This window comes from Tamlana crocina (assembly GCF_012037625.1).
Genome location: NZ_JAAVJS010000010.1, coordinates 57,672 through 115,342, shown reverse-complemented (window position 1 = coordinate 115,342; position 57,671 = coordinate 57,672). Strand labels below are relative to the sequence as shown.

45 protein-coding genes and 1 other RNA gene (2 of these 46 cut by a window edge) are annotated in these 57,671 nt (G+C 38.8%); 28 read left to right on the top strand and 18 right to left on the bottom strand.

Going from position 1 to position 57,671, the window contains the following annotated elements:
- Positions 1–1,049, bottom strand: the 5' portion of a protein-coding gene (locus HC176_RS08910; protein WP_167917848.1) for an ATP-dependent Clp protease ATP-binding subunit. Its footprint begins 1,498 nt before the window's first position; 1,049 of the gene's 2,547 nt are visible here — the first part of the coding sequence; its start codon is at positions 1,047–1,049; the stop codon falls past the left edge of the window.
- Between the two features lie 257 nt (positions 1,050–1,306).
- Between HC176_RS08910 and gyrA the strand changes: the two genes are divergently transcribed.
- The 4 genes from gyrA to HC176_RS08890 all read left to right on the top strand — a co-directional run bounded on the left by gyrA (position 1,307) and on the right by HC176_RS08890 (position 6,283).
- A complete protein-coding gene (gene gyrA / locus HC176_RS08905; protein ID WP_167917847.1) occupies positions 1,307–3,871 on the top strand; it encodes a DNA gyrase subunit A in 2,565 nt (854 codons plus the stop codon).
- A gap of 23 nt (positions 3,872–3,894) precedes the next feature.
- On the top strand, positions 3,895–5,145 hold the full coding sequence (locus tag HC176_RS08900) for a tetratricopeptide repeat protein (RefSeq protein WP_167917846.1): 1,251 nt from the start codon (positions 3,895–3,897) through the stop codon (positions 5,143–5,145).
- Positions 5,146–5,250: 105 nt separating this feature from the next.
- A complete protein-coding gene (locus HC176_RS08895) occupies positions 5,251–5,805 on the top strand; it encodes a YfiT family bacillithiol transferase (protein ID WP_167917845.1) in 555 nt (184 codons plus the stop codon).
- Positions 5,798–6,283, top strand: a complete 486-nt coding sequence (locus tag HC176_RS08890; protein ID WP_167917844.1) for a GNAT family N-acetyltransferase — start codon at positions 5,798–5,800, stop codon at positions 6,281–6,283. The genes HC176_RS08895 and HC176_RS08890 overlap by 8 nt, the downstream gene beginning before the upstream one ends.
- On the opposite strand, the gene HC176_RS08885 is transcribed toward HC176_RS08890, so the two are convergent.
- Positions 6,280–6,837: a thioredoxin family protein gene (locus HC176_RS08885; protein WP_167917843.1), complete on the bottom strand. Its 558-nt coding sequence runs from the start codon at positions 6,835–6,837 to the stop codon at positions 6,280–6,282. The genes HC176_RS08890 and HC176_RS08885 overlap by 4 nt on opposite strands.
- A gap of 48 nt (positions 6,838–6,885) precedes the next feature.
- Here HC176_RS08885 and HC176_RS08880 point away from each other — a divergent pair, with 48 nt between their 5' ends.
- Positions 6,886–7,221, top strand: a complete 336-nt coding sequence (locus HC176_RS08880; protein WP_167917842.1) for a tRNA-binding protein — start codon at positions 6,886–6,888, stop codon at positions 7,219–7,221.
- Positions 7,222–7,348: 127 nt separating this feature from the next.
- Here HC176_RS08880 and HC176_RS08875 read toward each other — a convergent pair whose 3' ends face one another.
- Positions 7,349–7,735, bottom strand: coding sequence for a PUR family DNA/RNA-binding protein (locus tag HC176_RS08875; RefSeq protein ID WP_167917841.1), 387 nt, complete (start codon positions 7,733–7,735; stop codon positions 7,349–7,351).
- A gap of 151 nt (positions 7,736–7,886) precedes the next feature.
- Positions 7,887–9,644: an ABC transporter ATP-binding protein gene (locus tag HC176_RS08870; protein ID WP_167917840.1), complete on the bottom strand. Its 1,758-nt coding sequence runs from the start codon at positions 9,642–9,644 to the stop codon at positions 7,887–7,889.
- A gap of 283 nt (positions 9,645–9,927) precedes the next feature.
- Here HC176_RS08870 and nusB point away from each other — a divergent pair, with 283 nt between their 5' ends.
- From nusB to HC176_RS08845, 5 genes are all read left to right on the top strand, one after another.
- Complete coding sequence (gene nusB, locus HC176_RS08865) at positions 9,928–10,839, top strand: transcription antitermination factor NusB (RefSeq protein WP_167917839.1); 912 nt, start codon at positions 9,928–9,930, stop codon at positions 10,837–10,839.
- A gap of 83 nt (positions 10,840–10,922) precedes the next feature.
- A complete protein-coding gene (locus tag HC176_RS08860) occupies positions 10,923–11,393 on the top strand; it encodes a DUF1573 domain-containing protein (protein ID WP_167917838.1) in 471 nt (156 codons plus the stop codon).
- 6 nt (positions 11,394–11,399) lie between these two features.
- Positions 11,400–11,696 (top strand): preprotein translocase subunit YajC, encoded by a 297-nt coding sequence (yajC, locus tag HC176_RS08855; protein ID WP_167917837.1) that lies wholly within the window; start codon positions 11,400–11,402, stop codon positions 11,694–11,696.
- Positions 11,697–12,051: 355 nt separating this feature from the next.
- The gene (locus tag HC176_RS08850; protein WP_167917836.1) at positions 12,052–12,492 is read left to right on the top strand and encodes a GNAT family N-acetyltransferase; all 441 of its coding nucleotides are present in this window, start codon (positions 12,052–12,054) and stop codon (positions 12,490–12,492) included.
- Positions 12,493–12,517: 25 nt separating this feature from the next.
- Positions 12,518–12,709 carry a hypothetical protein gene (locus tag HC176_RS08845; protein WP_167917835.1) on the top strand — a complete coding sequence of 64 codons (192 nt, stop codon included), beginning with the start codon at positions 12,518–12,520 and terminating at the stop codon, positions 12,707–12,709.
- Between the two features lie 71 nt (positions 12,710–12,780).
- Here the strand turns inward: HC176_RS08845 and HC176_RS08840 are convergent, their stop codons facing one another.
- Positions 12,781–13,266 carry a hypothetical protein gene (locus HC176_RS08840; RefSeq protein ID WP_167917834.1) on the bottom strand — a complete coding sequence of 162 codons (486 nt, stop codon included), beginning with the start codon at positions 13,264–13,266 and terminating at the stop codon, positions 12,781–12,783.
- A gap of 146 nt (positions 13,267–13,412) precedes the next feature.
- Between HC176_RS08840 and HC176_RS08835 the strand changes: the two genes are divergently transcribed.
- On the top strand, positions 13,413–16,340 hold the full coding sequence (locus HC176_RS08835; RefSeq protein WP_167917833.1) for an FAD-binding and (Fe-S)-binding domain-containing protein: 2,928 nt from the start codon (positions 13,413–13,415) through the stop codon (positions 16,338–16,340).
- 39 nt (positions 16,341–16,379) lie between these two features.
- On the opposite strand, the gene HC176_RS08830 is transcribed toward HC176_RS08835, so the two are convergent.
- Positions 16,380–17,222, bottom strand: a complete 843-nt coding sequence (locus HC176_RS08830) for a UDP-2,3-diacylglucosamine diphosphatase (protein WP_167917832.1) — start codon at positions 17,220–17,222, stop codon at positions 16,380–16,382.
- A gap of 257 nt (positions 17,223–17,479) precedes the next feature.
- Here HC176_RS08830 and aroC point away from each other — a divergent pair, with 257 nt between their 5' ends.
- The 8 genes from aroC (at position 17,480) to HC176_RS08790 (ending at position 37,050) form a co-directional block, all read left to right on the top strand.
- A complete protein-coding gene (gene aroC, locus HC176_RS08825; RefSeq protein WP_167917831.1) occupies positions 17,480–18,538 on the top strand; it encodes a chorismate synthase in 1,059 nt (352 codons plus the stop codon).
- A gap of 210 nt (positions 18,539–18,748) precedes the next feature.
- On the top strand, positions 18,749–19,195 hold the full coding sequence (locus tag HC176_RS08820) for a hypothetical protein (RefSeq protein WP_167917830.1): 447 nt from the start codon (positions 18,749–18,751) through the stop codon (positions 19,193–19,195).
- Between the two features lie 285 nt (positions 19,196–19,480).
- On the top strand, positions 19,481–20,809 hold the full coding sequence (locus tag HC176_RS08815) for a hypothetical protein (RefSeq protein ID WP_167917829.1): 1,329 nt from the start codon (positions 19,481–19,483) through the stop codon (positions 20,807–20,809).
- A 150-nt stretch (positions 20,810–20,959) separates the two neighbouring features.
- Entirely contained in the window at positions 20,960–22,402 is a 1,443-nt protein-coding gene (locus tag HC176_RS08810; protein ID WP_167917828.1) for a T9SS type B sorting domain-containing protein, read from the top strand.
- Position 22,403: 1 nt separating this feature from the next.
- On the top strand, positions 22,404–25,190 hold the full coding sequence (locus HC176_RS08805; RefSeq protein ID WP_167917827.1) for a PorP/SprF family type IX secretion system membrane protein: 2,787 nt from the start codon (positions 22,404–22,406) through the stop codon (positions 25,188–25,190).
- 74 nt (positions 25,191–25,264) lie between these two features.
- Positions 25,265–33,520: a T9SS type B sorting domain-containing protein gene (locus HC176_RS08800; RefSeq protein ID WP_167917826.1), complete on the top strand. Its 8,256-nt coding sequence runs from the start codon at positions 25,265–25,267 to the stop codon at positions 33,518–33,520.
- Between the two features lie 32 nt (positions 33,521–33,552).
- A complete protein-coding gene (locus HC176_RS08795; protein ID WP_167917825.1) occupies positions 33,553–34,545 on the top strand; it encodes a PorP/SprF family type IX secretion system membrane protein in 993 nt (330 codons plus the stop codon).
- Between the two features lie 240 nt (positions 34,546–34,785).
- On the top strand, positions 34,786–37,050 hold the full coding sequence (locus HC176_RS08790; RefSeq protein WP_167917824.1) for a TonB-dependent receptor: 2,265 nt from the start codon (positions 34,786–34,788) through the stop codon (positions 37,048–37,050).
- Positions 37,051–37,157: 107 nt separating this feature from the next.
- Here HC176_RS08790 and HC176_RS08785 read toward each other — a convergent pair whose 3' ends face one another.
- The 4 genes from HC176_RS08785 to HC176_RS08770 form a co-directional block, all read right to left on the bottom strand.
- Complete coding sequence (locus HC176_RS08785) at positions 37,158–38,174, bottom strand: cytochrome d ubiquinol oxidase subunit II (protein WP_167917823.1); 1,017 nt, start codon at positions 38,172–38,174, stop codon at positions 37,158–37,160.
- Position 38,175: 1 nt separating this feature from the next.
- On the bottom strand, positions 38,176–39,480 hold the full coding sequence (locus HC176_RS08780) for a cytochrome ubiquinol oxidase subunit I (RefSeq protein ID WP_167917822.1): 1,305 nt from the start codon (positions 39,478–39,480) through the stop codon (positions 38,176–38,178).
- Between the two features lie 130 nt (positions 39,481–39,610).
- Entirely contained in the window at positions 39,611–40,261 is a 651-nt protein-coding gene (locus tag HC176_RS08775; RefSeq protein WP_167917821.1) for an acetyltransferase, read from the bottom strand.
- Between the two features lie 137 nt (positions 40,262–40,398).
- Positions 40,399–41,436 carry a glutaminyl-peptide cyclotransferase gene (locus tag HC176_RS08770; protein ID WP_167917820.1) on the bottom strand — a complete coding sequence of 346 codons (1,038 nt, stop codon included), beginning with the start codon at positions 41,434–41,436 and terminating at the stop codon, positions 40,399–40,401.
- A gap of 89 nt (positions 41,437–41,525) precedes the next feature.
- Here HC176_RS08770 and ffs point away from each other — a divergent pair.
- Both ffs and HC176_RS08760 read left to right on the top strand, forming a co-directional pair.
- Positions 41,526–41,624, top strand: an RNA gene (ffs, locus tag HC176_RS08765) — signal recognition particle sRNA small type.
- Between the two features lie 85 nt (positions 41,625–41,709).
- On the top strand, positions 41,710–42,513 hold the full coding sequence (locus tag HC176_RS08760) for an SDR family oxidoreductase (RefSeq protein ID WP_167917819.1): 804 nt from the start codon (positions 41,710–41,712) through the stop codon (positions 42,511–42,513).
- An 8-nt stretch (positions 42,514–42,521) separates the two neighbouring features.
- Here HC176_RS08760 and HC176_RS08755 read toward each other — a convergent pair whose 3' ends face one another.
- Entirely contained in the window at positions 42,522–43,940 is a 1,419-nt protein-coding gene (locus tag HC176_RS08755) for a TlpA family protein disulfide reductase (protein ID WP_167917818.1), read from the bottom strand.
- Between the two features lie 222 nt (positions 43,941–44,162).
- Here HC176_RS08755 and HC176_RS08750 point away from each other — a divergent pair, with 222 nt between their 5' ends.
- A complete protein-coding gene (locus HC176_RS08750; protein ID WP_167917817.1) occupies positions 44,163–45,788 on the top strand; it encodes an ABC-F family ATP-binding cassette domain-containing protein in 1,626 nt (541 codons plus the stop codon).
- 81 nt (positions 45,789–45,869) lie between these two features.
- Here the strand turns inward: HC176_RS08750 and HC176_RS08745 are convergent, their stop codons facing one another.
- The 5 genes from HC176_RS08745 to HC176_RS08725 all read right to left on the bottom strand — a co-directional run bounded on the left by HC176_RS08745 (position 45,870) and on the right by HC176_RS08725 (position 50,483).
- Entirely contained in the window at positions 45,870–46,100 is a 231-nt protein-coding gene (locus HC176_RS08745) for a putative signal transducing protein (RefSeq protein ID WP_167917816.1), read from the bottom strand.
- A 65-nt stretch (positions 46,101–46,165) separates the two neighbouring features.
- Positions 46,166–46,396 carry a putative signal transducing protein gene (locus tag HC176_RS08740; protein ID WP_167917815.1) on the bottom strand — a complete coding sequence of 77 codons (231 nt, stop codon included), beginning with the start codon at positions 46,394–46,396 and terminating at the stop codon, positions 46,166–46,168.
- 78 nt (positions 46,397–46,474) lie between these two features.
- A complete protein-coding gene (locus HC176_RS08735) occupies positions 46,475–47,320 on the bottom strand; it encodes a phosphatase PAP2 family protein (RefSeq protein ID WP_167917814.1) in 846 nt (281 codons plus the stop codon).
- 12 nt (positions 47,321–47,332) lie between these two features.
- Positions 47,333–49,759, bottom strand: coding sequence for a phenylalanine--tRNA ligase subunit beta (gene pheT, locus HC176_RS08730; RefSeq protein ID WP_167917813.1), 2,427 nt, complete (start codon positions 49,757–49,759; stop codon positions 47,333–47,335).
- A gap of 199 nt (positions 49,760–49,958) precedes the next feature.
- Complete coding sequence (locus HC176_RS08725; RefSeq protein ID WP_167917812.1) at positions 49,959–50,483, bottom strand: DUF5004 domain-containing protein; 525 nt, start codon at positions 50,481–50,483, stop codon at positions 49,959–49,961.
- A 162-nt stretch (positions 50,484–50,645) separates the two neighbouring features.
- Here HC176_RS08725 and pxpA point away from each other — a divergent pair, with 162 nt between their 5' ends.
- The 3 genes from pxpA to HC176_RS08710 are packed head-to-tail and all read left to right on the top strand — an operon-like array spanning position 50,646 to position 52,962.
- Entirely contained in the window at positions 50,646–51,386 is a 741-nt protein-coding gene (gene pxpA / locus HC176_RS08720) for a 5-oxoprolinase subunit PxpA (protein WP_167917811.1), read from the top strand.
- A 3-nt stretch (positions 51,387–51,389) separates the two neighbouring features.
- Positions 51,390–52,121 (top strand): 5-oxoprolinase subunit PxpB, encoded by a 732-nt coding sequence (gene pxpB, locus HC176_RS08715; RefSeq protein WP_167917810.1) that lies wholly within the window; start codon positions 51,390–51,392, stop codon positions 52,119–52,121.
- Entirely contained in the window at positions 52,114–52,962 is an 849-nt protein-coding gene (locus tag HC176_RS08710; RefSeq protein ID WP_167917809.1) for a 5-oxoprolinase subunit C family protein, read from the top strand. The genes pxpB and HC176_RS08710 overlap by 8 nt, the downstream gene beginning before the upstream one ends.
- A gap of 6 nt (positions 52,963–52,968) precedes the next feature.
- Here the strand turns inward: HC176_RS08710 and deoC are convergent, their stop codons facing one another.
- Positions 52,969–53,709 (bottom strand): deoxyribose-phosphate aldolase, encoded by a 741-nt coding sequence (gene deoC / locus HC176_RS08705; RefSeq protein WP_167917808.1) that lies wholly within the window; start codon positions 53,707–53,709, stop codon positions 52,969–52,971.
- A 598-nt stretch (positions 53,710–54,307) separates the two neighbouring features.
- On the opposite strand from deoC, the gene HC176_RS08700 reads away from it, so the two are divergent.
- On the top strand, positions 54,308–54,784 hold the full coding sequence (locus HC176_RS08700; RefSeq protein WP_167917807.1) for a CAP domain-containing protein: 477 nt from the start codon (positions 54,308–54,310) through the stop codon (positions 54,782–54,784).
- Between the two features lie 209 nt (positions 54,785–54,993).
- On the opposite strand, the gene HC176_RS08695 is transcribed toward HC176_RS08700, so the two are convergent.
- Positions 54,994–55,245 (bottom strand): hypothetical protein, encoded by a 252-nt coding sequence (locus HC176_RS08695; protein WP_209309693.1) that lies wholly within the window; start codon positions 55,243–55,245, stop codon positions 54,994–54,996.
- A gap of 225 nt (positions 55,246–55,470) precedes the next feature.
- Here HC176_RS08695 and HC176_RS08690 point away from each other — a divergent pair, with 225 nt between their 5' ends.
- Both HC176_RS08690 and HC176_RS08685 read left to right on the top strand, forming a co-directional pair.
- Positions 55,471–56,814, top strand: a complete 1,344-nt coding sequence (locus HC176_RS08690; protein WP_167917806.1) for a microtubule-binding protein — start codon at positions 55,471–55,473, stop codon at positions 56,812–56,814.
- 216 nt (positions 56,815–57,030) lie between these two features.
- On the top strand, positions 57,031–57,671 hold the 5' portion of the coding sequence (locus HC176_RS08685) for a hypothetical protein (protein WP_167917805.1). It continues 424 nt past the right edge of the window; the window shows 641 of its 1,065 coding nt (coding positions 1–641); the start codon lies at positions 57,031–57,033; its stop codon lies beyond the right edge, outside the window.

Here is a 57,671-nt window from a genome sequence, read left to right as displayed (position 1 = left end):
TACTCATCAAGGGTTGTAGCACCAATGCATTGAATTTCACCACGGGCCAAAGCAGGTTTAAACATGTTTGAAGCATCTAAACTTCCAGTAGCACCACCGGCACCTACAATTGTATGTATTTCGTCAATGAACAAAATAACATCATCATTTTTTTCCAACTCGTTCATTACGGCTTTCATGCGTTCTTCAAACTGTCCGCGGTATTTTGTTCCAGCAACTAAACTGGCTAAATCTAGTGTGACCACGCGTTTATTGAAAAGAATACGGGACACTTTTCGTTTTACAATACGCAAAGCCAAGCCCTCTGCAATGGCCGATTTACCCACACCGGGTTCACCGATTAACAGCGGATTGTTTTTCTTTCTTCGGCTTAAAACTTGAGAAACGCGTTCAATTTCCTTTTCTCTTCCTACAACAGGGTCAAGTTTGCCTTCTTCGGCTAAAGCCGTTAAATCGCGCCCAAAATTGTCCAAAACAGGAGTTTTAGATTTCTTATTGCTCTTGCCCGTTGGGGAGTTGAAAATATCTTTTGAAGAATCGTCTCCAGAGCTGGTATCGTCGTCTTGAAACGATTCAGCTTTAGGGTCTATATAGTCGTTATCGTTCGTAATCATAAATTTAAATTGTTCTTTAACATTGTCGTAGTCAACTTTCAGCTTATTTAAAAGCTTGGTAGTGGGGTCGTTTTCGTTCCTTAAAATACAGAGTAAAAGATGCGCCGTATTGATTGAGGTGCTCTGAAACAGCTTAGCCTCCAAAAAGGTGGTTTTCAGTGCGCGCTCTGCCTGCCTGGTAAGGTGCAGGTTTTTCTTTTGGTTTGACGCCACAGCAATATTTGGGTTGGCGGGGCTTAATATCTCTACTTTGCGCCTTAAGTGGTTTAAATCGATCTCTAGGGCGTTTAGTATATTTATTGCTTTGCCATTGCCATCTCGCAAAAGCCCAAGCATAAGGTGTTCGGTGCCAATAAAATCATGACCCAAACGCAATGCTTCTTCTTTGCTGTAAGCAATAACATCTTTAACTCTCGGGGAAAAATTATCATCCATATCCTTGTCCTTTCTGCATTAAAAATAGTAAAACATTTTACTAAAGGCAAAAACTGTACCTTAAATTCTGTGTAAAATGCTAATTGACAAAAAAAAGTTTATAAAATCAAAATAAATGTTTACTAATTTATCAACGGAAAAGCGGGGTGAAATTGTTAATAAAAACATGAAAAATTACCGTTGAAATACCTATCCTAACTGATGAAATACTTATATTAGCATGTTTTGAAAACTTATAAAATTAAATTGAATTATATATGGCAGAAGGAGAAAAATTGATTCCTATTAACATTGAGGATGAAATGAAATCGGCCTACATTGATTATTCAATGTCGGTCATTGTGTCACGTGCGTTACCAGATGTAAGAGATGGTTTAAAACCAGTACACCGACGTGTGCTTTTCGGGATGCATGAATTAGGAGTTAGAGCCAATTCGGCACATAAAAAATCCGCAAGAATAGTGGGAGAGGTTTTAGGTAAGTATCATCCGCACGGCGATTCATCGGTTTACGATGCCATGGTACGTATGGCCCAAGATTGGAGTTTACGATATATGTTGGTTGATGGCCAAGGTAACTTTGGGTCGATTGATGGCGATAGCCCTGCGGCGATGCGTTATACAGAGGCCCGTATGCGAAAAATATCTGAAGACATGTTGGCAGATATTGAAAAGGAAACTGTAGACCATCAATTAAACTTCGACGATACCTTAAAAGAACCAACAGTTCTACCTACCCGAATCCCTGGACTATTAGTCAATGGGGCTTCTGGTATTGCCGTGGGTATGGCTACCAATATGCCGCCACATAACCTTACCGAGGTAGTGAACGGAACCATTGCCTACATTGATAATAACGATATTGAGGTTGATGAACTGATTCAAATTATAAAAGCACCCGATTTCCCAACGGGAGGTACCATTTATGGTTATGATGGTGTTCGCGAAGCGTTCCATACAGGAAGAGGGCGTATCGTAATGCGGGCCAAAGCGAATGTTGAGGAAGTGAACGGAAGAGAGTGTATTGTAGTTACCGAAATTCCCTACCAAGTGAACAAGGCAGACATGATCAAGAAAACTGCCGATTTGGTCAATGAGAAAAAGCTTGAAGGCATTTCTTCGATAAGAGACGAATCCGATAGAAAAGGTATGCGTGTTGTTTACGTTTTAAAACGTGATGCCATTCCAAATATCGTGCTGAATAAATTGTTCAAATACACCGCTTTGCAATCGTCGTTCAGTGTAAATAACATTGCGTTGGTTGATGGGCGTCCGCAATTACTCAACTTAAAAGAACTTATTCACCATTTCGTTGAGCATAGACACGAGGTTGTAGTACGAAGAACAACTTATGAGTTGCGAAAGGCCGAAGAGCGGGCCCATATTTTGGAAGGCTTGATCATCGCTTCAGATAATATTGATGAAGTTATTGCGTTAATCCGTGCTTCTGCCAATGCCGATGAGGCTCGCGAAAAATTAATCGAGCGTTTTGAATTGACCGAAATTCAGGCCAGAGCCATTGTTGAAATGCGCTTACGCCAGTTAACCGGTCTGGAGCAAGACAAACTACGTGCGGAGTATGATGAATTAATGATTACCATTGAAGACTTAAAAGATATCCTCGACAAAAAAGAGCGAAGAATGGATATTATTAAAGAAGAGTTGGAAGTAGTTAAAGATAAGTACGGTGACGAACGCCGTTCAACCATCGAGTATGCCGGAGGCGATTTAAGTATCGAGGATATGATTCCGGATGAAAAAGTGGTAATTACCATTTCGCATGCGGGATATATCAAGCGTACATCGCTTAACGAATACAAAACCCAAAACAGGGGCGGTGTGGGCCAAAAGGCTTCAACCACCAGAAACGAAGATTTCTTGGAACATTTATTCGTGGGCACCAACCACCAATACATGTTGTTCTTCACCCAAAAAGGAAAATGTTTCTGGATGCGTGTTTACGAAATTCCTGAAGGTAGCAAAACGTCAAAAGGGCGTGCTATCCAAAACTTGATTAATATAGAGCAGGACGACAAGGTTATGGCGTTTATCTGTACCCAAGATCTTAAGGACGAAGAGTACATCAACAGCCATTATGTAATTATGGCGACCAAGAACGGACAAGTTAAAAAGACCTCTTTAGAGCAGTATTCACGTCCGCGTACCAACGGCATCAATGCCATTACCATTAAAGATAATGATGAATTGCTTGAAGCTAAGCTTACTACAGGTAATAGCCAAGTAATGTTGGCATTAAAATCTGGTAAGGCCATACGTTTCGAAGAAGCCAAAACCAGACCGATGGGCCGTGGAGCTTCCGGGGTTCGTGGTATCACGCTAGGGCACGATAAAGATGAAGTTATTGGTATGGTAACCATTGAAAATCCGCAAGAAGAATCGGTATTGGTCGTTTCTGAAAATGGTTATGGTAAGCGAACTTATATCGACGATCCTGAAGATGGCGAACCGGTGTATAGAATCACTAACCGTGGTGGAAAAGGTGTAAAAACCATTTCCATTACCGAAAAAACTGGTAACTTAGTGGCTATAAAGAGTGTGACCGATAATGATGATTTGATGATTATCAACAAGTCTGGAATTGCCATTAGAATGGTAGTTGCCGATTTGAGAGTTATGGGGCGTGCTACACAAGGTGTTAAGCTTATTAACCTAAAAGGAAAGGATTCTATTGCAGCTGTGGCTAAAGTGATGCATGATGAAGAAGATGTAAATGAGACTGAAGGCATTGAAAACACAGGTGCTTCGGAAGATGGCACAACTCTTGATACTAATAACGAAGAAAACAATAACACAGAAAGTTAAATTTAATATTACAATTAAAAACAATGAAAAAAGGAATTCTTTTAGCATTAGCGGTTTCAATGGGTGCATTTTCGTTTGCACAAAAAAAGGAGTTGAAAACGGCTGAAAAAGCTATAAAATCAAACAATTTTGCTGAGGCAAAAGGCGCTTTAAGTGCGGCTAAATCTTTAATGTCTGAAATGGACGAAAAACTAAAAGCCAAATATTACTTCTTAAATGCTCAAGCGTTGTATGCTAACGGAAAAGGTTCGGATGCCGATGTTAATGCATCTTTAGAAAGCCTTGCCAAAGTTCAAGGCGATTACCAATCTGAAGTAGCGGAATTTAAGCAAAACATGGTAAACAATATGATTAAAGTAGGTAATGAAGCCTACGAAGCCCAAGATTTTTCAAAAGCTTCAAAGTATTTTGAAAAGTCTTACAGAGCATCAACAAAAGACACCATGTTCTTGTATTATGCCGCAGCAACAGCAGTCAATGTAAAAGAGTACGATCGCGCATTATCTTTGTACGAAGAGCTTAAAGATTTAGGATACACAGGTATAAATACAGAGTACTTTGCAACAAATGTTGAGACTGGCGAAGAGGAAGTTTTAGATAAGAGCACTCGTGATTTATATGTAAAGGCTAAAAGCCATGTTAAACCAGGTGAGCGTAAAACCGAGTCTAAAAAACCAGAAATCGTTAAAAACATCGCTTTAATTTATGTTAGCGAAGGGAAGGATGATGAAGCCCTTGCAGCTTTTGAAGAAGCGAGAAAAGAAAATCCTGAAGACATCAACTTAATTTTAAGCGAAGCTAACATTCACTTTAAGTTAGGAAATAATGATAAGTTTACAGAACTTTTAGAAAAGGCAACTCAAATGGATCCTCAAAACCCAGAGTTACAGTATAATTTAGGAGTAGTTTCAGCTGAATCTGGACAACCCGAAGCTGCAAGAGCTTACTACGAAAAAGCGATTGCCTTAGATCCTAATTATGTGAACGCTTATATTAACTTAGCGGCACTTATCTTGGGAGAAGAAAAGCCGATTATTGAAGAAATGAACGGTTTGGGGACTTCAAGCGCCGATAATAAGCGTTATGATGAGTTAAGAGAAAAGCGTCAAAGCCTTTACAAAGATGCGATTCCATTTTTATCGAAAGCATTGGAAATCGACTCAGATAACCTTAATGCTGCTAAAACCTTAATGAATATTTACAGTATTTTAGGGGAAACCGATAAAAGAAACGAATTAAAAGCAAAGGTTGAAGCTATTGAATCAGGAAATTAATAGGCTTTTAGCGCTTCTAAAATAGGAGTTATTTTAAAAGACATTTTGCGCCAAACAGGATCATTTTGAAATGATTTTGTTTGGCGCAATTTTTTATATTTGTTTATGACAGATAAAGAACTTGAAAACCTAAAATATCCCATCGGAAAATTCAACCAACCAACAGATATTACCAATCAAGAAATTGAAAACTGGATTTCAGTTTTAGAACAATTCCCGGATCGATTGGAAGCATTGGTCATTAATCTTTCCAAAGAACAATTAAACACACCGTATCGTCCAGGCGGTTGGAACATCAGGCAGGTGGTGCACCATTTGGCCGATAGCCACCACCATTGTTACTCCCGATTAAAATGGACTTTAACCGAAGATGCTCCATTAATAAAGGCCTATTTCGAAGACCGTTGGGCCGAGCTCATCGATTATAATACAGCGCCCATAGAATTATCGTTAACATATTTGAAAGCACTTCACGCAAAAATAGTGTATTTGCTAAAACACTTGAATGAAGAAGACTTGAACAGATATTTTGTCCATCCAGAAACCAATTCCAATTTCACTTTAAAATACACCATTGGAAATTATGTGTGGCATAGTAACCACCATTATGCGCATATTGAAAATTTGTTGAAACGTAAGGGGTGGCTTAAAAATGATTAGAGCATTTCAACATAATGATGCCGAGGCTTTATTGGATATTTACAACCATTATGTATTGCATTCGGTAGCCACATTTGATGATGCACCTTTGGAAATCGCTGTTTTTTCAGAAAAACTAAATCACATTGCAGAAGTGTATCCTATTTTGGTTTTTGAAGAAAACAACAATATTTTAGGCTATGCCTACGGAAGCCAATTTAGGCCAAAACCAGCTTACAAGAATACCGTTGAAACTACTGTTTATTTAAAGCACGGCGAACATGGAAAGCAAATTGGCACCAAACTTTACACCGAATTATTGAGCCTTTTAAAAGCGAAAAACTTCCATATAGCGCTAGGGGTTTTGACTTTGCCCAATGATGCCAGCGTAAAACTCCACGAAAAATTGAACTTTAAGCAAGTGGCCCATTTTAATGAGGTGGGGTACAAGTTTGGCCAGTGGTTGGATGTTGGGGTGTTCCAGTTAAAACTGGTTTAAGGCTTCCATTTTATATTGCAGCCAATACTTGGTTTTTGCAATTGGGTATTTTCGCGTCCTTCAATAAGGCAGTTCAAGGCGTGCCTTAAATCTTCACCCGTTACGGGAATGCCATTTTCGGGCCGAGAGCTATCCAATTGACCACGGTAAACCAATTTCAAATCCGCATCAAAAACATAAAAATCGGGGGTGCAAGCTGCATCGTAAGCTTTGGCAGTTTCCTGGGTTTCATCGTACAAATAAGGAAACGGGTAGTGGTTTTCTTCGGCATGGACTTTCATTTTTTCGGGCGAATCTTGCGGATAGTTTTTCACATCGTTGCTCGAAATCGCCACAAAACCAATCCCTTTTTCCGCGTAAGTGTTGGCCACTTTTACCATTTCTTCATTCACATGAATAACAAAAGGGCAGTGGTTGCAAATAAACATTACAACAGTGCCTTTTTCGCCTTTAATTTGCTCAATACTTACAAGGTTCTCGCTAACGGTATCCTGAAGTTCGAAAAACGGTGCTTGTGTACCGAGCGGAAGCATATTTGAAGGTGTGCGTGCCATATTTTTAAAGTTTACTTCAAAGTTCGTGATAATTTATATTTTTGAAAAATGAATGAAGCGATAACTTTTAAAGATTTTAGCAAAGTCGATTTACGTGTAGGCACCATTATTGAGGTTAATGATTTTCCCGAGGCCAGAAACCCAGCGTACCAATTGGTTATAGATTTTGGAGAATTGGGCATTAAAAAATCATCGGCACAGATTACCACTTTGTATAAAAAAGAGGATTTATTGCAGAAGCAAATTGTGGCTGTTGTGAATTTCCCCAGGAAACAAATCGCCAAATTTATGAGTGAATGTTTGGTGGTTGGAGCGGTTAATGGAAAAGACGTTCATCTTTTGAATCCTGAAAATAAAGTGAAGAAAGGCACTTCGGTAAATTAATTTATAGTTAAATGGCAATTGTCATTTTAAAATGATTTCGACTGCGCTCAATCTGACAGGGAACTTTTTAAGCACAAAAAAAACCGCAACAGAAATGTTACGGTTTTGTTTTTTGTAAGAACGATGTTTAAATATCATCAAAATCAATATCAGTAAAACTTCCCGATGTTGTTTTTAACTCATCTTCGGTAACGCGTGGTTCGCTATCATATTCTTTTTTAAAGTCTTTTTGGTGGCGCTCGCTAATTACTTCGTCACCTTTTTCACGAATGATATAATCGGTAGTTTCGGTTAAAATATCCTTGAACTCGTTAAAATCTTCTTTGTAAATGTAGATTTTGTGCTTTTTATAATAAAACGATCCGTCGTCATTGGTGAACTTTTTGCTTTCGGTTATTGTAAGGTAGTAATCATCCGCCTTTGTAGCTCTCACATCAAAAAAATAAGTACGTCTTCCTGCTCTTAATACTTTCGAAAAAATTTCCTCTTTCTCCATCATTCCGTTATTGTTCATCGTTCAATTAAATTATGTTTATTAATCAATAGTGTTCCAAAAATCTAAAAAAAAGCTAAACTTACCAACATTTTTTGAAGTTTCTTTTCGCTTTTTGACTTTTTATTGAACAAAAAACAGAATCAGTTTTGTGGGGTGAATCTGTAAAATGTTATTTTTCAGTTGTTTCGCTTAACTGTTTTAAATATAGATTTTGGTAGTAGCCCTCAACGTTGATTAAAGATTCATGGTTGCCTTCCTGAACTACTTTGCCATCGTCTAAAACTATAATTTTGTCGGCGTTTTTAGCTGAAGAGACCCTGTGGCTAACAATAATAGAGGTTTTTCCTTTTGAAATTTTATTGAGTGTTTTGAGTATTTTTTCTTCGGTTTCGGTATCAACGGCTGAAAGGCAATCGTCAAACAATAATATTTTTGGCGATTTTATTATGGCTCGGGCAATAGAAACCCGTTGTTTTTGTCCGCCAGAAAGTGTAATGCCGCGTTCGCCCAAAACCGTATCGTATCCTTTGTTAAATTTGATGATGTTTTTGTGTACTTGCGCATTCTTTGCAGCTTCGATAACGTCCTCATCAGTAGCATCCTGTTTTCCGAATTTTATATTGTTTTTAATGCTATCTGAAAACAAAAAAGCATCTTGGGGTACGTAGCCAATACTTTCTCGTAAACTGGTTAAATGATGATTGTTTATGTGGGTTCCACCAATAGTAATGCTACCTTGGTCAATGTCATAAAGGCGTCCAATAAGATCTAAAATAGTCGATTTTCCGGAACCAGTTTTTCCCAAAATAGCTAAGGTTTCCCCTTCGTTAATATTAAAACTTACGCATTTTAAAGCTTGAATATTTGTGTCGTCATAAGTGAAATAGACATTGTTGAAGCTTATATTCCCATCAACATGGGGTTCAGTTGTGGACGTATTCTTTATTTCGGGTTCAATTTTTAAAAACTCGTTGATACGTTTTTGTGAGGCTTCGGCCTGCTGTACTATTGAAGTTACCCAGCCCACGGTTGCCACCGGCCAAGTAAGCATGTTTACATATATAATAAACTCGGCAATAGTACCCACACTTTCAATTTCACTGTTAATGTACTGCATGCCGCCAATATAAACCACCATAAGGTTGCTGGTTCCAATGAGTAAAATCATCATCGGGAAAAACCAAGCCTGTACATTGGCCAAACTGATTTGTTTTTCCTTGCTTTCTTTCGCCAAGGTTCTAAAATTGGCAGATGTTTGGGGTTCTATGCCGTAGGCTTTTATCACATAAATACCACTAAAGGATTCTTGCGTAAAGGTGGATAGTTGCGATAAATACTCCTGAACAATAGTACTGCGTTTGTGTATTTCCTTGCTCAATTTATAGATGATAACCGACAAAATGGGCAAGGGTACAATAGTATAAAGCGTTAGTTTTGGCGAGGCATTTACCATGTAAATAATAACGATTACAAACAGGGTAATGGTGTTGATGCTGTACATAAGCGCGGGGCCTACATACATGCGTACACGGCCCACGTCTTCGGTAATGCGGTTCATTAAATCGCCCGTTCTGTTTTTTTTGTAAAAGTTCAGTGAAAGTCTTTGGTACTGTTCGTAAACTTCATTTTTTAAATCGAACTCAATATAACGCGACACATTAATAATGGTTTGCCGCATAAAAAAGGTGAGTAGGGCACCAACCACTGCGGCTCCTATAATGAACAGTATAACCTCGGTCAGTTCAGATTTTAGAGCCGTTTTGGTTACTTCACTATCCATGTAGTTTTCAATAACCACAAAAATCTGTTTTACATAGCGTGGGGTAAACAGTAAAAAAATCCGGGCTATAATGGTGATGATAACCCCTAAAATTAAATGTGTTTTGTATTTTAAAAAGTATTTGTTTAAGTGTTGTAGTTCCTTCATTATAAACCTAAAGTAGAACGCAAATATAGGGTTTAAATACCAATAAAAGCGGGGGCTAAGGCTAGCTAATTGTTAAAAATACATTAAAGCTTTGGTTTGGGGTGGTGTTAGGATTTCTTTCAAAACCGTTTTCAGAAGGCGAATCTTTTCAATAAAGCAAATAAAAGTATGTGGTTTTTAAATATAGTTTTATTTTTGCCGCGTAAAACCAAGATAAATTTCATCTTTTTTAAAACAGTTCTTTGTAATGATGTTGAGCAGGCGCCATATCCGTGTAAAAGTAATGCAAACACTTTATGCCTTTAAGGGGAGCGAAAGTGACGATTTTAGTAAAGACCAAAAGTTTTTGTTGTTTAGTATAGACAATATGTACAATTTGTATTTACTGCTGATGTCGTTATTGGTTGAAGTTCAGAAAAAAGCCGAGACCGACTTGCAAAAAAAGCAAAACAAACATTTGGCTACTAAAGAAGACAAAGATCCTAACAGAAAGTTCGTTAACAACCAATTGCTGAAGTTGATTTCTGAAAACGAATCGCTTAAAGATGCTTTTAAGGCCCATAATACAAATTATTGGGATTTGGACGATGAGTATGTAGATGTGATTTTTAAAGCCATAACGGCGAGCGACCTTTACAAAGAATACATGAAAACCAGAGTGTCTGATTTTAAAGAAGACAAAGAGTTTCTGGTTGATATTTTTAAAGAAATTATTGCGCCCAACGAAAAACTTTACGATTATCTGGAGGATAAAAACCTCACTTGGCTGGACGATTTGCCAACGGTAAACACCACAATTTTAAAGCTGTTGCGCAAAGCAAAGCTAACCAGCAACGAACACTTTTTTACTCCAAAATTATATAAAGATATTGACGACAAACAGTTTGCCATCGAACTGTTCCGAAAAACCCTTTTAAACCGTTCGGCCATTAATAAAGAAATAGAGGCCAAAACAAAAAACTGGGATACCGAGCGCATCGCATCTATAGATTATACTTTGTTGCAAATGGCCATTAGCGAGCTTAAAAATTTTCCGTCTATTCCTGTGAAAGTGACCATTAATGAGTATTTGGAAATTTCGAAAGAATACTCCACTCCAAAAAGCAGCATCTTTATCAATGGTATTTTAGATAAGTTGGTTAAGGAATACGAAGCCTCAGATAAATTGAATAAAGTGGGACGAGGGCTGATGTGATTTTGTTAAGAAAACCCGAAAAATTTTTAATCGGTTTTAATAATTCCTATTTTTGTTCACCTTAAAAATTAATAAGTCTATTTATGAAAAAAATAATTTTAAGCTTAAGTGCCTTATGTTTGGTAGCCTTTACCTCGTGTAAAGAAAATGCTGCTCAAAAAATTGAAGAAAGCAATGTTGCAGCCGCGGCCGAAAGAGATGCCGTATCCTCAAAATTTCCGGTAATTGAGTTCGATAAAAAAGAGCACGATTTTGGTGAAATTGAAGCCAAAACTGCTGTCGAAACGGTTTTTAGTTATAAAAATACAGGCGATGCGCCATTGGTAATTACCGATATTAAAAGTTCTTGCGGTTGTACCGTGCCACAAGATTGGAGCAGAGAGCCATTAGCTCCTGGAGATTCTGGAAAATTCACCGTGAAGTTTAACGGTAGCGGTTCAAACAAAATAACCAAAACCATTACGGTTACGGCCAATACCGAAAAAGGAAGCGAAATAGTTAAAATAACGGCGTTTGTAAAACCAGACCCAACTAAAGCAGAAGCTAAAAGCTAGTATATTATGGGAGAAGGATTAGGTGGTTTTTTACCAATAATTTTAATGTTTGTGGTAGTGTATTTTTTCATGATTGCACCACAAATGAAACGTGCCAAAAAAGAGAAAAAATTTGCGGCCGAACTAAAGCGTGGCGATAAAGTGGTTACCAAAAGTGGTTTGCACGGTAAAGTTGCAGATCTAAACGATAGGGACAACACTTGCGTTATTGAAACATTGGCAGGAAAGCTGAAGTTTGATAAATCGGCCATTTCAATGGAAATGAGCAGTAAGCTTAACGCTCCGGCAAAGCCATCAAAATAGAATAGCTCGTTTTTAAAAACTTAAAGCCTCCAATTATGGAGGCTTTTTTGTTTAACATTGTTTTATGATTATCCGATAGCTCGTAATTTGCTATTGGCCATAGGTTTTAGTAAATTTGCAAAACATGCGTAAAGGAATACACAAAAAACAAAATTACAGAATCTTCAATTTTAATTATCTGGTTTTCAGAATTCAATCTGAAAAATTTATTCCTCCGGCAAATTCAAATCATTAAATAGCGTATTTGCCTTTTTTATAAATCCAGTGCATTGGTTCTGTGATTTACTTTAATAATTTACCTCAATCATTTTTAAGTTTATCCTGTTTAATTTAGGTTGACCATAAAACAGAATACATGACAATTAAAACCTATGATGCTTTTTCAAGGCTATCCATTTTTGACATAAATCGTGTTACCAATTTTTTATTTCAAAATTTCGATCAGTTTAGGGATTCAAAAAGCGCAATAAGAAAATCTTTAATGTATGCCGCCAAGGAAATACCCGGCTTGGGTGGTTATGTGTTTGTTATGGAAGACAAAGATGAAATTTTAGGGGCCGTTGTGGTAAACCGAACCGGAATGAACGAGTACCTTTCAGAAAACATTTTAGTTTACGTGGCCGTTAAAAAAGAACTAAGAGGAAAAGGTTTAGGCAAGAAATTAATAGAGCACACCATAAAATATTGCAAAGGCGATATTGCTATTCACATTAACAAAGAAAACCCGGCCATTAACTTGTTTAAGGACAAAGGATTTAAGGCCAGAAATATAGAGATGCGGTTAGAAAGACCGTAACATTCAATTTAAAAAAAGAAAATACATGAAAATATTATATATAAAAAGAAATACAAAATACGAAAAACGATATACCTCTAAAATGGGAGAACTTACAACAAAAGTTACCTACATTAAACGCTATGTTTTGGGGCTTCCGGTAAAAACACTTCATAAATATCGTGAGACTTATTTTGGTGAAGTAAAAAGCTGTGACGACTGTATGCTGTTCATATAGTTTATTGGTAAAATTAACCATAAAAAAAGCACCTTTTTAGGTGCTTTTTTTAGTTATTTAAAAGAGTTTGATTAGAATTGGTAACGGATACCAAGCGCAATATCAAAATCTAAATCATCTCTGTAATCACCAAAACCAAATTCTGGTCTGGCATCAATTGAAATTACCAACGGAATGTCAAAGTTGTATTCGATACCAATGTCACCCGCAGCAAAAATAAAGGTTTCGCTGTCATCAAATCCAGCAGGTACGTTGTCAAAGCTATAAGAGCCAATACCGCCACCTACACCTGCAAACCAGTTGAAATTACCATCAAGAAGCCAAACCCATTGGTGCAAAGCAGCCAATTTAAAGCCATCGTAGCCATTACCGCTTCTTAATCCTAAATCTAATTCCAATCGGGTATCGCTACCCAATGCACGCTGATACGAGATTTCTGCTCCAAAACCATCGCTATCTCCTAAACGAAGTCCAATGGCATTCTCAGAAAAATCCTGAGCGTTTGATGTTATTGCAAAACCTAATACTGTTAGTGATAATAAAAATAATTTCTTCATAAAGTGTAAGTTTTAATGTTATTTGAATATACGATGTTTTGAACAGAATAGATCATTTTTGATCATCGTACTATTTTACAAAAATAGCATGCTCATTGTTATTATATTTAACAATTTTATAGTTTTATAAACAATTTAACAGCCAAATGACCTTAACGCCACATTTACAGGAACTAAGCAAATCGCTTACTGGAGAATTATTTTTTGACGACTTAATAAAATCGATTTATGCTACCGATGCATCGGTTTATAGAATGTTGCCATTGGCTGTGGCGTACCCAAAAAACAAAGAAGATTTAAAGCAACTTATTGCTTTTGCAAAGAAACACAAAACCTCATTGATCCCTCGTACGGCGGGTACTTCGTTGGCAGGGCAATGCGTTGGCGAGGGTATTGTGGTCGATGTTTCAAAACACTTCACCAAAATTATAAATGTAGATGAAAAGGCGAGAACTGTAACGGTTCAACCAGGTGTGGTGCGTGATGCTTTAAATAATTATTTAAAACCCATGGGCTTGTTTTTTGCGCCCAATACTTCCACTTCAAACCGTTGCATGATTGGCGGCATGGTAGGGAACAACTCTTCGGGAACTACCTCGATTCAATATGGCGTTACCCGCGATAAAGTTATTGAAATGCATACCATTTTAAGTGACGGCAGTGAAGTGGTTTTCGGGGAAATGGAGAAAGCAGAATTTGAAAACAAAACAAAAGCGAATAGTTTAGAAGGAAACATATATAAATCGATTTATTCTGAATTGGAATCAGAAGCAGCTCAGAAGCAAATTCGGGAAAATTTCCCAAAACCGGAAATACACCGTAGAAATACGGGCTATGCCATAGATGAACTGATAAACACCGAAGTTTTTTCAGAAACCAACGAAAAATTCAACATGTGTAAGTTGCTTTCGGGCAGTGAAGGTACGTTGGCATTCACTACACAAATCACGTTAAAATTGGACGTATTGCCTCCGCCAGAGGCCATTGTGGTCGCGGCGCATTTTAGCAGTATTAAAAATTGTTTGAATGCCGTGGCTTTGACCATGGAGCATAATTTGTATGCTTGCGAAATGATGGATAAAACCATTTTAGATTGCACCAAACAAAACAAAACCCAGTTTGAAAACCGACAGTTTATCGTCGATGACCCCAAGGCCATTTTAATGTGCGAAGTTCGGGCCGACACGGTTGAGGAGGTGAAGGTTTTAGCCGAAAATTTAATAAAGGACATTGAAGCGTCCAACCTTAGTTATGCCAACCCAAAACTAGCTGGCGACGATGTAAACAAAGCAAACAATTTACGAAGTGCCGGATTGGGCCTTTTAGGCAACATTATCGGAGATAAAAAATCAGCAGCCTGTATTGAAGATACGGCGGTGGCCTTACCCGATTTGGCCAATTATATTATGGAATTCGCCGAATTGATGAAAAGTTACGGGCAAGACGCCATTTATTACGCCCACGCCGGAGCGGGAGAATTGCATTTACGCCCCATTTTAAATTTAAAAAAATCGGAAGATGTGGCGCTCTTCAGAAAAATAACTACTGGTGTAGCGCACTTGGTAAAAAAGTACAAAGGTTCCATGAGTGGTGAACATGGCGATGGCATTGTACGCGCTGAGTTTATCCCGATGATGATTGGCGAAGAAAATTATGCTATTGTAAAACGCATAAAAACTGTTTTTGATGCCGATAATATTTTTAACCCGGGAAAAATTGTTGATGCTTACCCCATGGATAAATCCTTGCGTTATGAAGCTGATAGAGAAGAGCCGGAGGTAGAAACTTTACTTGATTTTTCAAAATCGTTGGGTATTTTAAGAGAAGCCGAAAAGTGCAACGGCTCGGGTGACTGCCGAAAATTGCCCGAATTTGGGGGAACGATGTGCCCCAGTTACCGAACCACACGAAACGAAAAAGATACTACAAGGGCACGTGCCAATGCGCTTCGCGAATTTTTGACCAATTCAGACAAAATAAATAAATTCGACCACGATGAGTTAAAAACCGTTTTCGATTTGTGTTTAAGCTGTAAGGCTTGTGCTAGCGAATGCCCAAGTAGTGTGGATGTGGCTGCTCTAAAGGCCGAGTTTCAATATCAGTACCAAAAAGCGAACGGTGTGCCTATGCGAACCAAATTATTCGCTTACAACAACAATTTGAACCGTTACGGGAGTGTGTTTCCGAAGTTGACCAATTTTATGTTTTCGAACGGAGTGACGTCTTCACTTTTAAAAAAGAGTTTCGGTATTGCGCCCCAGCGCCAGTTGCCTTTAATTTCGAACAAAAGTTTAACTGCTGAGTATAAAAACAGAGCAAAACATTGGACTAAAAAACAAACCATTAAAACAGTGTATTTGTTTAACGACGAGTTTACCAATTATTTGGATACGCCCATTGGTGTGGATGCGATTGAACTGTTGACCGCTTTAAATTATGAGGTGAAAATGGTTGCACATGCCGAATCGGGGCGTTCATTTTTGTCGAAAGGGCTGTTGGAACAGGCCAAAACAGTAGCCAATAAAAACGTTGCTATTTTCAAAGATTTGGTTTCTAGTGAAAGTCCACTTTTGGGCATCGAACCTTCGGCCATTTTAACCTTCCGCGATGAATACCTTAAGTTGGTCGACGATAAAGCTTCCGCTGAAAGCATTTCAAAAAATGTCTTTTTAATTGAAGAATTTATCCAAAGCGAAATAGAATTGGGGCATATAAAACCCGAGCAGTTTACTTCCGAAGTAAAAACGATTAAATTCCATGGGCATTGCCACCAAAAGGCATTGAGTAATCAATTGTCAACATTTTCGGTGTTAAATTTTCCCAAGAATTATAAAGTTACCATCATTCCAAGCGGTTGCTGTGGTATGGCAGGAAGTTTTGGTTACGAAAAGGAACATTATGAAGTAAGTATGAATGTGGGAGAGCAAACCCTATTCCCCGTGGTTAGAAAGGCATCAAAAGAAACGATTATTGCGGCCAACGGTACCAGTTGCAGGCATCAAATAAAAGATGGCACAAAGCGCAAAGCAAAACACCCTATTTCCATTTTACGGGAAGCTTTGCTTGATGATTGACTTTAAAAAGGATTTTTAGGAAAACCTTACGCACAAAATTTACTTTTTGGCATGTTGCTCAACAATGGTAATGGCGGCAATGAGGTCTTTTATTTCCATGTCAACAATTTCGTCCTCAACAATAAAAGGGGCGAGTTTGTCTTTGCTAAAATTGTAAACTTTCCAACGTTTAAATTGGTATTCCAAAGCGGTGAAATTTTCAACCCAATCACCAGAATTCAAGTACATGGTTTTCCCTTGCTTATTTTCTTTGTAAACCATTTTGGGTTGGTGTATGTGGCCGCAAACAACGTAATCGTATCCGTTTTCAATAGCCAAATCGGAAATAACGGTTTCGTAATCATTGATATATTTTACAGCGCCCTTTACGCCGTTTTTTATTTTTTTGGATAAGGAATAGCGTTCCTTACCGCGTTTTTCCAAGCACCAATTTACAAAGCGGTTGATTAGAATTAAAAGGTCGTAACCGTATCCGCCCAATTTGGCCAGCCATTTGGCATTCTGAATGGAAATATCGAAAACATCACCGTGAAAAAACCATGCCCGTTTGCCATCAAGTTCTAAAACCGCTTTATCAACAATAGAAATATTCCCTATAGTGGTGTTGCTGAATTTCCTTAACATTTCGTCATGGTTGCCTGTAATATAGATTACTTCAACACCGTTGGCAGCCATGTTCATTATTTTTTTGATAACCTTTAAATGAGGCTTCGGGAAATACCGTTTGCTGAATTGCCAAATATCGATAATGTCACCATTGAGTATGAGTTTTTTAGGTTCGATACTGTTTAAATAGGTGAGCAAATGCTTGGCGTGGCAACCATAGGTTCCCAAGTGAACATCGGATATTACAGCAATTTCAAGTTTTCTTTTAATCTTCAAAATAGTCGGCGATTGGTTTCTTACAAATTACACCATTTAGTATTATGTAAACATTATCTGATAATTATTTGTATGTCAGTATATTGTTAAGGCAGTGTTATTTAAAAGGACTGTTCGGTAAAGTAGTTCAATTATTAAACGCCGAAAATGGGAAACGAAAAACACAACGAAAAAATGAAATCTTTCAACAATAGAACACTGATAACAATGAGCTATATGCCAAAAAAACTTTATTTTAGCCGAAAAATTGAGAACTTATGGCTGGAAATTCCTTTGGAAAATTATTTAACCTAACAACTTATGGCGAATCGCACGGCTCTGCATTGGGTGGTGTAATTGATGGTTGTCCTCCGGGAATTGAATTGGATCTTGATGCCATTCAAAACGATTTGGCAAGGCGTAAACCTGGGCAATCGGCAATTGTAACACAACGTAAGGAGCCTGATGCCGTAAAGTTTCATTCGGGAATTTTTGAGGGTAAAACAACCGGTACTCCCATTGGATTTGTTATTGAGAACACCAACCAAAAGTCGCATGACTATTCGCATATAAAAGATAGTTACAGACCCAGCCATGCCGATTACACTTACGATAAAAAATACGGCTTACGTGATTACCGTGGTGGTGGGCGTAGTTCGGCGCGCGAAACGGCATGTAGGGTAGTGGCAGGTGCCATTGCCAAGCAAATTTTAAAAGATGTTGATATCAAAGCCTATGTGTCTGCTGTGGGAACCATGAAATTGGATAAGCCTTACACAGAGTTGGATCTCAACCAAATCGAGTCGAATATTGTACGTTGTCCGGACCAAAACATGGCTGCTGAAATGGAATCGTATATTAAGGAAGTACGCAGTAAAGGCGATACTGTTGGCGGCATAGTAAGTTGTGTGATTAAGCATGTGCCTGTTGGTTTGGGTGAACCGGTTTTTGATAAACTGCACGCCGAATTGGGAAAAGCCATGCTATCTATAAACGCCGTTAAAGGATTTGAATATGGTAGTGGGTTTCATGGTAGCACCATGTATGGTAGCGACCACAATGATGCCTTTAATAACGATGGCTCCACAAAAACCAACTATTCTGGAGGTATTCAAGGAGGTATAAGTAATGGTATGGACATTTATTTTAATGTCGCTTTTAAGCCTGTGGCGACACTGATCCAAAAATATGAAACTATAAATAAGGAAGGCAATACTGTTGAAATGCAGGGAAAGGGCAGGCACGACCCCTGTGTAGTACCAAGAGCCGTACCCATTGTAGAGGCTATGGCGGCATTGGTTTTGGCTGATTTCTACCTTATCAATAAAATGTATTGAGTTGAATACATTAAATAGTTAAAACAAAAATAGAAACAAAGCATTTTAATGGTTAAACATTAAATTATTGATAATTATACTTAAGGCCTTATGTGACAAAGCAGTACATAAGGCCTTTATTTTTGAAAAATTTTTAAAAAAATTCGACAAAACGCTTGTTTTTAACGATTAATTACATAGATTTGTACTTTAATCCCTTAAATCTTAACCATGAAATTAAAAATTTTCATTATCAGTTTTGGTCTGTGTTTAGTAACGGGCACAGGTTTTGCCCAAAAAAAGAAGGAAGCCAAAAGCATAATTAGTGAAAAGATCAGCATCAATAAATACCATAACAAGCAAGAACTTGATCGCATGCAAAAAGGTGAACTGATTGATCTTTATACAGAGCGTAACAAAGTTTTGGTAAGAACATTGCCTTACATTGCTTTTGCTACAAAGCCTGGTGTAACTATGACCACTTTGGGGATACCAAATGATTCTGATAACAGAAAAGGTTTGGATGATCAATTTGAAAATACAGATGACTATTTAGAAAAATCTACAGAGTTTCATAATGTGTATTTACCCTATTCTGATACTAAAAACTTAATTGCTGCTATTCTATTTTATGAAGAAATCATGAAATCGTTGCATCAATACAGCGAGTTCAGGTAACAGAGAACCTTTATTTTATTGATTTTACCAAACCATTTTTTGACAAATATTCAAGAGTAAACAGTGTTTTATTGTTACATACTTTGATGCCTACTTACAGTATATTCCTCTTTCATATTTTTTAAATACGTACAAAACAGTCTTTTATCGATGCTTTTAAGTCGTAAATTTGTTAAAAAAGTGTATTTCAACGAAATAATTGGTATTTCATGGGTTTTTTTGTATTTTTGGTTTATAATTTTAAGGAAAAATCGTGATGAGTTTAAATAATAAAATAAGATAACTATGAAAAACTTTACCCAAATCATTTTCATATTTCTTTTTGTAACGGGAAACCTCTTCTCCCAACAGGAAAAGGGGATAGTAGGTTCAGAAAATTGGCTTAACAATTGGACGGACTTTAAATCGACCCAATCAGATTATGGAGAACCTACAAAAATTTTGGCAGGAAATATTGCAGCAAACACCACTTTAGTAAAAGGTGAAGTGTACTTGTTGTTGGGTAGCGTATTTGTTACCAATGGAGCCACATTAACCATTGAACCGGGAGTGGTGATAATGGGCGATTACAAATCAAACGGATCACTTACCGTAACTAAAGGAGCTAAAATTATGGCCTCTGGTCTTCAAACAGACCCTATTGTTTTTACTTCAAACCGTACAGTGAAAAGGGCCGGAGACTGGGGAGGAATTGTTTTGTTGGGTGAAGCACCAACCAATAAATTCGGAAATGGTTCTGCAGTGAAATTTTACCCAGACCTTGTGCCTTCAAGTTATGCCAGTGCCAATTATGGTGGAGAAAACACAGCCGACAATTCAGGGATATTAAAATATGTTAGAATTGAATTTGCCGGAAAGCGCCTTGCTAATGGAGAACATTTTAATGGTTTGCTATTGGCCGGAGTCGGCGACACTACGATTTTGGAAAATGTCATGGTTTCTTATTCTGCAGGAAATGCAATTGAAGCTTGGGGTGGACAGGTAAATATGCTAAATATAGTGTCTTACCGATGCAGCAACAACGATTTCAAATTTAATTTTGGTGCTCAGTGTAACTTGACCAACTCTTTAGCGGTGCGTTCGCCTTACGTTTCGAACAGCACTGGGTCAAGGTGTTTAAAAGTGGCTTCTTATGAAAGAAAGGAAGATATCGATTTTTCTAAAAAGGCAACATCGGTAGTGGCTAAAAACATAACTTTCCTTAATGATAGCGATGATTTAGAAACCGATATAAAAATGGGGCTTGTAAAAGCTGCGGTGTATGTGGGCGACTATGCTTCTTTGGATATGAACAAAAGCGTTATTTCCGGATTCAATCCTGCTGTAATTTTAGAAGATAAAATTAGCATAAACCAAGAAAACTTGGAGAAAATAAAGTTTACTTCAATGTATTTCAACAATTGTAACGGAAATATTTTTGTTGAAAATAATGCTAATAACGAAGATTTGGAAAACTGGTACGGTAACAGTGCTTTTTTTAATGTGTATTCTAAAAGCTCAAACGCTGAAACCTTTATTGACATACGCAACGAAAGAAGACCGGATTTTAGATTACGAATCAACAAAATTATTGCTTCAAACGAGGTTGATCAAGACTTGAGAACAATTGATTAATGTTTATATAATTAGTGACGAATGCCCCAAATTTACTCACTTTCCTTTTTTATTTTATTCATGAATCTGGAAATTCTGTATGGCCCATATTAAGGTTAAAGAGATGATGTTTTAGGGTGTTTTTATTGAATAAAATAAAATTGTGCGGAAATGAAGAATGTTACTAAAATTAGTTTTGTTGTTCTGGTTTTGTTCCTGTCATTATCTCAGAGAGGCAACGCACAAATTGTTATAGGAAAACCAAGTTTAGGCTTTACCCAAGCCTGCGCCAGTCCTTCGTTTAACACGTACAATGTTACTTTTAGTTTTTCGTCAGATACAGCATTGAGTGGCTCTAATCAATTTATCATCGAACTTTCTGACGATAATGGCGATTTTACCAACGCCACAACTATTTATACCTCAAATGCTGGAGCGGTAACAACTTCGCCTGCGACATTAAGTTTTGCAATGCCAAACACCATGTCTGGTGAAGGCTATAAAATTAAAATAAAGAGTACGGCTCCCGCAGCATCAAGTACGCCTTCAAATGCTTTTGCGGCATATTATAAAATTCAAGATACCCCGTTTACCATAAACAATTTAATTGCAACAGGTACATTTTGTGCTGGAGGAAGTTATTTGCTGACGATTGATAGCAGAGTGGATGAGAACAACGATTCGCCACTTCAATACCCTTCACTCACTTACAATTGGTATAAAGAAACCAGCCCGACCACCTCTGTTTTTGTTGCTGAAGGCGCTACACTTTCGGTTAGCGAACCAGGCACTTATTTTGTGGAAACCAATTATGGCACCTGTACTTCCAATTCATTTTCAAACCGTGTAACCATCACTCAGGCCACTTCGCAAAGTTCATTCGAAATTAATTCCAGTAAAGGCAATCCATTTTGTTCCAGTGATGGCCCAACGGTTTTAAGTGCCGTTAATGGTAATAGTTACCAATGGTATAAGGATGGAGAGGCTATTGAAGGGGCTACTAATCAAATGTTCGAAACCGAAGAATCTGGAACCTATTTAGTATCCGTTGATTTGGGAGAATGCTCTACTTCGGCATCGATTGACTTAGATAGTACCGGGTTTTCCAGCAGTATAGATGCCAATGAGGTTGAAATGATTGACGAAAATGAAACGTTGGAAGTTACCGTTACCACCGATGCAAATAACCCTGAATTTGAATGGTATTTGAATGAATCGCTAATTACCTCGGTAACCACTAGCAGTTATGTTATCAGCCAAACAGGTAATTATAAAGTGGTGGTTAACCAAACGGCTGATTGTTTGTCTTCAACCGAACATAGTTTTATGGTGCAAAATCCGTTCCCCGATGTGGCCGAAATCCCTAATTTAATTAGTCCGGATGGAGATAGAGAAAACGATACTTGGGTTATACCACAGCAATACGTAAGTGGAACAAATACACAAGTTACCATTTTAAATGCCCAAGGGAAAGTAGTACTGCAAACCGATAATTACCAAAACAATTGGCCCGAAAATCAAATAGATTTTCAAGATATAACCCCAGTATATTACTACATCATAAAACCTCAAAACGGGAGCGAAAAAAAAGGCTCGATAACGGTTATAAAATAGCATGATAAAACGGGCTCTACATATTATTTTGTTTTTCTGTTTTTTACAGCAACTCTATCCTCAAAACGGCGATGGAGTTGTTGCGTTTGATATACCTGTTCGAAATTCGTTGAAATTCAATCGCCACATTATAAACCCAACTTTTAGTTTCGTTAGGGAGCAAAACAAATATTTAAGCTTTAACAACAAAAGGGAATGGGTGCAGTTTGATGATGCACCACAAACGTATTTGTTTGGTTATGCTGGCCGGTTTGATGAAAATATAGGTGCTGGTCTGTCACTTTTTCAACAAAATTATGGGGTAATGACCACCTTTGGCGGAGTAGCAAATTTTGCTTATAACGCAGTGTTCGATAGGGAAAGCAACCTAACCTTTGGCCTTAATCTTGGGTTTTATAAAAGTGGTATTAATGAAGGGAACGTGGTTACCAATTTCCCTGATTCTTCATTGGATGACGTACCTTCCCATTCTGTAATAACTGTTAACCCTGGGATAAATTATGGTACAGGATTTTTCGATTTTGGTGTATCAATCAACAATTTGGTTTCTTACAATTTATCTGAATCTAAAATGATAGAGGATAATCCAAAACAAGGGATTCAGGGACATATTATGTACACTGGTTATGTGGACAGCCGTGGATTTTTTGATGAAAGTAGGTTTACAGGATTGTTGCGTTCAGAATTTAGAAAGGAAGAAACTATTATTGCGGGCACGGTGATGTTAATGGTTCCAAAAGGTATTTGGGCACAAGCGGGTTACAATACACTTTATGGTATGTCGGCGGGATTGGGTTTGAATATTACAAGTCAAATAGCCATTGAATACAATTATGAAAATGCCATGGGCGATTTGTCCTCGTTTGGTAATTCGCACGACATTACAGTGGCCTACAAATTTAAAAACAGATACCGTTACAGTTATAATGGAGATGATGACGAGCAGGCTTTGTTGATTCCTAAACGAAAAACTTCAAGAAGAACAGTAGCAAGAAAAAGAGTGTCAAGACCTCAAACCAGAACAAGACAACAGGTTGCCAAAACAAATACGAATAGTACTAAGCAGTCAGACAATGTTTCTGAATTTAAAAATGAAGAAGTTAAGGAAGAACAGGCCCGATTGGCAGAAGAAGCTAGAGCAAAAGCAGAACAGGAAGAACAGGCCCGATTGGCAGAAGAAGCTAGAGCAAAAGCAGAACAGGAAGAACAGGCCCGATTGGCAGAAGAAGCTAGAGCAAAAGCAGAACAGGAAGAACAGGTCCGATTGGTAGAAGAAGCTAGAGCAAAAGCAGAACAGGAAGAACAGGCCCGATTGGTAGAAGAAGCTAGAGCAAAAGCAGAACAGGAAGAACAGGTCCGATTGGTAGAAGAAGCTAGAGCAAAAGCAGAACAGGAAGAACAGGTCCGATTGGTAGAAGAAGCTAGAGCAAAAGCAGAACAGGAAGAACAGGCCCGATTGGTAGAAGTAGCCAGAGTAAAAGCCGAGCAAGAAGAACAAACTCGATTGGATGAGGAAGCTAGAGTTAAAGCAGAACAAGAAGAACAAGTCCGTTTGGCCGAAGCAGCTAGAATAAAAGCAGAGCAAGAAGAACAAGCTCGATTAGCAGAAGCAGCCAGAGTAAAAGCGGAGCAGGAAGAACAAGCCCGTTTAGCAGAAGCAGCAAGGGTAAAAGCAGAAAAAGAAGAGCAGGCCCGATTAGCAGAAGAAGCTAGAGTAAAAGCAGAGCAGGAAGAGCAGGCCCGATTAGCAGAAGAAGCTAGAGTAAAAGCAGAGCAGGAAGAGCAGGCCCGATTAGCAGAAGAAGCTAGAGTAAAAGCAGAGCAGGAAGAGCATGCCCGATTAGCAGAAGAAGCAAAAGCAAAATCCGAAAATGAAGAAGACCCAAAAATTGAGACTGAGCAATTGGAGCCCATTGTAGTGGATGCTGCAACGCAAGAAATGAGCGATTTGGCAAAATCATCAACGGTTATTGAAACTGAACAGCAAGCCTTATTAGAACAACTTGTTGAAAAAGTTGCTATTAAACAAAAGGATCTGGAAGATTTGAAAAAAGAGAACGATTTAAGCGAGCAAGGTATTTATCAAGAGCCGAAGGCATTCAAAAGCGTTTCAGCCGAAAATGCTGCTTTAGAAGCTTTAAAAGCTGAAATGGATAACGCTATAACCATTCAAAATGAAAAAATTTCCGAATTGGAAGCCTTATATCAGGATAGATTTAAAAAGACCAGGGATAAGAATGACACCCTAGGGCAATCTTATTTAAAAACCATTTCCTCGTTAAAGCAAGAGCAGGCAAAAATTGTTCAGTCTAAAGAAGATTTGTATACCACGTTGTCCGAGATAAAAGTAGCCACGGAGATTGAAAGAAAACGCAGAATTAAACGAGCGCTTTATGATAACCAAGAAGATCGCTACAACAAAGATAGAGCGGCCTTACAGCGTATTAAAAAGTTTACCAAACCTAGTGATGTGGCTTTAACTTCGGAAGATTTCGACAGTGGTGAAGAACTTAGCAACATTCAAATTGTAAAGGATGTGGCTCATGCCGATAAAGGTTATTATTTAGTTGTGGCTGTTCACAGTGATGTGAATAAACGCGATGATTTTTTAACCAAGGCAGTTGCTGCAGGACGCACCGATATCAACTTTTTCTTCGATGTAAATACTAGCAAATATTATATATATTACGAAAAATTTGATGATGTAAACCGAGCCAGATTAGCTATCGAAAATAAAGGTACAGAACCATATAACAGTAAAATGTCTATGGTAAAAATTGAAAAATAAATGAAGTAAAATTACAGATGATAATTTCTTTTTGAAAAGCCCCAATGAGAAAAGAAATATTAAATATAACCACCATGAAAAAACCTACTTTACTCATCAAGGGTTTGCAAATCCTACTGTTGTTATTCAGCATGCAAACCATTGGTCAAAATTTAGAGCCTTTTGTGCCCCGTTATGATGATGCTATTAAAGGCGATATGCTTTTAATTGGTAACAGTAACATTGGTGTGCACCAAACCAATCCTTACAACGGAACCCGAAACAATGAAAGTAGTACTTACCGAGGCCGTATGGTATACGTTGATATTGATGGAGATGCATCAACGTTTAACTCGAGTATGGCCGAGTTGGATATTCCAAGCGATAGTAACTGTTACCAAATCGCATATGCCGGTTTGTATTGGAGTGCCGTAGTAGAGGGAGATACCCCAAGAGAAAATATAAAATTTAAAACGCCGGGCAGCAACTCATATATTGATATTACCGGAACACAGGTGTATTACCAAAATTCGAGTAATGACCGGAACTCGAATGCCTATGTTTATTATCATGACGTTACTAGTTTGCTAGCAGGATTGGCTAATCCAGAAGGTGAATATATGGTGGCAGATATTTCATCAATGACTTCACAAATGATGCGAGATGGCGACGGATATAATCAAGAAGGTTTGTCGGCTGGTTGGTCACTTTTTGTTATTTATGAAGATCCTACAATGCCTAGTCAGTACATAACATCATTCGATGGATTTACTAAAATTAACAACCGTACTCCCAATAACGAAGCCAGTTTTTTAATTAATGGCTTTAAAACCATACCTGTTGGTCCTGTTAGGGCCAAATATGCCTTTTCGGCCATTGAAGGCGATAGAGGATGGACCAACGATTATTTGGAAATTAACGGTACCAGAATTAGTGCCACAGATGCATCGGGGAACACCATTCGCCCAAGCAACAACTTTTTCAATAGTTCGGTGTCAATTATCGACCCAGCTACAAATGCCCCGGTTCTATTTACCGATAGAAATCCCACGAGTTCAAATACTCTAGGGTTCGATGCCGGAATAGTTAGTATACCGAACCCAGGGAACAACGTTATTAATAACGGCGATACGTCTGCCACTATAAAATTAGGTACTAACACCGATATTTATTACTTCTATTTTAGTGCATTTGCGATTGAAATTATTGCACCAAATATCGTTTTAACCAAAATCGTTGAGGATGAAATGGGCAACGATATTGGTAATCAACTTGTAAATTTGGGAGATGAGCTTTATTATACTATCGGTTTTCAAAATACAGGAAATGACGACGCTACTAACTTAATTATTAGGGATATTCTCCCAGAAAATATTGTATTCAATTACCCAACCGATTTAGATGTGCTACCTACAGGGGTTAGCGTACAAAGTTATGATGAGACAACACGTGAAATTGTATTTAGTGTAGACCGCTCTGTTGTTGAGGAAAACGATCCTGTTTCCGAAATACGTTTTAAAGTAACTGTGGTGTCTTCGTGTAGTTTGTTGAATGATGCCTGTTCGAACATCATCAGTAATCAAGCTTTTGCTACTTACCAAGGTACAATAAACCCTAATTTTACAATATCAAACGATCCTAGTTACGCGACTAATGTTGGTTGTTTGTTAACTCCCGGAGCAACTAATTTTTTAGCGGATTTAAATTGTGACTTCGAAGAGGAAGTTATCCTTTGTGGTGATAATGTTCAGTTAACTGCAGGAAGTGGTTACGACTCTTATACTTGGTCTACAAGCCCATCGGGAACACCTGTTATAGGAGATACGCAATCTATTACGGTTACCGAAGTGGGCACGTATTACGTTCATAACGCTGCAACGGCACCTTGCCAATCCATCGATCAGGTTTTTGAAGTGGTTACTTATGGTGCGGGCGTTGAAAACCCAGTTATTCCTTATGCCAATCAAGTGGTAACTTGTCCTAACGATGGAAAACAACTGCCCAACATATTTTTATGTGGTGCCAACGATTCCAGAAATATAGAAACCGGAATTACCGATGCTACATCAATGATTTGGGAAATTCTTGATGAAACCAGTTGTTCTGCCGTTGCCAATGAAGATTGCGCCAACGAAGACCCCGGTTGTACTTGGAACCAAGTTGAAACTGGTCCAGATTTTTTGGTTGATACAGCAGGGCAATACCGATTGACTTTAAATTATACGGGTGGGTGTTTCAACCAGTTTTATTTTAACGTTTATAGTAATTTATTGGAGCCAACAGTAACTTCACGAGATATTTATTGTAATACTCCCGGTGAAATTGTTGTTGGGGGAGTGCCTAGTGGGTATGAGTACAGTATTGATGGGGTGAATTACCAATCTAGCAATACATTTTCAGTGACTACGGCAAACTTGTATTCCGTTTATATTAGGCAAATAGGTGTAAGTCCAAATCCTTGTATTTTTTCTGTGCCAGATGTACAGATCCGCAACAGGGATTTTACCATTTCATCCATTATTACTCAACCTTTTTGTCATGGTGAAAAAGGAAGTATATCGGTGGCTGCAAATGATGTAAGGCCACAGTATTTCTTTGAGCTATATGATGGAGTAATCATCGTAAATAGTGTGGGGCCAATTTCCCAAAGCGATTATAAATTTGAAAATTTGAATCCCGGGAATTATACGGTAAACGTTTCCACCGAAGATGGTTGTACAGGTTCTGTTGATGTGGAAATTATCGAACCGCCTTTATTGGAAGTTACAGCGGCACTAACCAATCCGCTTACATGTACCGATGGAGAAATAACAGTGTATCCCACTGGAGGAACGGCACCTTACTATTACTATGTAAATGGCAGCACCGATTTCCAAAGTACGCCAATAATTCCAGTGACAACCGCTGGTGATTACGATATTTTGGTAATTGATTCCAATAACTGTTCGGCTGAAACTACTATTTCAGTGGAAGCAACTCCAGCACCGGATTTCACGGTATCGCAGACCGACATCTCTTGTGCGGAAAATGCCAATTCTGGGTCTATCGAAATCAATGTTATCAACCCCAACGGCAACATTTTGGAATATAGCATTGACAACGGTACAAGCTATTCAAATTCATCAGTCTTCAACGGACTTACAGTGGGGAATTACGATGTGGTCGTGCGCTACACTATGGGGTCCGATGTTTGTGAGACTGCCCCACAAACGGTTACCATAACTTCTGCAACAGCTATTTCAGGTACTGCCAACGTAACTACGCCATATAATTGTGTCACCACAGGCGAAATTACAGTTTCAAGTGTGACAGGTGGAACCGCACCTTATGAATTTAGTTTAGACGGTGTGAACTTTCAATCGGGGAACACATTTTCGGGCTTGACTGAAGGGAATTATGCCATTACCATCCGCGATGCTAGCAACTGTACTTTTATTACTACTCCTGCAACGATTGACGCTTTGGATCCGCCAACAAATTTAGATTTTAATGCCACACCATTAAGCTGTCCAGCATTGACTTCTGATGTTACATTAACTGTAACTGGAGGAACTCCAACTTTGGAGTATCGAATAGTTTCTCCAACGGCAACAACTTTCCAAAGCTCCAGTACATTTACAGGATTAGCTCCAGACACCTATACTTTTGAGGTTCGCGACGCTAATGATTGTAGTTATTCCGAATCATTTACTATAGCACCGTTGCCAGCTTTGACAGCAAATACGGTTATCACAAAAAGTTTAGATTGTACTACTTCACCAGACGGGATTATTAGTACAAATATCTCTGGTGGAACCGCGCCATTTTCATACCAAGTATCATTTAACGCAGGCGCCTACGGAAGTGTCACTTCAGTAACAGGAAACAGTTTTGTGCACACCGCGTCAACCGATGGAACATATCAATTCCTTATAACGGATGCGAACAACTGTACGGTCGAAACTGGCGTGCATACTATCAACGCGATTTCGTTGCCAGAAATCACTTCCGTGGTGCAAACGCAGCCGATTTTATGTAGCGGCGACAGCAATGCGGCCATTCAGGTGAATATCAATAACAGCGTGGGCACTCCTGCGTTTACCATCAATGTCTTAAACAATACAACGGGAACGGATTATGGTACGCAAACCTCTGGATTGACAGCGGGCGACTATACCATTACACTCACCGATGCTAATTCCTGTACCGATACCGAAACGATAACCATCAATGAACCGACGCCGATTGCGTTGGATTTTGATGTAGACCCTGTTTCATGTCAGGCAGGGGGCGTTTCCTTAGGAAGAATAATCATTAATTCGGTGAGCGGTGGAACGCCCAATTATTCCTATCACGTTACGGGTGTAAATGGTTATGACCAGGAAATTTCCAACCAAACGGGAGGCATTCAGGTTTTTGAGGTTGTGGATTTCGGGCTTTATGAAATCATCATTACGGATGCCAATGGCTGTTCGGTGATTGAACAGGATATTTTGGTGGCATCGCCGCCAGACGATTTGAACATTGCAACTTTTTCACCACCAGCGGATTGTTCAACCGGAGGTTCGGCGACAGTAACCATTGGTACACCGTTATCAGGTTCAGGACCATACCATTTTGCCATCTACACTGGGCCGGGCATGAGTTACCCTGGAGTGGGCACCTGGCAGGACGAAATCCCTGCCGGAAGCGAAAGCACCACGTTTACGAATTTAATTCCTGGAGCTACTTATACCTTTATCGTGTACGATGAGGCAACCCAATGTTATTATTACGAAACGGCCGATACGTCCATCCCAACCAACTCCCAATTAGGCATTAGTGCTTTGGTACCGAACAACATCACTTGTGTGGGAAGTGCCGATGGCAATGTCAGTTTCGATATCAACAGTGTTTACGGTTCTACTACCGATGTCTCTTATGAAATATTCCATTCGCAATCCTTGGCCACAACAGGCTTATCGGGTAGCGGTACAGTTCCTGTCAATGGAACTTTGCAAATAACTGGTTTGGGCAATCTGGATTTCGGTAATTACGTGGTGGTTATTACCGAACAAGCTGGGGCTACCAATGCCGGGTGTAGCATCGTTTCTGGGCCGTTCAATATTACCGAATCGGCCATCGATTTAAGTATTACAGCATCTGTAGAAAAAAATGCGAATTGTAATTCCAACTCAGGTGTAATCAGTGCCATCGCTAATGATGGAACACCGCCATACCAGTACCAAATGACCACTTCGGCCACGCCACCGTTGGACACCGATCCATCATGGGCTTCTGCCAGCACGTTCAATGCTGATGCTGGAAATTATTATGTACATGTTATGGATGCCTATGGCTGTATCCGTTCTACATCTGTTATCAATCTAGGTTCAGACCCTACACCTGTTGTTGCGGCTTCCGTTAACAATTTATGTACGGCTACCGAAGGGAATTTTCAAATAGACGTTACCCTGCCAACAACGGGGGTAGCACCGTACAGTTACAGTATTGATGGAGGAGCTTTCCAAACAGGTAGCACACCATTTGCTATTTCAAATTTGGCATCGGGAACGCATACCGTTGAGGTACGTGATGCCAATGGCTGCGGAAACCTAGTTTCTATAGATATCGAAGCACCGATAGATTTGGTGCCGGAAGTAACGGCCATAGCCACTTGTAACGATGACGACGGACAAATAACTGTAACGGGCTCTGGCGGTTCGGGGACCTATAATTATACCATCAGTCCCAATCCGGTTTCGATAAGTCTTGCGGGCAATATGTTTTCCGGTGTACCATCGGGCACTTACACGGTAACCATAATCGATGCCGTTACATCATGTTCAGCAGACGCGACTATCGTGGTTCAGCAGGCAACACCACCTACATTCACAACTACACCAACAGCGGTAACTTGTTTTAGTGATAATAATGGCTCGTTCGAAATCAGCGTGAGCGGTTACAGCGGCCCATACAATTACGAGGTTTTCGATAGTTTAGGAAACTCGGTGACCGGGCCCCTAGCGGCAAACACAAGTACAAACCCGATGGTTGTAAATGGAATGACGGCCGGAACGTTTACGGTGGTAATCACTGAAACAGCAATGCCATTCTGTTCGGCCACCTCTAATGTAACAATCAATTCACCTTCGGAAGCGTTGACTTTGACTGTTGATGAGACCTCGAACGTTACGTGTGATGACGGAATGGGCACCATCTCGGCTGTGGCAAACGGCGGATGGGGTGATTACGAGTATGAACTTACGGGAACGGCAACGGTGGCCTATTCTTCCAACGGAACATTCAGCAATTTATCAGCAGGCACCTATACCGTTAATGTGCGCGATGCCGGGGGGTGTATCGTTTCGGAAAATATTACTTTAAGTTTACCTACTCCAATCAGTGCCAACGTTACTGCTAGCACAACAATGCTAGATTGTTTCGGAGACGATAATGCGTCCATTACGGTTTCAGCTAGCGGAGGACAGGGTAGCAATTATTCCTATACACTGAATAGGGTAGCGCCAACGGTAAATTCGTCAGGGCCACAAACCAATCCAGTATTCAATAATTTAGGGGCAGGAACTTATAACGTCACTGTTACCGATGGTTACAACTGTGAATTTGTTTCCGCAGATATTGTCATCGATCAGCCCACGCCTATTGAAGTAGATTTGGTAAAAGAAACGACTGCAACCTGTTTAACCGACGCCTCGTTGACCTTGAGTGCCACAGGTGGTACGGGAAGTTATGAGTATAGCGATTCGGCAAATTTTGCAACGGTTATCGGTACATTTACCACATCGGTGACTTTCCCAGTTTCCGATGGCACTTACCAATATTATGTTCGTGATGCCAATGGTTGTTCGGGAGCCGTTTCCAACGAAATAACCATCGACCCGCTACCAGATTTAATAGTCAATTTAGACACCTCAAATGCCAAAATCAATTGCGCTGGCGATGTTACAGGCGTTATCGTGGCGGAAGCACGGGGCGGCTTGGGCAATTATGTTTATACCCTGCAGGACGCAGCTGGAAACGATATCACTCCAGTAACCCAAGACAGTCCAGGGGTGTTTACAGAGTTGCCTGCTGGCGATTATCAAATTGAGGTAGAAAGTGGTGACTGTTTGGTGACTAGTGCACAGGTTACCATCAGTGAACCAGCTACGCCATTAACAGCAAATTTTGTTGCCAGTAACGTAACGTGTCCGGGAACTAACAACGGCCGATTGGAAATTACTGCAGCGGGAGGAACGGGCATTATAAAATTTGCCATTTCTCCACAGTTGAATCAATTTTTCGACGATCCTGTTTTTGAAAACTTAGCTCCTGGCGATTACCAAGCCATGGCGCAAGATGAAATGGGCTGTTTCGTACTTTACGATTTCACTATTGAAGATGCCGTGCCCGTAGTGCTTAGCATCGTGCCGAATTCTATTATTCCCGAAGTATGTTCGGGTGATATGAATGGAGAGTTCAGTATTGAAATTTCAGGAGGAAATATGCCTTACAGTGTGAGTCTGGATGATTACGAAGGAACTTATACCACAGGCGCAGCTAACCAGACGCAATTCGATTTTACTGGATTAGCCGGTGGCGACCATATCGTTTATGTGCGCGATGCTTTAGGATGTGAAACTGAATGGAATATTACTTTCCCAGAATCGGTGGCAATAAATCCTGTTGCCGAAGTAGTATTCGATTGTGTCAACAATATTTCCATCAATACGGTTACTGTATCGGTAGATGAAAGTGTTGACCCAGCTGAATTGGATTATTCTTTAAATGGCGGAGCGTACCAAGCGAGTAACATTTTTGTTGATGTACCGGCTGGTGTGGGGCATTATGTTGATGTGAGGCATACCAACGGCTGCATCCAGCGTACACCTTTGTTTGATGTGGAACAGTTTGAACAACTTCAGTTGGCTTTAGATGACGGTGAAATAAATTTGATTAAAGCGATAACTGTTGGTGGGGCTGAGCCTTACGAATATACCCTTAATGATGTAGCATATGGAAGTGAAAATGAATTCGTGATATACGAATCAGGTAATTATACTGTTACGGTAACCGATAGTAATGGTTGTACCGCAAGTGCCACACGATATTTTGAGTACATTGATTTATGTATCCCTAATTATTTTACACCAAATAATGATAACCATTTGGATAAGTGGGGGCCAGAATGCATCGGTCAGTATAGAAATATGACCTTCGATATTTTTGACCGTTACGGCAGAAAAATTGCCACGTTGGATGTTAATAATAAATGGGATGGAAAGTACAACGGCAAAGATCTGCCTACGGGTGATTATTGGTACGTTGTGAAACTGAACGACCCGAATGACGACCGTGATTTTGTTGGTCACTTTACACTGTATAGATAATGAAGTTGGCAAATCCCTCAAAAAAGAGCAACATGAAAAAATTAACCTTAACCATATACGTTCTGCTTTTGGCCTTGACCACCAGTTTTGGTCAGGAGCTGAACTTGCCCGTGTTTACCCAATATCTGGCCGACAATAATTTTGTGGTATCGCCTACCTATGCAGGTATCGGTGATAATGTAAAACTTAGAGCCAATGGTTTAACGCAGTGGGTAGGCATAAAGGGCGCGCCCGACAACCAATCGTTTTATGGCGATGTTAGAATTGCAGACCGTACCGGTGTGGGGCTTTCCCTTTACAACGACCGCAACGGGAACACCATCCAGACAGGAGCGAAATTTTCGTTTGCCCATCACCTAATTTTAGATTATTATGCTAAGATGTACCTTTCCTTGGGAATTTCTTATAACCTGAACAATTTTAGGATAGACACAAGTAATTTTATTTCATATAACGATCAAGGTGTACCTATTGATTTTGATGCATATGTAACCGATGAAAGAAGAACCACCAACCATAATTTTGATGTGGGCGCACTCTTCCGGTTAAAGGGCTACTTTTTGAGTTTCAACGTTAATAATGTTTTGGATAAAGACTTTGACCAAAACTTGAGGAAACTTGAGCCCAGTTTGTTATTAAACTATCAGTTTTATACAGGGTACACTTTTAGAGGTCCGAAGAAAAGTGGATTGGAGTTTGAGCCATCCATGTTCATGCAAATGTTCAGTAGCGACAAGCGTTCCAGTACCGATGTCAACTTCAAGTTTAGGAAGTACAACCGTTACGAAGATTATTATTGGGCGGGCATATCGTACCGTTTCTTAAACGACCAGTTTTTCAAACCATTGAATGTGGGACCGATGGTGGGCTTCAAAAAATCAATCTTTTATTTTGGATACGCCTACCAGATTACCACCAACGATCTCTCGGGCTACAACTCCGGAACCCATGTGGTGACCATCGGGCTAGACTTCCTGCAGGGCATAAGCAACTGCCCCTGTACCCAGGATCCCGTGCACCATTGATGACTCATCAGTTAAACAAAAAATAATTTGCCTGTGCCCGTTTTCGGTACGGGCTTTTTTTAAGCATTTTTTAGGGGTTTTGGGGCTGTTCAACCCTACATAAAGAATATATTTGCAGGAATTTTATAAAATTTAAAAACCTACGCAATGTTTTTTTCGTAGGTAGTTTAAAGCAAAGCATGAGGCATAGTTAATCGCTCAACTTTTCTTAAAACATATTAATTCATAATAAATCAAACCATGCAACCATTCAAAAAGAGATTTCAAGTGTCAAAAATTAGTATCCTTTTTACCTTGTTTTTATTTTCTATTTCAATTTTAAGTGCCCACGAAATTAGCGGCACAGTAGTTTCTAAAGAAAAAGGCGAACCCATTCAAGGAGTTGGGGTTTATAACAAAACCAATGGCGCCTATACCTATACCAATATTTCTGGCTATTTTGAGTTGGATGATGTGTCATTAAATGACGAGATCTTTTTTTACAGTTTGGGTTACGAAAATACTTCGATTGTAATCACCGAAGTTCAGCTTTCAACAAAAATCATAGTAGCATTGAAAGAATCGCCCGCATCATTGGATCAAGTTTTAATCGTGTCGAAACCCAATGTGCTGAGTACCTTTTTGAATGTCGATTTAAAAACCAACCCCGTTAAATCTTCACAGGAAATTCTCCGAAAAGTGCCTGGTTTAATGATTGGGCAGCATGCCGGAGGTGGTAAGGCCGAACAAATATTTTTGCGAGGTTTTGATATTGACCACGGTACCGATATCGCCATAAATGTTGATGGCATGCCCATAAACATGGTATCGCATGCGCACGGGCAAGGCTATTCGGATATGCATTTTATCATCCCCGAAACCATTGATAATATCGATTTTGCCAAAGGAAGCTATTACGCCAATAAAGGCAATTTTAACACGGCTGGTTACGTGGATATTGGCACCAAAAAAACGATTAAAGATAATCTGGTATCTGTGGAAGCTGGGCAGTTTAGCACCTTGAGGGCATTGGCTATGACTAAAATTTTGGAGGAAGAACATAGCAGTGCCTATGTAGCTTCAGAACTGATGTTGTCTGATGGTGTTTTCGAATCACCACAAAATTTCAACCGTTTGAATATCATGGGGCGTTATCATTTCAATAACCACCAAGACCAAGAGTTGAATTTGTCGGTGTCACATTTTCAAAGTAAATGGGATGCTTCGGGGCAAATTCCCGTTAGGGCTGTAGAGCAGGGTTTAATAGGCCGTTTCGGTGCGATTGACGATACCGAAGGTGGTAACACGAGCCGAAGCAATATTTGGGTGAACCACACCAAACAATTGGATTCGCATTCTAAAATTAAAACCGATGCTTATGTGTCTAAATATGATTTTGAACTGTTTTCAAACTTCACTTTTTTCTTGGAAGACCCCGTAAATGGCGATCAAATCCATCAAAAGGAAAATAGGACTATTATTGGAGCTACGTCGGTTTACGACCAGGCCATTCATTTAAAAAACAACAATTCGCATTTAAGATATGAATTAGGAACAGGATTTAGGTACGACGATGTTAACGATGTACAATTATCGAAAACATTGAACCGACAAACCGTTTTAGAGCGATTGGCCTATGGGAATGTGGATGAGTTGAACGCCTTTGCTTTTGCTAGCTTAAATTGTAAAACAGGAAATTGGACGCTGAATCCAGGAGTAAGACTCGATTATTTTAAGTTCGATTACGAAAATTTACTTACTGAAACTTACGATAACAAAAGTGAAAATAAAACCAAGGTAAGTCCGAAATTGAATGTCATTTACGCTGCTTCACCAAAACTGCAATTGTTTGCAAAAACAGGATTAGGGTACCATTCTAACGATACTAGGGTGGTGGTGGCCAATGGCGGCGAGAAGATTTTACCAACATCTTTTGGAAGTGATTTAGGGGTGATTTACAAACCGCAAAACCGACTGATATTTAATGCAGCGCTTTGGAACTTATTCTTGCAACAGGAATTCGTTTACGTTGGCGATGCCGGAATTGTGGAGCCTAGCGGAAAAACCGAACGCTACGGTATAGATTTTGGAATGCGTTATCAGCTAAACAATTGGTTGTTTTTCAACACCGATTTAAATTATACCTATGCCCGTAGCAGTGAAGACCTAGATGGTGAAAATTATATTCCGTTGGCACCAGATTTTACGTCAACTGGTGGATTGAGTATAAAAGACTGGAAAAACTTTTCCGGAGGAATTAATTACAGATATATTAAAGACCGTCCGGCGAATGAAGATAATTCGATTGTTGCCGAAGGTTATTTCGTCACTGATTTGAACCTGAACTACACGCTTAAAAATTGGACTTTTGGTTTAATTATTGAAAATCTGTTTGACACTGAGTGGAACGAAGCTCAATTTGCAACAGAAAGCAGGTTGTTTAATGAACCCGAATCTGTTGAGGAAATTCATTTTACACCAGGGGCACCGTTCTTTTTAAGGGGAAAAATTTCGGTTAGGTTTTAAAAACCTCTGCCAGTCCGTGTGCGATAATATAGTATTGAAAAAAAATGGTATCGAGAATTAAATCGATACCATTTTTTGTTTAATGAGGTGTTTAAGTTTTAGATTTTTTACTCTAAAATTTTAATCATTTTAAACGATTTGAAAAGGTGAAATACACCGGGGAGAATGACGAGTCCGCCAATAATCAACGAAATGCCCAAAACATTTATAGTGCTATCGGTGGCAGCGGTTTCAATAATGCTCATTTCGGTGTTCGAAGCAATAATTAAATTAGGGTAATGGGTATTCAGTGCAGCCAAAATAATGAGAATCACTTGAATTCCAGCCAAGGCTCTACTTACTATTTGTCTGGCGTCTTTTATGCTTTTCATCAGTGGGAAAATTAAAACTCCCGATAGCGCCACAAGACCGATAGTATATGGATTTTTCAGAAAATCGGTGACGAATTTAATTTCAAAAATCATTCCGTAGCTAAGCACGATAAAGCCTAAAACAATAACTGTAATATTGGCTATTCTTGATTTTTTAACATAGATAGGTCGATTGGTTTCGTTGGTTTCCCCAATGAGTAAAATTGACGTGAGGAAAGCGCACAGGGCAGCAAAAAAGAGTCCCACCAAAATGGAAAATCCGTTTAACCACGGATTTACAAAAAGTTCAGCAAACGAGTAATCGGTGTAGTTTTCAGCGATAATCAATTCGCCGGAAATCATAGCACCTGCGGTCATTCCCAAAAAAATAGGGGTCACAAAACTTGAAATCCGGAACATCCAGTCATATACAATCTGAGATTTATCTTTATAAGCATCATAATGCCTAAATACAAACGCCACGCCGCGCATAGTTATTCCCAATAAAACCAGAGTGAGCGGTATGTGCAAATACACGACTAAAACATTGTAAAACTCCGGAAACCCCACCCAAAGCACAACCACTAAAATGATGATCCAAATATGGTTGGCTTCCCAAACAGGACCCATAACGCTGTAAACTGTTTTTTTGGTGATTTTTTGGTTTTGCTCCGAAGAAAACAATTCCACAATACCTGCTCCAAAATCTGCTCCAGCCAATATCACGTAAAGTAGCAGAGATACCAATAAGAAAAAGAGAACGACGTATAGCATATTAATCAGTTTTTGAAGTATTCAACGATTTGATTTGGCGCGCCATCAACCAAGTTACGGCAATCGTTAGAATACCGTAAAGGAATAGGTAAAAATAGAAACTATAAATCATGCCCGGCATGGGGGTAACAGCATCTTTGGTGCGCATTACATTATGGATTATCCAAGGTTGGCGGCCCACTTCAGTAACAATCCATCCGGCTTCCAAAGCAATGAATCCAAATGGAGCGAGTATGGCAAATAATAGCCAGTACCAATTTTTATTCCACCACGATTTTCTTTTTAAACTAATGAAGAATAAACCGCCAACAACCATAAGCAAAGTACCAATGCCCACCATAATTTGAAAGGCATAATGTACCATGGGCACGTTGGGTTTTACATCATCGGGAAAATCGTTAAGGCCTTTTACTTCGGCATCAAAATCGCCAAAGGCTAAAAAAGATAGCGCTTTTGGAATTTCAATTTTATGTGAAACGGAATTGTTTTCAGCGTCAACAATACCGCCAATATACAATGGAGCTCCCTTTTGGGTTTCGTAGTGGGCTTCCATAGCAGCCAGTTTTACGGGTTGCCGCTTGGCAATGTCTTTAGCCGAAAGATCACCGCTTATCGGTTGTAAAATAGCGGCAACGGCACCAAAGGTAATGGCTATTTTAAAGGCTTTTTTATGAAGCTCAACTTGTCGCTGTTTGTAAATTTGATAGGCATGAATTCCAGCCACGGCAAAACCAGTAGCCGTAAAAGCGGCCAAGGTCATATGAAGGGCTTGCGTGAACCAAGCGGGGTTGAAAAAGGCCTCGACAGGGTCGATGTTTAGAAACTGCCCATCGATATAATCGAAACCTGATGGCGCGTTCATCCATCCATTGGCTGAAACCACCAAAATACCGGAAGCCACACCAGATAGTCCTACAATAACCCCTGTAAACCAATGGAATTTTTCTGGGATTTTATCCCATCCGTAGAGGTAAAATCCGAGGGCAATGGCTTCTACAAAAAAGGCTGCACCTTCCAACGAAAAGGGCATACCAATAATGGGGCCGGCATATTTCATAAATTCGGGCCAAAGCAAACCCAATTCAAAAGAGAGTGCCGTACCAGAAACAGCTCCCGTTACAAAAAAGATAGCTACACCTTTTTGCCAAGATTTTGTGAGTTTCAGGTAAATGGGATTTCTGGTGTTGAGCCATTTTTTATGTGCGATAACCATAAAAAAAGGCATAACCATACCAATACAAGCAAATACAATGTGAAAAATGAGGGTAAATGCCATTTGCAATCTTGCGGCATCTAAATTATCCATGGAGAAGGCTTTAAAGTAATACTACAAAGATACTTTATAAAGCTTAATTTTTGGGTGATTTTCATTACAAAAAAAAGTAATGAATACGTAGAATTTTAAATAATTCATTTAGATAAAATTAATTTTGATTCTAAACGATTAATTGACGGTTCATTTTAATAACCCTTCCTGGGTTGCCAACAACTACGGCATAATCGGGTACGTCTTTCAAAATAACAGAGCCAGCGCCAATGGTACACCATTTTCCAATTTTAACTTTCGGAATAATTACCGCGCCAGCACCAATATGTGTACCTTCGCCAACTTCAACAAGGCCACAAAGTGCAGCATTAGGTGAAATATGTACAAAATCGTGAATTATGTTATCATGATCAACGCTGGCTAATGTGTTTATTATAACGTGTTTTCCTACTATTGTGTTAGCTTGGATTACTGCCCCAGCATAGATTACAGTACCGTCTCCTATTCTTGAATTGGGGTCCATTATCGCGGTACGGTGGATTGCTTTTGTAAATTTGGTCTTTAGAAATTCGGCTATATTGTTTCTTTGCTTGTTGTCTCCAATGGCAATAATAAAAGGAGCACCTTCGTGGGGGAAATCTAAGCTGTTCTTTCTATTTGTTACGGTAATGTTTTTTGATAATGGATGACTAAGACAGGGATTATCGTCAAAAACCTCACAGATTTCAACTCCATTTTGTTTTAAAACAGACTGTATAACTTGTGAGTGGCCCCCAGCTCCATAAAGTCTTACTTGTTTACTGTCATTTTTGTCAGTCATCAACATATTTGGTTAATCTGTATTGATTAAATTCAATACAATAAATCAAATGTATTTAACCTAGAAAACCTAAAATATGACAACGGTCAGTAAACGATGTTTACGAGCCTATAGTAAACAAATATACCCTTACTTAATTATTGTTCCACAATTTCAACTTCAAAAAGTTTATCCCATCGCTTTCCGGTAACGAAAATGGTATTGGTTTTTGGATTGTAGGCAATGCCATTAAGTACATCCAAACCTTGGTGCTGTGTTACTTTGTTTTTTAATGGTGTAAAATCGATAACGCCTTCAATAGCCCCATTTTTAGGGTTGATGATGGCCACCCCGTTTTTTTGGTAGCGGTTGGCATAAATTTTTCCATTGATCCATTCCAGTTCGTTGATGCCTATAATTTTTCCTTTGTTGGTACATACTTGAATGTAATCTTCCTCCACCAAAGTTTCTGGGTTTAACGACCAGATTTTTTCCGAACCATCGCTTTTGTAAATAATGTCGTTATCGTTACAAAGGCCCCAGCCTTCTTTACTGTTACCGTATTTAAAGTTTTCCAATTTTTCAAAGGTGTTAACGTCGTAAACAAAACCGACACCTTCACGCCATGTAAGCTGAAAAACCTTATTGTTTAAAATAGTGAGACCTTCGCCAAAATATTCATCGGCCAAGTTAATGTTTTTAAGCACTTTTCCCGTTTTATAGTCTACTTTACGGAGCTTAGATTCTTTGTACTGCCCAGTGCTTTCATAAAGTGTATCGTTATAAAATTCAATGCCCTGAGTGTAAGAGGTAATATCGTGAGGGTACTCGTTTATAATTTTGAACTTATATATTTTGGGCGTTTCACTACTCAAAATGGTAATCTGTGAGGATACGGTTGATTGCTTTTCACTATTGTAATACACCTTGGCCTCAATGGTGTGTTCGCCTAATTTGAGATCGTTGAGCGGTAGGCTAGAAGCTATTTTTTTATCATCAATGGAATAGACAACCGAATCGATTTGGTGGTCTTTTTTGTTTTCTAAAGTGAGTTTTAGTGTTTCAGAATCTGAAATATTACCTTTTTTTGCGTTGGTGGTGATGCTAAAATCACTTTTTTTATTTCCGGTGTTAGATCCGCAACTAAAAACAAGTGCGCTTAAAAATATGATTGTGAGATATTTGAATCTTGTCATGGTTTAAAATGTAATTTTAGGCAAGATATTTATTAAAAATCAGTTTAAAAAATCATTGCGAAAGTTTTAAAAGGTTGTATCTTTGCACTCGGCAAGTCCTACACAACCAGCTCCTGTTGAATCCTCCAGGTCGGGAACGAAGCAAAGGTAAATGGTCGTAGCGGTGTGATGTAGGTAGCTTGCCTTTTTTTGTACAATAAATTTAAATCTTGAAAGCTTATGCGAATCAAGATTTTTTAGTTTATTGCACCTTTAACTTCAAAAATTTCACTAATGTCTAAAGTTGTTTTGATTACCGGAGGTTCTTCTGGAATAGGAAAATCCATGGGAGAATTTTTAACCGAAAAAGGTTTTAAGGTTTACGGTACTAGCCGAAATCCCGAAAAATATCAAAATAGCAAGTTTCCTATTTTGTCTTTAGATGTGAAGGATAACGTCATTATAAAACAAACGGTTTCAGAAATCATTTCGAAAGAAAACCGTTTGGATGTGGTAATTAACAATGCTGGTGCTGGTATTACCGGGCCTATTGAAGAGATTCCTGAGGAAGAAATTAAAAACAATTTCGACACCAATTTTTTTGGCCCCATAAATGTGATTAAAGCTGTGTTGCCGCAAATGCGGAAACAACATTCTGGACTTATAATTAATATCACTTCAATAGCGGGTTATATGGGTTTGCCATATCGAGGTGTTTACAGTGCCAGCAAAGGAGCGCTAGAGCTATTAACCGAAGCGTTTAGAATGGAATTGAAAGATTTTAATATTGAAATGACTAATGTGGCTCCCGGCGATTTTGCAACCAACATTGCCGCAGGACGCTATCATGCCCCGCTTTTAGATGATTCACCCTATAAAAAGCCTTATGGGAATACACTAAAATTAATGAATGAACATGTTGATAGCGGCAGCAACCCGAATCTGATGGCAGAAGCGGTTTATAGCATCATCAACACGCCAAAACCAAAGGGGCACTACAAAGTAGGGGAGTTTATGCAGAAATTTTCAATTGTGCTGAAACGCATTTTACCCGATAAGATTTATGAAAAACTTTTGATGAATCACTACAATCTGTAACCGTCAGTCTATTGATTTATTAATCCCAATAATTGCTCTTCAAAGTGCGAAGAAAAAATGTTGGTATGGCTATTTATTATTTTAGAGTGTTTGTCTAAAATAATAGTTTTGGTCATAGGGTATATAGCCAATACTTCTTTACCTTTCTTGGCGTCTTTAAGCTTGTATTCGTTAGTTTGATCGAACTGGTGGCCTTCAAGCATTTTTTGAGCTTTTTGAACACCGCACTTATCAATATTTATAGCGATAAAATTAACCTCTGGATATTTGGTTTTTAGCTCATTGATTTTATAATGCGATTCCTTAAAATGGTCGTAATACACCTGAGACCAAAATGTAATCGCTGTAGGTTTGTTTACCAATTTGTTGATGCTTGTCGTTTTGTTGTTGTAGCTCACTACATCGACAATAGGAAGTTTAGATCCTTCTTTTAAAGCGTTTAAGGATTTGGTGTAGTGCACCATCATATCCTTTTGCTTTTGGTTATTGCTTTTTTCTAGATATGAATTTAAAATTTCATTGTTGTCGTGTTCATTTTTACTTTTAGATAAAAATCGCATGGTAAAATGGTACAACAAATCTTCTTTGGTATCTGAGTTTTCAACCAAACCGTCAATTAAATTGAGTCTGTTTAAGTTGTAACATAACGATTTTCTACTGAAATTTTCCGTAGTGCAATTTTCGTCAAACATTTTTAAGGATATGTTGCTAAAATGATGCCTTAAAAAAGCGATGTAATTATGGTAGGTGCTTAAAAACTCGTCGTTGTAATTGATATCTTTCCGGTAATCATAAAAATCATTAGGCAAAGATTTTAAAATAGCCACTTTATCCTGCCCGTAGTGCACAAACGGATAGACCTCTTTATTGGAGTAATAGCTATAATTAATGTTCGATTCGGCGATTTTCAAAAATAAATCAGAAGGTTTGTGCTTGCTTTTAAAGTGCTCCAAAGCCTTTACCCTTATAGATTTTAAGGAATCGACATGGTTTTTGTAGGCCTCTGGACTTAATTGACAGAGTCTAACAATTTGTTTTTCCTCTTTTTCGTTTTCTAAAAATTCATTAATGAGGTAGTTGTTTTTTTTATCGCCTTCACCGGTAAACACCAACGATTCATCAAACTCCAGAGTATTAAGCCTAAACAGGATACTGTCTTGGGGCTCAAGTAAAATCATTTGGAATTCACCACCGTGCCTAAACGTATAAAGGCCTTGTTGTAAATCATCAATTTTATATAAAAATCGGTTTCTGCCATCCAGCTTAACGGTGTCTATAACTGTTTCATTTCTAGATAGTACAACGTAGTTGGTGTTGGGGTTTATAATTTCACCACCAAAATAGGCGTAATTAGCAAGGTTGTCATTTTCCTTTTTACAGCCTAAAACAGTAATCAGTATAAAAATAAAGGCAGTGTAAAGCTTCATAAATCCGTCGTGAGAGTGTATTCTTTAAAGCAAAAGTATATCTTGTATTTATAAAGTCTTGTTAATGCGTTGTTAAATGTTTCCTAATCAAAGCAGTATATAATTAGTACAAATAACCTAAAAAAAGTGCTAATTATGAAATGATGAATAAAATAATTGAGTAGCGAAGTTTCGTCTTACCAATGTAATTCTCTACTTTTGCAAAAAAATAAAAAATCCTATATGTTATCAGTATCAAATCTTTCGGTTCAGTTTGGAAAACGTGTTCTTTTCGACGAGGTGAATACCACGTTTAACAATGGCAATTGCTACGGAATTATTGGTGCCAATGGCTCCGGAAAATCTACATTTTTAAGAATTCTTTCCGGAAAGCAGGAGCCCACTTCTGGCCATGTGTCGCTTGAAACCGGAAAACGCATGTCGGTGTTAGAGCAGGAACACAATTTGTACGATGAGCATACGGTACTGGAAACGGTATTGATGGGAAATAAGCCGCTTTTTAAAATTAAAACGGAAATTGACGCGCTTTATGCTGACTATAGTGATGAAAATGCTGAAAAAATAGGAGAGCTTCAAGTTGAATTTGAAGAAATGAACGGTTGGAATGCCGATAGCGATGCGGCCGCTATGCTTTCAAACTTGGGCATCAAAGAAGATTTGCACTACACCATGATGAGTGATCTGGATGGTAAACAAAAAGTACGTGTGCTTTTGGCACAAGCACTTTTTGGAAACCCCGATGTGCTGATTATGGATGAGCCTACCAACGATTTGGATTACGAAACCATTTCGTGGTTGGAGAATTTTTTGGCCAATTACGATAACTGTGTGATTGTCGTATCGCACGACCGTCACTTTTTGGATGCCGTTTGTACGCATATTTCAGACATCGACTTCGGAAAAATAAATCACTATTCCGGTAACTATACGTTTTGGTACGAGTCGTCGCAATTAGCGGCAAAACAGCGCGCACAACAAAACAAAAAAGCAGAGGAAAAGAAAAAGGAATTGGAAGAGTTTATCCGTCGTTTTTCTGCTAACGTCGCCAAAAGTAAACAGGCTACCAGTAGAAAGAAAATGATTGATAAGCTTAATGTTGCCGATATACGCCCAACTAGCCGACGCTATCCTGCCATTATTTTTGAACGTGAGCGTGAAGCTGGCGACCAAATTTTGAATGTTGAAGGATTGTCAGCATCGTTGGATGGCGACGTGTTATTTAAGGACATCGATTTGAATTTAGCCAAGGGCGATAAGGTAGTAGTCTTTTCAAGAGATTCGAGGGCTACCACCGCGTTTTACCAAATTTTGAACGACAAAGAAAAAGCCGATGCCGGTAAGTTTGCTTGGGGAGTTACCACTACACAATCTTATTTGCCTTTAGATAATAGTGAATATTTTAACAACGACTTAAATCTTATTGATTGGTTACGCCAATGGGCAAAAACCGAAGAAGAACGAGAAGAAGTTAACATTCGCGGATTTTTAGGGAAAATGATTTTTAGTGGAGAAGAGGCTTTTAAAAAATCATCAGTATTATCGGGAGGTGAAAAAGTAAGATGTATGTTATCGCGAATGATGATGCAAAGAGCTAATGTTTTGATGCTGGATGAACCAACCAACCACCTAGATTTAGAAAGTATTACGGCGTTTAACAACTCGCTTAAAAACTTTAAAGGGACTGTGTTGTTTACCACACACGACCATGAGTTTGCACAAACCGTGGCCAATCGAGTAGTGGAGCTTACACCAAATGGGGTGATAGATCGTTACACCACATTTGATGATTATATGCAAGACAAGAAAATCAAGGAATTGCGTGAAAAAATGTACGCGGTTACAGCTTAATTTAAATATCTCTTATAATTGAAAAACCTCGAAGTGATAAGCTTCGAGGTTTTTTATTTAGGTGTTTTTTATAAGTTTTACTTATTCCTGTAATTCGGTAGATAGTGTTTTTATTGCCTTTAAAGCACGATCCAGTTCGTCTTTGTGAACATGTATTTCTTGAAAACCTTGACCAAAAGTACCAAAACCAGCTAATCTAGCAGATTCCGATTCATCTTTAATAATCGCGCAAATATTGATTTTTTCCAACTCACTAAAAATGCGTTGCACTTCAATAAAACTTCCCGAAAATATTTTAATGTAGTTTGACATGGCTATAGGGTTTTAAGGTTTTACGTTTTTAAAAAGAGGGATATATTAGCAATTTAATATTTGTATTAAGCTTCAAGTTCCGAAGTTAAATGCTCCACAATGGGCAGGGCTTTTTCTATTTCGTCTTTATGTACCGATATTTGATGGAGGGAGGCATTGGTAGAGCCAAATATGGGGGCCAACCCATAATCCGATTCATCCTTTACCACAGGAATAATGTCTTCATTTTCCAGAGCGGCAACAATGCGTTGCACCATGGCGTAATCTCCAGTGAAAATCTTAATGTAGTTCGACATGGCATTCCGTTTTATTGGTTTCCTCTCCAATTTACTAAAAATTATTGAATAAGAACCCAGTTTACGGAAACAAGTGGTTTAAAAATGGCCCACTAAACCAATTTGATTGGGCTTAATAGCCAATCGCCACGATATTTTTTTTGAATCTCTATTCGCGGCACTGTACACTTTCGTGTTGTTAAGGAAACGGTCTACACAATCGACCACAATAATGCTAATAGCGGCACTAAAAGCGGTGTCGGTTACCCAATGGGCATTTGCAGTAAGCCTGGAAAGCGGTATGATTGAACCTATGGAATAAGTGGCGACTTTTGCCCAGGTACTATTGAATTGTTTGGCAATAGAGTGTGCCATGGTCATCGATAAAATGGTATGTCCTGATGGAAAGGAGTGAAAAGCGCCTTCTGGTGAAAACGGCTTGAAATCAAAAGCACCGTAACCCGAATTGGGTCGTGCACGCCCAATGGCATTTTTTGCGAAACTTTGTATAAGGCCTGTGGTTACCGATGATGAAATGATAAGTACGCTGGTTTTTCGGATGGTTTCGCTTTTCGTGATCAAACCCACACCGTACAGGCCAGCATTGACCATAAAATAGTTCTGCGGGCTTCCAAAATACCAACCAAAATCCTTGACCAACTGCGGGGCTTTGGCGTCTTGTCTTTTAAAAAATTGGTTTGCAGGTTCGTCGATGGATGACAGGGCAAGGGTTCCCGCCACTAAAAAACCGAGCGTTTTAAAATCTTTACCTTTCCAATGTGCCGGACGCGAAACAGAGTGTTTTACACTTTGCCAAGTATATTTAGCATCGTGTTTTAACAGTTTCCATCGCGAGAGGCTGTCTACCGGTTTTTTAAGCGTATCGTTTTGAGCAGAAACAGACACCGAAAAACACAGCAGTACAGTAATAAAAAAGCCTCTCATACTTCTATAATTCTAGCGTAATTCTGCACCAAGTTGTTTTTCAAAATTGCTTTGCAACTTGTTCATTATTTTTTCGATTTGCTTATCGGTAAGTGTTTTTTTGTCGTCTTGAAGCGTAAAGCTCACCGCGTAACTTTTTTTGCCTTTTGGTAAGTTTTTACCTTGATAAACATCGAATAAGTTAACGGCCTTTAATAGCTGCTTTTCACTTTGTTTGGCAATTTTGTAAATCGATTCAAAAGTGACGTTGTCGTCCAAAAGTAATGCAAAATCTCGGCGTACTTCGGGATATTTTGGTATTTCTGTGAATTTTATCTTGTTGTGCTTCACTAAATCTAAAATAGTATCCCAGTTGAAATCAGCATAAATCACTTCCTGTGAAATATCGAAATGTTTTAAAACCGATTTTTTTACCAATCCGAAATCGACCAATTTGTTTTTACCTAAACCTAAAGTCAAGCCTTCAGAAAACAAATCGTTGGTGATTGGTGCTTCCTTGAATCTTGAAATGCCCAAACGTTCTAAAATTGAAACAATCAGCCCTTTCATTAAAAAGAAATCACTTTTTTTACTGATATTGGTCCAGTTTTCGGCGTTTTGGTTACCCGTTACAAAAAGCGATAAATGTTTAAACTCTTCGCGTTTATCGTTGTAACCATGATAAGTTTTTCCGAATTCGAATAGTTTTAAATCGGAGCGTTTTCGGTTAATGTTAAACGATACGGCTTCTAACCCAGAAAACAACAATGATTGGCGCATTACCGACAAATCGTTACTCAACGGGTTAAGCATGCTTATGTTGTGCTCTTCTTTTAACTGTTCGCTTAAAGCCACGTAATTTGGTGTAGTAAGCGAATTGGCCATAATCTCGAAGAAGCCTTGCGATACCAATTGGTTACCCACCACGTTCTGTACTTTATAATCCTCAAAACGGGAAGTGGCCGAAATAGAAGCATTTAGCTTTTCAGTAATTTTGATATTGTTATAGCCATAAACCCTTAAGATTTCCTCTATAATATCGGCTTCGCGCTCTACATCGTTACGATAGGCTGGAACGGTTAAGCCCAATCCGGTTTCGGTAACATTGTTCACTTTTATGTCCAAAGAAGTTAAAATACGCTTGATGGTTTCTTTAGGAATTTCTTCACCAATTAATTTTTTGGCATTTTCAAAACTTAATCGGACTTCGAAATCTTGGATTTTCTTCGGATAGAAATCAACAATGTCGCTAGTAACTTCGCCGCCTGCCAATTCTTGAATGAGCAAGGTGGCCCGTTTTAAAGCGTATTCTGTAATATTTGGGTCGATGCCACGTTCAAAACGGAAGGACGCGTCGGTATTCAATCCGTGGCGTTTGGCCGTTTTACGGATGCTCACAGGATTAAAATAAGCACTTTCTAAGAAAATGGAGGTAGTGTTTTCGGTAACACCGGAATCCATGCCACCAAAAACGCCTGCAATGCACATCGGTTTTTCGGCGTTGCAAATCATTAAATCATCTTCGTGCAATTCACGTTCCACGCCATCTAGCGTAGTAAATTTGGTTCCTGCTTCTAGGGTTTTAACTTCAATTTTATTCCCTATTATTTTTGAAGCATCAAAAGCATGCAATGGTTGCCCCAAATCGTGCAGCACATAGTTTGTAGCATCAACTACATTGTTCTTGGGTTCAATGCCAATGGCTTTTAAGCGGTGCTTTAGCCAACCTGGAGATTCTTTTACTCGAAGTCCGGAAATGGTAACGCCACAATAGCGAGGTGCAAGGTCTTTATTTTTAACATCCACATCCATTTTTAGGGTACGATTGTCTACACGAAACGCACTTACTGATGGCGTGATGAGCTCTAAATTGATTTCTTTTTGTACCAATCCGGCTCTTAAATCACGAGCGGTACCCATGTGGCTCATAGCATCGGCACGGTTGGGGGTTAACCCGATTTCAAAAACATGGTCGTTTTCAATATCAAAAATATAGGCAGCAGGTGTCCCGGGTTCCAAATCGGCATCCAAAACCATAATACCGTCATGCGATTTACCCAAGCCCAATTCGTCTTCGGCACAGATCATGCCGTGGCTGGCCTCGCCTCTTATTTTTCCTTTTTTAATGGTCCAAGCTTCACCATCTGGCGTGTAAAGTGTGCTGCCGATTGTGGCAACGGGAACTTTTTGTCCGGCTGCTACATTGGGTGCTCCGCAAACAATTTGTAAAGGCTCGTCATTACCGATGTTCACCGTAGTGACTTTTAGTTTATCGGCATTGGGGTGTTTTTCGCAAGTCAATACTTCGCCAACAACAACGCCTTCCAGTCCGCCTTTTACAGATTGATAATTTTCCACACCTTCTACTTCAAGGCCTAAATCGGTAAGGAGCTCGCTGGTTTGTTCTGGTGTCCAATCGGTTTTAATGAATTGCTTTAACCAGTTATAAGAAATCTTCATAAAGTTTTATACTAATTGAAGCTGCAAAGATAAAATATTGGGGTAAGCATTCAAATATTGTTTGATTAAAAAGGTGATTGAATTTTTAGACTGAAATAGAAAAGTTGTTGAATTTATGTTAAATGTTAAGTTTTTCGAAAACAAAAAAACGAAGCCGTTTCCAGCTTCGTTTTCCAGTATTAAAATTTATGCCAATAACTTATTCCGATTTGGCATAAGTAAATGTGGTTTTAGTGCTAATAGTCGTACCGTTTACATCTGTAAAATTGTAAGTACCCTCAAATGTAAAAGCAGTATTTTCGTCATTAACATCAATGGCAAGAGCTTGGCTGGTGCAGTTGCCCACAAATCTGAGAGTGCCGGTTTCGCTGAGTTCCCACGTGCCCGATACTTCGTTTTCGTTGTTGCAGCCGGTTGCCGTTTTTCCTAAAGAATAGGTGTAGCTTCGGTCGTTACCAAACTCGTAAACTAAGTCTTTTTCACAATCGGTAAATTGTCCGTAAATATCGGTGCTGGGATTGTCCGTATCGTCGTCGGTAAGGTCAATCTCATCTTCGGCAACAATACTTTGCAATGTCCAGGTACCGGTAAAGGTGGTTTCGGTAGTGCTCAATTCACCTGAAATGGCTTCTGGGCATTGGATGTCATCCGAACTGTTATCACAACTCACAAATAGTACGCCTGCGGCAATTAAACTTTTTACTAATAAAATAGGTTTTCTCATAATTCAATATTTTTTTTAAATCATTAACTAGATGAATAAATTAAAAATAGTTGCGTGAAAGAATGATAAAATTTTCTTAAAAAGGAAATGCTGAAAGCCGATAACCCTAAGTTTTTACGGTTTAGCAATTGAAATATCACCAAGAATAATTAACTTAGTTCTGTGGAAAATCAGATTATTGATATTAATGTAGATATGGGCGAGGGCATAGGCAATGAAGCCAAGTTGATGCCCTATATTTCGTCGTGTAACATTGCTTGCGGAGGGCATGCTGGCGATCACCTCACCATGAAAACCGTGGTAAAATTGGCCAAACAGCATCGCGTAAAAATTGGTGCGCATCCGTCGTTTCCTGATAAAGAAAATTTCGGACGGAAAACTATGGAAATGCCCTGTGTGGTGTTGTACTCCTCGTTAAAAAATCAAATAAACGATTTGGTTACCGTTTTAAATGAAGAGCATGTGCCGTTGCACCACGTTAAACCGCACGGTGCTCTTTACAACCAAGCCGCTACCGATGAAAAAACAGCAAATGTTGTTGTTGAGGTGATGAAAACCCTGGCTTTGCCAGCCGAACTTTATGTACCTTACAATTCGGTATTGGCGAGAATTGCGGTTGAAAATAATATTCCGGTGCTTTATGAGGCATTTGCCGATAGAAATTATAATAGCGATTTATCTTTGGTGTCTCGAACGGAAAAAAATGCACTTATTGAAGATTTTGATACCATGTTTCAGCAAGTGTTCGGTATTTACAGTGGCCAAAAAGTAAAGACCATTTCTGGCGAATGGGCGATGATAAAAGCGCACACGTTTTGTATTCATGGCGACCACCCCAATGCGGTAAAAATGGTGAAAGCCTTGGTGGAAAAACTTCAGGAAAAAGGCTGTAAGATTAGATAATGCATGAAGTTTAAACTGACTTATAAACCTTACGGGCAGCATGGGGTTTTAGTGGAGTGGCCGGCCTCGATTGATGAAGCAACATTGAATGATGTGTTGTGGTTTAAATCGAAATTAAACCCAAATGCCACTGAAAATATTGTTGAAGTGCGCTCATCGTATCACTCCTTGTTGATTATTTATAGCCAATTTGAAACTGGTTTTGATAATGAGGTTTTAAGGTTGAAATCCATTTATTCTTCTGAAGAAAAAAGTAAAAAACTTAAATCGACTTTATGGCATATTCCGGTGTGTTATGATACTCAATTTGGTGTGGATTTAGAAAGTATTTCGAAAGCTAAAAACCTATCGGAAGATGAAATTGTAAACTTGCATTCCCAAACCATTTACACCGTTTATTTTATTGGGTTTTTACCCGGATTTTTATATTTAGGTGGATTGGACGAGCGTTTGGCCACACCGCGGAAAGCCACACCCCGATTACAAATTGGAAAAGGCTCGGTGGCCATTGGGGGAAACCAAACAGGGGTTTATCCAAGTGCCAGTCCTGGCGGTTGGAACATTATTGGTAATAGTCCCGTAAATTTTTTCAATATAAAAAACGAAACTCCTTGTTTTGCCAAGGCGGGCGACCACATTAAATTCTATTCCATTGATTTAAAGGAGCATCAAAATATAAAAGCGTTGGTGAATGCCGGTGTATTTCAAATAGAAAGTGAGGTGCTTGATGGTTAAGGTGCTAAAGCCAGGGTTGTATTCTACGGTGCAGGATTTTGGGCGTACAGGTTATCAAGAATTTGGGGTGCCTTATTCGGGTACTATGGATCATTACGCAGCCAAAATAGTGAATATGCTGCTCGGCAACGATGAGAATGCTGCCGTTATTGAAATGACCATGACAGGAGCGTCGCTTCAATTTGAATGCGATACTTTAATTAGCATTTCGGGAGCAAATATGAGTCCTGAATTGAACAAAAAAAACATTCCGATCAATAAGGCTGTGGCCGTGAAACAAGGGGATGTGTTGTCCTTCGGGAAATTACAATCGGGTTTCAGGAGTTATTTGGGGATTTTAAGCGGCTTTAAAACCGAAAAGATTTTGAACAGTCGAAGTATGTACGTGCCCATCACCCATGCTCAGGTTCTTAAAAAAGGAGAAATACTGCCTGTTGAGAATTTACCATTTGGTCATTCGCGTAAACACGCCCAGATTAAGATCGATAAAAGCTATTTGTCATCCGAAACTCTTGAGGTTTTTAAAGGGCCTGAGTTTGACAGACTGACAATAACTCAGCAAAAAACTTTGTTGAAAACCAAATTCAGCATTTCAAAAGACAACAACCGTATGGCTTACCAATTGGAAGGACGCTTTGAAAATAAATTGGATCCCATTATCACTTCAGCCGTTATGCCAGGAACAGTGCAGTTAACGCCTTCTGGTAAGCTTATCATTTTAATGCGCGATTGCCAAACAACTGGGGGCTATCCTCGGGTGCTCCAATTGGCAGATAATGCATTGAATGTTATGGCTCAAAAGTTTACTGGTCAAACCGTAAGCTTTATGATGCTGTTGTAGAACTGGCTATCGAGTAACTGATTTTTCTTTGGCTACGGCCTCTCTTTTTGCTTGGTTGGCCTGCTCGATGTAGTACTTAAAAATTTTGGTATTTCTAAGGATAGTACCGTCATCTTCCGATTTAATAGCGGTTGATGTTCCAATTCTATCAGCTCCAGCATCAATATATTTAATGGCCGTTTCGAAGTCGCGAATACCACCAGCTGCTTTAATCTTAGCTCGGTTTTTTATTGTTTTTTTTATGATTTTCACAGCGGTTAATGTCGCACCGCTTTTTGAAAATCCGGATGAGGTTTTGATGAAATCAACATTAGCATCCAAACAGATTTCACTGGCTTTTATGATTTCGTTTTTACTTAATTCTGAAATTTCAATAATGGCCTTCAATGGGGCTCTGCCAATAGCTAATTTTACATCAGTAATATCTTTTAAAACAGCCATGTAGTTGCCGCTTTTCAAATAGCCAATATTGATGACCATGTCGATTTCACTGGCACCGTCTTCTATTGCCTTTTCGGCTTCGAACACTTTTGCGGCTGTAGACATCGATCCCAAAGGAAAGCCTACCGTTGAACAAATTTTTACATCAGATTGACCCAAAAGCTGATTGGCCAATGAAACATAACAACTGTTAACGCAAATACTGTAATAATTATTTTCGGTTGCTATTTCACAAAGTTGCATGATGTGGCGACTTGTGGCATCTGGTTTCAGTAAAGTATAATCAATGTAATTTGAAATATTCATAAGTAGGGTTTTAGGACGAAAACAACTAAAAGGGAACGTTGTTTTTCAAAATTAAGTCAGTTGAAAATTAACCTCAATACTAAATTATAGAAATTTAATGTTGTGTTATTGTTAATTATTGGTTTTTAGATTAACGGTTGCTTAACTGTGTATTTAACAGATTTTATTGTGAAATATTTTATGGATTGAATACTTTTTTTTAAATAAAGAGGAAACACAATATTGTTGATAGCTATTAAGTTTTGTTTTAATTCATATTCATTTGAAATTTATCTTCCGTCAATTTCAGCATACTACTTTAACTCTCTGTTTTTTTTAGCATAAGTCAAACTTTATTTTAAATCATATTATAATTTCATTTTAGACTGAAAATAGACGTCTCGAAAGATATTATCATTTCGATGAAAGACTATTTATTACTGGTTTTTAGTTTAAAGGCGAGATAGCCATGACACAAAGCGGTTTTTATTAACAGAAATTTTAGTGCTCTAACATGCGTTGAAGGGTAATTTTGCATTCTGAAAAAACCTTGCGCTACAAAAACATGCAGTTGTGGTGCAGTCTCTCAATCATGAATGTTGTTAATAGCAAATTATTAATGCTCTTAGTGTTAAGCTTGGGGTTTATTTCGTGCTCACCCGAAACCGAGTATTTTAAAACCAACCCCAATCAAGAGGTATTATCCGATGAGGTCAAGGCGCTCAGCCGATTTGAAATTACTATTTTAGATGAAATTTTATTCCATAGACGTTCCAAGGGTTTGAGCGTGCTGAAGCGGTCAGACGCCATAAGAACACAAGTATATATCCATACTGGTTTTATGATTAACGCAAGTCGGTTGTCGCACGATAACTATTTAGAGCGTGAATATAATTTAATGCAGTATGCTGGAGCTAAAAGTGTTTACGAAATTGTAGCCAGTGGGTATCATTCGGCGGAAGATGTGGTGAATGCTTGGCTAAACAGCGCGGTGCACAGAAAGGGTATTGAGGGGAATTTTACCCATTTTAATGTTTCCGCTGAAAAAAATGATAGCGGTGTTTACTACTTTGCATGTATGTTTATGAAAAAGTGATTTACTGTACTAGCTGTTTTCGTTTTTTTATTGTTTTGAGGCTGCTATAGAAGCCATTTTAGGCCCATATGGGCACCTGGAATTGAGACCATAAGTTACATTCAAAAACAACATATGCCCCTAAAATAGGCGTTTTTGTATCATGTTTTTACAAAATTATGGGCTTGTGCAACGGTTACCGGTGTTGTAGCTAGTTTTTTTAACTTTTTTTAATTATCACTTCCACCGCCATACATATGACCCTCGGTAAAGTCGCGATAGGGTTTGTCTTTTTCTTCGGCAATCTTTCGGTTTATGGCTTCTAAGCGGTCATTTTCCTTTTTCAGTTTGTACGATTTCCGTAAACCTAAAAGCAATAAAATGATAAAAAAAGCGCCCACCGATAATAGTAATGTGGTGGTGGCAGCTCCAAAAAACAGAAGGGATTTTGAAGAAAAATTAAAGATTTGGATTGATACCATGTTTCTGAGTAATGGATTAACAGCAAATCAAATATAGTACAATTTATCGATTGGTAGTTGAAAATTAATACAAGTTATTCACTAATTTTTCACAAGTTGGTATAATATTGTAACAATTTAACGTGAACGGATACTTACTATTTGAGCATTAAAATTTTGATTTCAAAAAAAAATGTCGAAATTGCTTGTGCGTAAAATTGTTCAACTTTAAACACTAAACATACCATGTCAGACGATTTTGATTTATTAGAAACCTCTTCAAACGAAAAAACCGAAAAAGTTGATGTCAATTGGGGTAAGGCCATTGACACGATGAAATCTAAATTGTCGCAGGAGGACGATCCCGAAGTGCGCCAAAAAATACTCAATGCCACTTTGGATGATGTGGTACACATGGCAGAAAAAGACCGAACCACACTTTTGGATGCCATTAAGGATTTAACCGATTATCAGGATGAAGTCGGTATTATTTTCGAAAAATTCTCGTCGCTGAATGCCACGGAGCAAAAGGTGATTGACGATGCCCAAAAAGCTTTAGAGCGCGCTAAAATTGAATTGGAGGATGCTGAGGCGAAGCCCGATACCTGGTGGAACAATCTTTGGGGACGGAAAAGTAAAATCAAGAAAGCCGAAGAAACGCTTAAAGCCACCGAAAAAACACGTGCTGCCGCCGATAACAAGGCAAAGGCTATGTTTCAGGAGCGCATTGAAAGTGCCGATGTGCAAACACTTTTGGGCGAGCTGTCGTACAAATCGCAAGCTGCCGTTAGCCGTTTAAAAAACCGCGAGGTTGAAATAAAAGAGGTTGAAGATAAATTGCAGGATGCCATTGTTGAAGCCACTAAAAACCATACCAAGGCTTTGGAAAAGAAAAAGGAAGTGGAGGCCAAATTAGAAGAACAATATGCACTATTGAAACAAGCCCGCCAAGAATTGGAGGATATTGCAGATAAGCAATCGGCCGATTATGCTCAAGCCGTTGGTAAGGTTACCGAATTGGAACAAAAAGTAGAGGAATTGGAAGGCCTTAAAAATGCGTACACCACACTTGCTGCGAGTAAAGATAGTTTTGTGCACAAACACAATTTGACCATTAAAGTGCTTACTTCGTTGAGAAGCAACTTGCAAACACACCGAGCTAAATTAAAGAGTGATACCGAAGAGCGATTGAAATATTACGATGGTTACGTAGTGGCTTTAAAAGCCAGAACCGATCAAGAATTTGCGGCAATTTTAGAGCATTTGGGTGTTAAGACCGACGAGCATATTGGGGAAACTTTGGCCTCGATGCATACGGCCAGTGCCAAAGCCCGTCAGGATATGATGGACAACATTCCGGTGCACGAAAAGGTGATGCAAGGCGTTTATAGCAGTTATGCCGAAGCTTTGCAGGAAATTCGTGCCAAGGATGGCGAAATACAAAAGAACTTCGCGGAGCGCTATGGCATTGATATGAAAGAGATTTTTGAAGATTACTATAAAGCTGATGCCAATAAACCTTCGGGCGATGCTGGTGAACTTGCCGGAAAACCAAAACCAGATACTGGAGCTGACGATTTGTTATCTTAAACTAATTTGTCATTGCCGCAACGTTTCCTCTCTTTCGGAGGGGCTAGGGGTGGCATTCGCGTTAGGGATTGCAGTGAAAATCCTTTTTATGAGGAACGAATAAAAAGATTGTAACGGAAAGCCCGACCCTTGTGGTAACGCCCAAATAATTAACTAAAATATGAGTGTGTTCGTAGCAAAACTGCCTACTGAAGACTGAGAACTGAATACTGAACCATGTCCATAAACCATATTGTAACCCCTTTAGATTCTGCGATTTTAGACTCGAAAGAGCAATACGTGTTTTACCATAAAATGGTCGATTTTGCTTTTAAGGAGCTTATTGTTGCGGTTCAACGCCAAAACATTTGCAATGCCGATGAAGTGAAATTGTTTAAGCAGTATTGCGATTTGTTGCTGTACTCGGTTGAGGCCATGCGTATTAAATACATGTATGACGACGAGGACAATATGAAGGTGGATTTGACCGATTCTGGGTTTCCGAATTATTTGGAGTTTCGGTATTTGTTCAACGATTTGGAATTGCGCGACGAGTATATTGGTAAATTAACGCCCATAGCCAAACTGAAAGAGGAATTTTTGGATACGCTACTGCGGAAAAAGGAGCCTATTAAAAAGAGTAAACTGTTTCAAGCGGCTTCTATTGTTTATTACTCCTCGGTGAACAAGCAGTATATTTTCAATCGGTTTGTCCAGGGAAAAATATTAAATGCTCCAGAGGCTTCGCCAGCAGAATTTTTAACGAGCTGGAGTTTTTATGATGTATCGCACAACCGCCCGTTTATCTGTTTTATGTACTTTGATTTTGATGGTAATAGAATCAACGATTATAAAGACGAGATTTATGAGGTTTTAAA

Coding starts and splice junctions, on each gene's coding strand:
- gyrA (WP_167917847.1), top strand. CDS start 1,307: ATGGCAGAAGGAGAAAAATTGATTCCTATTAACATTGAGGATGAAATG.
- HC176_RS08900 (WP_167917846.1), top strand. CDS start 3,895: ATGAAAAAAGGAATTCTTTTAGCATTAGCGGTTTCAATGGGTGCATTT.
- HC176_RS08895 (WP_167917845.1), top strand. CDS start 5,251: ATGACAGATAAAGAACTTGAAAACCTAAAATATCCCATCGGAAAATTC.
- HC176_RS08890 (WP_167917844.1), top strand. CDS start 5,798: ATGATTAGAGCATTTCAACATAATGATGCCGAGGCTTTATTGGATATT.
- HC176_RS08885 (WP_167917843.1), bottom strand. CDS start 6,837: ATGGCACGCACACCTTCAAATATGCTTCCGCTCGGTACACAAGCACCG.
- HC176_RS08880 (WP_167917842.1), top strand. CDS start 6,886: ATGAATGAAGCGATAACTTTTAAAGATTTTAGCAAAGTCGATTTACGT.
- HC176_RS08875 (WP_167917841.1), bottom strand. CDS start 7,735: ATGAACAATAACGGAATGATGGAGAAAGAGGAAATTTTTTCGAAAGTA.
- HC176_RS08870 (WP_167917840.1), bottom strand. CDS start 9,644: ATGAAGGAACTACAACACTTAAACAAATACTTTTTAAAATACAAAACA.
- nusB (WP_167917839.1), top strand. CDS start 9,928: ATGCAAACACTTTATGCCTTTAAGGGGAGCGAAAGTGACGATTTTAGT.
- HC176_RS08860 (WP_167917838.1), top strand. CDS start 10,923: ATGAAAAAAATAATTTTAAGCTTAAGTGCCTTATGTTTGGTAGCCTTT.
- yajC (WP_167917837.1), top strand. CDS start 11,400: ATGGGAGAAGGATTAGGTGGTTTTTTACCAATAATTTTAATGTTTGTG.
- HC176_RS08850 (WP_167917836.1), top strand. CDS start 12,052: ATGACAATTAAAACCTATGATGCTTTTTCAAGGCTATCCATTTTTGAC.
- HC176_RS08845 (WP_167917835.1), top strand. CDS start 12,518: ATGAAAATATTATATATAAAAAGAAATACAAAATACGAAAAACGATAT.
- HC176_RS08840 (WP_167917834.1), bottom strand. CDS start 13,266: ATGAAGAAATTATTTTTATTATCACTAACAGTATTAGGTTTTGCAATA.
- HC176_RS08835 (WP_167917833.1), top strand. CDS start 13,413: ATGACCTTAACGCCACATTTACAGGAACTAAGCAAATCGCTTACTGGA.
- aroC (WP_167917831.1), top strand. CDS start 17,480: ATGGCTGGAAATTCCTTTGGAAAATTATTTAACCTAACAACTTATGGC.
- HC176_RS08820 (WP_167917830.1), top strand. CDS start 18,749: ATGAAATTAAAAATTTTCATTATCAGTTTTGGTCTGTGTTTAGTAACG.
- HC176_RS08815 (WP_167917829.1), top strand. CDS start 19,481: ATGAAAAACTTTACCCAAATCATTTTCATATTTCTTTTTGTAACGGGA.
- HC176_RS08810 (WP_167917828.1), top strand. CDS start 20,960: ATGAAGAATGTTACTAAAATTAGTTTTGTTGTTCTGGTTTTGTTCCTG.
- HC176_RS08805 (WP_167917827.1), top strand. CDS start 22,404: ATGATAAAACGGGCTCTACATATTATTTTGTTTTTCTGTTTTTTACAG.
- HC176_RS08800 (WP_167917826.1), top strand. CDS start 25,265: ATGAAAAAACCTACTTTACTCATCAAGGGTTTGCAAATCCTACTGTTG.
- HC176_RS08795 (WP_167917825.1), top strand. CDS start 33,553: ATGAAAAAATTAACCTTAACCATATACGTTCTGCTTTTGGCCTTGACC.
- HC176_RS08790 (WP_167917824.1), top strand. CDS start 34,786: ATGCAACCATTCAAAAAGAGATTTCAAGTGTCAAAAATTAGTATCCTT.
- HC176_RS08785 (WP_167917823.1), bottom strand. CDS start 38,174: ATGCTATACGTCGTTCTCTTTTTCTTATTGGTATCTCTGCTACTTTAC.
- HC176_RS08780 (WP_167917822.1), bottom strand. CDS start 39,480: ATGGATAATTTAGATGCCGCAAGATTGCAAATGGCATTTACCCTCATT.
- HC176_RS08775 (WP_167917821.1), bottom strand. CDS start 40,261: ATGACTGACAAAAATGACAGTAAACAAGTAAGACTTTATGGAGCTGGG.
- HC176_RS08770 (WP_167917820.1), bottom strand. CDS start 41,436: ATGACAAGATTCAAATATCTCACAATCATATTTTTAAGCGCACTTGTT.
- HC176_RS08760 (WP_167917819.1), top strand. CDS start 41,710: ATGTCTAAAGTTGTTTTGATTACCGGAGGTTCTTCTGGAATAGGAAAA.
- HC176_RS08755 (WP_167917818.1), bottom strand. CDS start 43,940: ATGAAGCTTTACACTGCCTTTATTTTTATACTGATTACTGTTTTAGGC.
- HC176_RS08750 (WP_167917817.1), top strand. CDS start 44,163: ATGTTATCAGTATCAAATCTTTCGGTTCAGTTTGGAAAACGTGTTCTT.
- HC176_RS08745 (WP_167917816.1), bottom strand. CDS start 46,100: ATGTCAAACTACATTAAAATATTTTCGGGAAGTTTTATTGAAGTGCAA.
- HC176_RS08740 (WP_167917815.1), bottom strand. CDS start 46,396: ATGTCGAACTACATTAAGATTTTCACTGGAGATTACGCCATGGTGCAA.
- HC176_RS08735 (WP_167917814.1), bottom strand. CDS start 47,320: ATGAGAGGCTTTTTTATTACTGTACTGCTGTGTTTTTCGGTGTCTGTT.
- pheT (WP_167917813.1), bottom strand. CDS start 49,759: ATGAAGATTTCTTATAACTGGTTAAAGCAATTCATTAAAACCGATTGG.
- HC176_RS08725 (WP_167917812.1), bottom strand. CDS start 50,483: ATGAGAAAACCTATTTTATTAGTAAAAAGTTTAATTGCCGCAGGCGTA.
- pxpB (WP_167917810.1), top strand. CDS start 51,390: ATGAAGTTTAAACTGACTTATAAACCTTACGGGCAGCATGGGGTTTTA.
- HC176_RS08710 (WP_167917809.1), top strand. CDS start 52,114: ATGGTTAAGGTGCTAAAGCCAGGGTTGTATTCTACGGTGCAGGATTTT.
- deoC (WP_167917808.1), bottom strand. CDS start 53,709: ATGAATATTTCAAATTACATTGATTATACTTTACTGAAACCAGATGCC.
- HC176_RS08700 (WP_167917807.1), top strand. CDS start 54,308: ATGCTCTTAGTGTTAAGCTTGGGGTTTATTTCGTGCTCACCCGAAACC.
- HC176_RS08695 (WP_209309693.1), bottom strand. CDS start 55,245: ATGGTATCAATCCAAATCTTTAATTTTTCTTCAAAATCCCTTCTGTTT.
- HC176_RS08690 (WP_167917806.1), top strand. CDS start 55,471: ATGTCAGACGATTTTGATTTATTAGAAACCTCTTCAAACGAAAAAACC.